General features: G+C 72.3%; 48 protein-coding genes and 2 pseudogenes. 28 read left to right on the forward strand and 22 right to left on the reverse strand.

Translation table 11 applies throughout. The features are described 5' to 3' along the window. Nucleotides 1-110: 110 nt before the first annotated feature. The 5 genes from AB0J10_RS28710 (at nucleotide 111) to AB0J10_RS28730 (ending at nucleotide 5380) form a co-directional block, all read left to right on the forward strand. Nucleotides 111-968, forward strand: coding sequence for a LytTR family DNA-binding domain-containing protein (locus AB0J10_RS28710; protein WP_363065471.1), 858 nt, complete (start codon nucleotides 111-113; stop codon nucleotides 966-968). 274 nt (nucleotides 969-1242) lie between these two features. Next, the gene (locus AB0J10_RS28715) at nucleotides 1243-1422 is read left to right on the forward strand and encodes a DUF6480 family protein (protein ID WP_363065473.1); all 180 of its coding nucleotides are present in this window, start codon (nucleotides 1243-1245) and stop codon (nucleotides 1420-1422) included. A gap of 613 nt (nucleotides 1423-2035) precedes the next feature. Next, nucleotides 2036-2416, forward strand: a complete 381-nt coding sequence (locus AB0J10_RS28720; protein ID WP_363065475.1) for a hypothetical protein — start codon at nucleotides 2036-2038, stop codon at nucleotides 2414-2416. A 22-nt stretch (nucleotides 2417-2438) separates the two neighbouring features. After that, a complete protein-coding gene (locus AB0J10_RS28725) occupies nucleotides 2439-4172 on the forward strand; it encodes a cation acetate symporter (protein ID WP_363065477.1) in 1734 nt (577 codons plus the stop codon). Then, nucleotides 4169-5380 (forward strand): histidine kinase, encoded by a 1212-nt coding sequence (locus tag AB0J10_RS28730; protein WP_363065479.1) that lies wholly within the window; start codon nucleotides 4169-4171, stop codon nucleotides 5378-5380. The genes AB0J10_RS28725 and AB0J10_RS28730 overlap by 4 nt, the downstream gene beginning before the upstream one ends. An 85-nt stretch (nucleotides 5381-5465) precedes the next feature. Here the strand turns inward: AB0J10_RS28730 and AB0J10_RS28735 are convergent, their stop codons facing one another. The 3 genes from AB0J10_RS28735 to AB0J10_RS28745 all read right to left on the reverse strand — a co-directional run bounded on the left by AB0J10_RS28735 (nucleotide 5466) and on the right by AB0J10_RS28745 (nucleotide 8570). Then, the gene (locus tag AB0J10_RS28735) at nucleotides 5466-5987 is read right to left on the reverse strand and encodes a hypothetical protein (RefSeq protein ID WP_363065481.1); all 522 of its coding nucleotides are present in this window, start codon (nucleotides 5985-5987) and stop codon (nucleotides 5466-5468) included. Between the two features lie 343 nt (nucleotides 5988-6330). Continuing rightward, on the reverse strand, nucleotides 6331-6873 hold the full coding sequence (locus AB0J10_RS28740) for a sigma-70 family RNA polymerase sigma factor (RefSeq protein WP_363065483.1): 543 nt from the start codon (nucleotides 6871-6873) through the stop codon (nucleotides 6331-6333). A gap of 260 nt (nucleotides 6874-7133) precedes the next feature. Beyond that, complete coding sequence (locus AB0J10_RS28745) at nucleotides 7134-8570, reverse strand: amino acid permease (protein ID WP_363065485.1); 1437 nt, start codon at nucleotides 8568-8570, stop codon at nucleotides 7134-7136. Nucleotides 8571-8723: 153 nt separating this feature from the next. On the opposite strand from AB0J10_RS28745, the gene lysX reads away from it, so the two are divergent. Then, a complete protein-coding gene (gene lysX / locus AB0J10_RS28750) occupies nucleotides 8724-12035 on the forward strand; it encodes a bifunctional lysylphosphatidylglycerol synthetase/lysine--tRNA ligase LysX (RefSeq protein ID WP_363065487.1) in 3312 nt (1103 codons plus the stop codon). A gap of 162 nt (nucleotides 12036-12197) precedes the next feature. Here lysX and AB0J10_RS28755 read toward each other — a convergent pair whose 3' ends face one another. Then, the gene (locus AB0J10_RS28755; RefSeq protein WP_363065489.1) at nucleotides 12198-12860 is read right to left on the reverse strand and encodes a class F sortase; all 663 of its coding nucleotides are present in this window, start codon (nucleotides 12858-12860) and stop codon (nucleotides 12198-12200) included. A 1070-nt stretch (nucleotides 12861-13930) separates the two neighbouring features. On the opposite strand from AB0J10_RS28755, the pseudogene AB0J10_RS28760 reads away from it, so the two are divergent. After that, nucleotides 13931-14203: pseudogene (locus AB0J10_RS28760) on the forward strand (hypothetical protein); the annotation flags it as partial. Nucleotides 14204-14320: 117 nt separating this feature from the next. On the opposite strand, the gene AB0J10_RS28765 reads toward AB0J10_RS28760, so the two are convergent. Both AB0J10_RS28765 and AB0J10_RS28770 read right to left on the reverse strand, forming a co-directional pair. Further along, nucleotides 14321-14875 (reverse strand): hypothetical protein, encoded by a 555-nt coding sequence (locus AB0J10_RS28765; protein WP_363065491.1) that lies wholly within the window; start codon nucleotides 14873-14875, stop codon nucleotides 14321-14323. A gap of 191 nt (nucleotides 14876-15066) precedes the next feature. Further along, entirely contained in the window at nucleotides 15067-15831 is a 765-nt protein-coding gene (locus tag AB0J10_RS28770; protein ID WP_363065493.1) for a hypothetical protein, read from the reverse strand. A gap of 744 nt (nucleotides 15832-16575) precedes the next feature. Here AB0J10_RS28770 and AB0J10_RS28775 point away from each other — a divergent pair. The 3 genes from AB0J10_RS28775 to AB0J10_RS28785 all read left to right on the forward strand — a co-directional run bounded on the left by AB0J10_RS28775 (nucleotide 16576) and on the right by AB0J10_RS28785 (nucleotide 20770). Then, a complete protein-coding gene (locus AB0J10_RS28775) occupies nucleotides 16576-17562 on the forward strand; it encodes an SCO0930 family lipoprotein (RefSeq protein ID WP_363065494.1) in 987 nt (328 codons plus the stop codon). 227 nt (nucleotides 17563-17789) lie between these two features. Further along, nucleotides 17790-18602 (forward strand): SAM-dependent methyltransferase, encoded by an 813-nt coding sequence (locus AB0J10_RS28780; protein WP_363065496.1) that lies wholly within the window; start codon nucleotides 17790-17792, stop codon nucleotides 18600-18602. Beyond that, a complete protein-coding gene (locus AB0J10_RS28785; RefSeq protein WP_363065498.1) occupies nucleotides 18599-20770 on the forward strand; it encodes an EAL domain-containing protein in 2172 nt (723 codons plus the stop codon). The genes AB0J10_RS28780 and AB0J10_RS28785 overlap by 4 nt, the downstream gene beginning before the upstream one ends. Before the next feature lie 76 nt (nucleotides 20771-20846). On the opposite strand, the gene AB0J10_RS28790 is transcribed toward AB0J10_RS28785, so the two are convergent. Then, nucleotides 20847-21227: a helix-turn-helix domain-containing protein gene (locus AB0J10_RS28790; protein ID WP_363065500.1), complete on the reverse strand. Its 381-nt coding sequence runs from the start codon at nucleotides 21225-21227 to the stop codon at nucleotides 20847-20849. A 148-nt stretch (nucleotides 21228-21375) separates the two neighbouring features. On the opposite strand from AB0J10_RS28790, the gene AB0J10_RS28795 reads away from it, so the two are divergent. Then, the gene (locus AB0J10_RS28795; protein ID WP_363065502.1) at nucleotides 21376-21783 is read left to right on the forward strand and encodes a RidA family protein; all 408 of its coding nucleotides are present in this window, start codon (nucleotides 21376-21378) and stop codon (nucleotides 21781-21783) included. Between the two features lie 67 nt (nucleotides 21784-21850). On the opposite strand, the gene AB0J10_RS28800 is transcribed toward AB0J10_RS28795, so the two are convergent. Next, the gene (locus AB0J10_RS28800; RefSeq protein WP_363065504.1) at nucleotides 21851-22765 is read right to left on the reverse strand and encodes a LysR substrate-binding domain-containing protein; all 915 of its coding nucleotides are present in this window, start codon (nucleotides 22763-22765) and stop codon (nucleotides 21851-21853) included. A gap of 85 nt (nucleotides 22766-22850) precedes the next feature. Between AB0J10_RS28800 and AB0J10_RS28805 the strand changes: the two genes are divergently transcribed. Genes AB0J10_RS28805 through AB0J10_RS28815 form a run of 3 tightly spaced genes read left to right on the forward strand, consistent with a single transcriptional unit; the run spans nucleotide 22851 to nucleotide 26246 of the window. Then, nucleotides 22851-23555 (forward strand): succinate dehydrogenase, encoded by a 705-nt coding sequence (locus AB0J10_RS28805; protein ID WP_363065506.1) that lies wholly within the window; start codon nucleotides 22851-22853, stop codon nucleotides 23553-23555. A 1-nt stretch (nucleotide 23556) separates the two neighbouring features. Next, complete coding sequence (locus tag AB0J10_RS28810) at nucleotides 23557-25503, forward strand: fumarate reductase/succinate dehydrogenase flavoprotein subunit (RefSeq protein ID WP_363065508.1); 1947 nt, start codon at nucleotides 23557-23559, stop codon at nucleotides 25501-25503. Next, nucleotides 25500-26246 carry a succinate dehydrogenase/fumarate reductase iron-sulfur subunit gene (locus AB0J10_RS28815; protein WP_363065510.1) on the forward strand — a complete coding sequence of 249 codons (747 nt, stop codon included), beginning with the start codon at nucleotides 25500-25502 and terminating at the stop codon, nucleotides 26244-26246. The genes AB0J10_RS28810 and AB0J10_RS28815 overlap by 4 nt, the downstream gene beginning before the upstream one ends. A gap of 133 nt (nucleotides 26247-26379) precedes the next feature. Here the strand turns inward: AB0J10_RS28815 and AB0J10_RS28820 are convergent, their stop codons facing one another. Continuing rightward, nucleotides 26380-27159, reverse strand: a complete 780-nt coding sequence (locus AB0J10_RS28820) for a crotonase/enoyl-CoA hydratase family protein (protein ID WP_363065512.1) — start codon at nucleotides 27157-27159, stop codon at nucleotides 26380-26382. A gap of 426 nt (nucleotides 27160-27585) precedes the next feature. Between AB0J10_RS28820 and AB0J10_RS28825 the strand changes: the two genes are divergently transcribed. Together AB0J10_RS28825 and AB0J10_RS28830 are read left to right on the forward strand one after the other, a co-directional pair. Then, nucleotides 27586-27993: a tyrosinase cofactor gene (locus AB0J10_RS28825; protein ID WP_363065514.1), complete on the forward strand. Its 408-nt coding sequence runs from the start codon at nucleotides 27586-27588 to the stop codon at nucleotides 27991-27993. Nucleotides 27994-28010: 17 nt separating this feature from the next. Then, nucleotides 28011-28838: a tyrosinase family protein gene (locus tag AB0J10_RS28830; protein ID WP_363065516.1), complete on the forward strand. Its 828-nt coding sequence runs from the start codon at nucleotides 28011-28013 to the stop codon at nucleotides 28836-28838. A gap of 218 nt (nucleotides 28839-29056) precedes the next feature. Here AB0J10_RS28830 and AB0J10_RS28835 read toward each other — a convergent pair whose 3' ends face one another. Continuing rightward, complete coding sequence (locus AB0J10_RS28835; protein ID WP_363065518.1) at nucleotides 29057-29794, reverse strand: SDR family oxidoreductase; 738 nt, start codon at nucleotides 29792-29794, stop codon at nucleotides 29057-29059. A gap of 548 nt (nucleotides 29795-30342) precedes the next feature. Here AB0J10_RS28835 and AB0J10_RS28840 point away from each other — a divergent pair. Next, complete coding sequence (locus tag AB0J10_RS28840) at nucleotides 30343-30789, forward strand: cupin domain-containing protein (RefSeq protein WP_363065520.1); 447 nt, start codon at nucleotides 30343-30345, stop codon at nucleotides 30787-30789. A 31-nt stretch (nucleotides 30790-30820) separates the two neighbouring features. Then, nucleotides 30821-31336 (forward strand): hypothetical protein, encoded by a 516-nt coding sequence (locus tag AB0J10_RS28845; protein ID WP_363065522.1) that lies wholly within the window; start codon nucleotides 30821-30823, stop codon nucleotides 31334-31336. Nucleotides 31337-31550: 214 nt separating this feature from the next. Here AB0J10_RS28845 and AB0J10_RS28850 read toward each other — a convergent pair whose 3' ends face one another. Next, nucleotides 31551-31775 (reverse strand): dodecin, encoded by a 225-nt coding sequence (locus AB0J10_RS28850; RefSeq protein WP_362884466.1) that lies wholly within the window; start codon nucleotides 31773-31775, stop codon nucleotides 31551-31553. Nucleotides 31776-31969: 194 nt separating this feature from the next. On the opposite strand from AB0J10_RS28850, the gene AB0J10_RS28855 reads away from it, so the two are divergent. From AB0J10_RS28855 to AB0J10_RS28865, 3 genes are all read left to right on the forward strand, one after another. Then, nucleotides 31970-33223, forward strand: coding sequence for an extracellular solute-binding protein (locus tag AB0J10_RS28855; protein WP_363065524.1), 1254 nt, complete (start codon nucleotides 31970-31972; stop codon nucleotides 33221-33223). Nucleotides 33224-33779: 556 nt separating this feature from the next. Continuing rightward, complete coding sequence (locus tag AB0J10_RS28860; RefSeq protein WP_363065526.1) at nucleotides 33780-34556, forward strand: GNAT family N-acyltransferase; 777 nt, start codon at nucleotides 33780-33782, stop codon at nucleotides 34554-34556. After that, nucleotides 34553-35515 (forward strand): lysophospholipid acyltransferase family protein, encoded by a 963-nt coding sequence (locus tag AB0J10_RS28865; RefSeq protein WP_363065528.1) that lies wholly within the window; start codon nucleotides 34553-34555, stop codon nucleotides 35513-35515. Before AB0J10_RS28860 ends, AB0J10_RS28865 begins: the two co-directional genes overlap by 4 nt. Here the strand turns inward: AB0J10_RS28865 and egtD are convergent. Genes egtD through egtA form a run of 4 tightly spaced genes read right to left on the reverse strand, consistent with a single transcriptional unit; the run spans nucleotide 35410 to nucleotide 39702 of the window. After that, a complete protein-coding gene (gene egtD, locus AB0J10_RS28870; protein ID WP_363065530.1) occupies nucleotides 35410-36372 on the reverse strand; it encodes an L-histidine N(alpha)-methyltransferase in 963 nt (320 codons plus the stop codon). The two genes, AB0J10_RS28865 and egtD, sit on opposite strands and share 106 nt — an antisense overlap. Beyond that, nucleotides 36369-37124 (reverse strand): ergothioneine biosynthesis protein EgtC, encoded by a 756-nt coding sequence (egtC, locus tag AB0J10_RS28875; RefSeq protein ID WP_363065532.1) that lies wholly within the window; start codon nucleotides 37122-37124, stop codon nucleotides 36369-36371. Before egtC ends, egtD begins: the two co-directional genes overlap by 4 nt. Further along, nucleotides 37124-38437: an ergothioneine biosynthesis protein EgtB gene (gene egtB, locus AB0J10_RS28880; RefSeq protein ID WP_363065534.1), complete on the reverse strand. Its 1314-nt coding sequence runs from the start codon at nucleotides 38435-38437 to the stop codon at nucleotides 37124-37126. The genes egtC and egtB overlap by 1 nt, the downstream gene beginning before the upstream one ends. Beyond that, entirely contained in the window at nucleotides 38434-39702 is a 1269-nt protein-coding gene (gene egtA / locus AB0J10_RS28885) for an ergothioneine biosynthesis glutamate--cysteine ligase EgtA (RefSeq protein ID WP_363065536.1), read from the reverse strand. The genes egtB and egtA overlap by 4 nt, the downstream gene beginning before the upstream one ends. Before the next feature lie 157 nt (nucleotides 39703-39859). Here egtA and AB0J10_RS28890 point away from each other — a divergent pair, with 157 nt between their 5' ends. Together AB0J10_RS28890 and AB0J10_RS28895 are read left to right on the forward strand one after the other, a co-directional pair. Continuing rightward, on the forward strand, nucleotides 39860-40705 hold the full coding sequence (locus AB0J10_RS28890) for a TIGR02452 family protein (protein WP_363065538.1): 846 nt from the start codon (nucleotides 39860-39862) through the stop codon (nucleotides 40703-40705). Between the two features lie 214 nt (nucleotides 40706-40919). Beyond that, a complete protein-coding gene (locus tag AB0J10_RS28895) occupies nucleotides 40920-41189 on the forward strand; it encodes a hypothetical protein (protein ID WP_363065540.1) in 270 nt (89 codons plus the stop codon). A 169-nt stretch (nucleotides 41190-41358) separates the two neighbouring features. Here AB0J10_RS28895 and trxA read toward each other — a convergent pair whose 3' ends face one another. Further along, nucleotides 41359-41739: a thioredoxin gene (trxA, locus tag AB0J10_RS28900; protein ID WP_363065542.1), complete on the reverse strand. Its 381-nt coding sequence runs from the start codon at nucleotides 41737-41739 to the stop codon at nucleotides 41359-41361. A 151-nt stretch (nucleotides 41740-41890) separates the two neighbouring features. Between trxA and AB0J10_RS28905 the strand changes: the two genes are divergently transcribed. Next, nucleotides 41891-43342: an NAD(P)/FAD-dependent oxidoreductase gene (locus AB0J10_RS28905; protein ID WP_363065544.1), complete on the forward strand. Its 1452-nt coding sequence runs from the start codon at nucleotides 41891-41893 to the stop codon at nucleotides 43340-43342. A 36-nt stretch (nucleotides 43343-43378) separates the two neighbouring features. Here AB0J10_RS28905 and AB0J10_RS28910 read toward each other — a convergent pair whose 3' ends face one another. After that, nucleotides 43379-43729, reverse strand: coding sequence for a tetratricopeptide repeat protein (locus AB0J10_RS28910; protein WP_363065546.1), 351 nt, complete (start codon nucleotides 43727-43729; stop codon nucleotides 43379-43381). Nucleotides 43730-43874: 145 nt separating this feature from the next. Between AB0J10_RS28910 and AB0J10_RS28915 the strand changes: the two genes are divergently transcribed. Further along, nucleotides 43875-44840, forward strand: a complete 966-nt coding sequence (locus tag AB0J10_RS28915; RefSeq protein ID WP_363065548.1) for a pirin family protein — start codon at nucleotides 43875-43877, stop codon at nucleotides 44838-44840. Nucleotides 44841-45131: 291 nt separating this feature from the next. Further along, nucleotides 45132-48713, forward strand: coding sequence for a sodium/proline symporter PutP (gene putP / locus AB0J10_RS28920; RefSeq protein ID WP_363065550.1), 3582 nt, complete (start codon nucleotides 45132-45134; stop codon nucleotides 48711-48713). Between the two features lie 112 nt (nucleotides 48714-48825). Here the strand turns inward: putP and AB0J10_RS28925 are convergent, their stop codons facing one another. Continuing rightward, complete coding sequence (locus AB0J10_RS28925) at nucleotides 48826-49314, reverse strand: Lrp/AsnC family transcriptional regulator (RefSeq protein WP_363065552.1); 489 nt, start codon at nucleotides 49312-49314, stop codon at nucleotides 48826-48828. 248 nt (nucleotides 49315-49562) lie between these two features. Here AB0J10_RS28925 and AB0J10_RS28930 point away from each other — a divergent pair, with 248 nt between their 5' ends. Then, nucleotides 49563-50438: a DMT family transporter gene (locus AB0J10_RS28930; protein WP_363065554.1), complete on the forward strand. Its 876-nt coding sequence runs from the start codon at nucleotides 49563-49565 to the stop codon at nucleotides 50436-50438. Then, complete coding sequence (locus tag AB0J10_RS28935) at nucleotides 50431-51657, forward strand: aromatic amino acid transaminase (RefSeq protein WP_363065556.1); 1227 nt, start codon at nucleotides 50431-50433, stop codon at nucleotides 51655-51657. The genes AB0J10_RS28930 and AB0J10_RS28935 overlap by 8 nt, the downstream gene beginning before the upstream one ends. A 25-nt stretch (nucleotides 51658-51682) precedes the next feature. Here the strand turns inward: AB0J10_RS28935 and AB0J10_RS28940 are convergent, their stop codons facing one another. The 4 genes and pseudogenes from AB0J10_RS28940 to AB0J10_RS28955 all read right to left on the reverse strand — a co-directional run bounded on the left by AB0J10_RS28940 (nucleotide 51683) and on the right by AB0J10_RS28955 (nucleotide 55779). After that, nucleotides 51683-52858 carry a PP2C family protein-serine/threonine phosphatase gene (locus AB0J10_RS28940; protein WP_363065558.1) on the reverse strand — a complete coding sequence of 392 codons (1176 nt, stop codon included), beginning with the start codon at nucleotides 52856-52858 and terminating at the stop codon, nucleotides 51683-51685. A gap of 461 nt (nucleotides 52859-53319) precedes the next feature. After that, nucleotides 53320-53463: pseudogene (locus AB0J10_RS28945) on the reverse strand (NAD(P)/FAD-dependent oxidoreductase); the annotation flags it as partial. Between the two features lie 123 nt (nucleotides 53464-53586). Continuing rightward, nucleotides 53587-54483, reverse strand: a complete 897-nt coding sequence (locus AB0J10_RS28950; protein ID WP_363065560.1) for an RNA polymerase sigma-70 factor — start codon at nucleotides 54481-54483, stop codon at nucleotides 53587-53589. 822 nt (nucleotides 54484-55305) lie between these two features. Then, nucleotides 55306-55779, reverse strand: coding sequence for a carboxymuconolactone decarboxylase family protein (locus tag AB0J10_RS28955; RefSeq protein WP_363065562.1), 474 nt, complete (start codon nucleotides 55777-55779; stop codon nucleotides 55306-55308). Nucleotides 55780-55826: the final 47 nt, after the last annotated feature.

The following is a 55826-nucleotide window of genomic DNA, read 5'->3' on the forward strand; positions in this document are numbered from 1 at the left end:
CGCATGGCTGCACACCTACAATCACCACCGCGGACACACCGCGCTGAAAGGCCAACCACCCGCCACCCGCGTCCCCAACCTCACAGGGCAATACAACTAGGATCCGCGGCATGCTGCGCGTACTTGCCGTCGACGACGAGAAGCCGGCTCTGGGGGAACTGCTGTACCTGCTGCGCTCCGACCCGCGGGTGCGCAGCGCGGACGGTGCCACCGACGCCACCGAGGCGCTTCGCCGCATCAGCCGGGCGCTGGACGCGGGGCCCGGCGGCGACGACGGCATCGACGTCGTCTTCCTCGACATCCACATGGCGGGGCTCACCGGGCTCGACGTCGCCCGGCTGCTCGCGGAGTTCGCCCGGCCGCCGCTGATCGTCTTCGTCACGGCCCATGAGGGCTTCGCCGTGCAGGCGTTCGACCTCAAGGCCGTCGACTACGTCCTCAAGCCGGTACGCAGGGAACGGCTCGCCGAAGCCGTTCGCCGGGTCAGCGATCTGACCGCTGCCGCGCGCGGGGTCCGGCGCAACCCGTCTGCCACCGGCGCGGAGCCGGGCGCGGCGGCAGGGGCGGCACCGGACCGGTCCGGCTCCTCGGCCGCCGGTCCGGTGGTCACCGGGTCCACCGCACCGGGCACGGCGCCCGAGCAGATCCCCGTCGAACTCGGTGGCGTGACCAGGTTCGTCCCCATCGACGAGATCACCTACGTCGAGGCCCAGGGCGACTACGCGCGTCTGCACACGGCCGACGGCAGCCATCTCGTGCGGATCCCGCTCTCCACGCTGGAGGAGCGGTGGGCGTCCCGCGGCTTCGTCCGGATACACCGCAGCCACCTCGTGGCACTCGGCCGGATCGACGAGCTCCGGCTGGACGGGGGTGCCACGACCGTCCGCGTGGGCGCGGCGGAACTCGCCGTGAGCCGCCGCCACGCCCGCCAGTTGCGGGATCTGCTGATGCGCCACGCCCGGGGCTGACCGCCGCCGCTGCGAGGACCGCCGGCGGCCGACGACGAGGGCGTACCGCATGCCGCGGCGGGGAATCGACGCGCCAACGATGCGAGTCTCCCCAGGGCGCGGGCGGACGCCGCATAGTGGAGATGAGCCGGTTCCGCTGCGGAATCCGGCCCCGCCCGGGCAGGGCGGGTCCGTACCGCGACGGCGGCCGGGCCCGGAGAGCCGCCGCCGGTCGCCTCACGCGCCGGGGAGGGTGGTGCGGCGCTCCCGGAGTCGTGAGCGACGGGAGAGAACGATGACCGATCGACGTGTACCCCCGCAGGAGACGCCGCCGTTCGAGGCGTCCATCGCCGAGGCCCACCGGGAGCGCCCGGACGGCGGGCTCTGGGAGCACCCCGTGGCGATCCTGTCGCTGATCGTCGCGTGCAGCGTGCTCTTCGCCGCGCTGTTCATCGGCTGGGCCTTCAGTTTCTGAGCGGGTACCGGCGGGCCGCACGGGCGGCGCGCCTTCCGCACGGCTCGCCGCCGGAACCTGCGCTCGTGGGACTCGTGCGGGCCCACCGGCGCCGGGTCCGGCACCGACACGGTGTGTTCCCGGCCGGCCGGGGCCGTGGGCCGCCCGAACGGGCATGGGGACGGAATCCGGGGTGTTCGATGGGCCCCTGCCGTCCCCTCGCCGCTCCGCCCTCCCCGTCGCTGCGGAGGGCCGTGTCGTGACAGCCGCGCACCTGCTCCGTTCCCTCGCCCTCCACCAGCACGCGTCCCGTGCCGTGAGGGAGTTCACCGCTCCCGGGCCTGAGACCACCGTCCGAGGGGGTGTCCGGGCGGTGCGGCGCCGGCCCCGCGCACGGCTCGCCGCTCAGGCGGCGCCGTTCGCCGCCCCCGCAGTTCGTACGGACGGCGGCCGGGCCCCGCCGGCCGGGCCCCACCCCGGCCCGGCGCTCCGCCGAGATCTCACCGAGACCACCGGCGCCTGTCCCTTGCTCGCCCCACCTGCGTAGACTCCAACGACCCCCGAGGGCAGGCCGCCCGTCGCAGCGAGCGGCCGTCCGTACGAGCCGCCGAGAGAACGCCGGGAACGGACGCCGATGTCTGCAGCACAGCCACCCCGCCGTGAAGTCGTCACGGGTGTGCCCCGCGGCACCCGCCGCCGCCCCGGACACGCCCCCGCCCGCTCGGAGATCAGCGAGCAGACCCCGATCGGCACGGTCTACGTGCGCTCCCTGATGCGCAGCCAGCTGCGTGCCGCCCTGTACGCGCTGGGCACGCTCGCCGTCCTCGTCGGCACGCTCCCACTGCTCTTCGCCTTTCCCGCCGCCGTCCTCGGCTCCTTCGCCTCGCCCGAGCCCTTCGTGTGGGTGGTGCTCGGCGTCGGCGTCTACCCGCTGCTGTGGCTGACCGCCCGCTGGTACGTACGCCGCGCCGAGCGCAACGAAGAGGACTTCACCGGGCTCGTCGAAGGCCGCTGAGACCGCCAGTGGGGGAGGACCGGTGAACCAGGCCTACGCGGTGACGGCGGTGGCCTTCGTGGTGCTGGCGACCGTCCTCATCGGCGCCCTCGGCCTGCGCATCTCCCGGACGACCTCGGATTTCTACGTCGCCTCACGCACCGTCAACCCCGGGCTCAACGCCGCCGCAATCAGCGGCGAGTACCTGTCCGCCGCCTCCTTCCTCGGCATCGCCGGACTGGTGCTCCTCCAGGGCCCCGACATGCTCTGGTACCCGGTCGGCTACACGGCCGGCTATCTCGTGCTGCTCGTCCTCGTCGCCGCCCCGCTGCGGCGCTCGGGCGCGTACACGCTCTCCGACTTCGCCGAGGCCCGGCTCGAGTCGCCCGCGGTGCGGCGCCTCGCCAGCCTGTTCGTCGTCGGTATCGCCTGGCTCTATCTGCTGCCGCAGCTCCAGGGCGCCGGACTGACCCTGGAGATCCTCACCGGCGCCCCGGACTGGTTCGGCGGACTGCTCGTCGCCGTCGTCGTCACGGGCGCCGTCGCCGCGGGCGGCATGCGCTCCATCACCTTCGTGCAGGCGTTCCAGTACTGGCTGAAGCTCACGGCGCTGCTGGTCCCCGCCCTGTTCCTCGTCGCCGCCTGGGCCGGGGACGACGCGCCCCGCGCACGCTTCGACGCGCCCGCCGTCCTGCGCGAGCACACGGAGGTCCGTCTCGACGCCACCGTACGGATCGAGCTGGACGCACCGCTGACCGTCGGGGTGACCGGTACGGTCGACGGCACCCGCCACGAGGGGGTTCGGACCACCCTCGACGAGGGCACCCACCGTGTGGAGTCGGGCACCACGCTCACGTTTCCCCCGGGGGCGGACATACCCGAACGGGCGTCCACCGGCGCCGACCCCGCCAGCTGGTCCCAGCCCCTCGCGGGCGGGCGCGACGGCTACCAGCTGTACGCCACCTACGGACTGATACTCGCCACCTTCCTCGGCACCATGGGCCTGCCGCACGTAGCCGTCCGCTTCTACACGAGCCCCAACGGCCGCGCGGCGCGCCGTACCACCCTCGTGGTCCTGGGTCTGATCGGCGCCTTCTACCTGCTGCCTCCCGTGTACGGGGCCCTCGGCCGGATCTACGCCCCGGAGCTCGCCCTGACCGGCGACGCCGACGCCGCCGTGCTCGTCCTGCCGGAACGGATGGTCGGCGGACTCGCGGGCGACCTGCTCGGCGCCCTCCTCGCGGGCGGCGCGTTCGCCGCCTTCCTGTCCACCGCGTCCGGGCTCACCATGTCCGTCGCAGGGGTCCTCAGCCAGGACGTCCTGCCCTCGCGCGGGGTACGCCACTTCCGTCTCGCGACCGTCCTCGCCATGGCGGTGCCGTTCGCCCTCAGCGTGGTCGCCACCAATGTGCCGGTCGCCGACGCCGTCGGACTGGCCTTCGCCGTGTCCGCGTCCTCCTTCTGCCCGCTCCTCGTCCTCGGCATCTGGTGGCGCGGACTCACCCCGCCGGGTGCCGCGGCCGGACTGGTCACCGGTGGCGGCGCCGCGCTGACCGCCGTGATGGCCACCCGGGCCGGACTCGCCCCCGAGGGGTGGCCGCACACCCTCATGGCCTGGCCGGCCGTCTGGTCGGTGCCGCTCGGCTTCCTCACCATGGTCCTGGTGTCGCTGGCGACGCCCCGCCACATACCCCCCGGCGCAGGCGCCATCCTCGCCCGCCTCCATCTGCCGGAGGACCTCGTCGGCCGGCCGCAGCACGAAGGAGCACAGCGATGACCGGGACGGCGCTGGCGGCACTCGGTGCGGCCGCGGCCGTACTGCTGGCCGCCGGATTCGCCCTCGGCCGGGTCACGGCCCGCCGCGGCGCCGGTACCGGGCCCGACCTCGGCACGCCCGTCGAACGGGCCACCTTCCACACCCTGCACACCGCCTCCCTCGCCGCGCCGCCGCTGCGTGCCGGGCTCACCGAGGACACCGCTCGCAGGGCCGCCCGCCGGCTGCGTTCACTGCTCGGCACCCAGGCGCTGTGCCTCACCGACCGGGAGACCGTCCTCGCCTGGGACGGAGTCGGCGCGGACCACCACCAGGAACGCGTGATGCACCGCGTCGGCGACGTGCTCGAATCCGGTCGCAGCCAGAGCGTCCGTACCGGCTGCGACGACGCGGAATGCCCGCTGCGCTGGGCCGTTGTCGCCCCGCTGACCGGGGAGGAGGGCGTGCTCGGCACGCTCGTCGCCTACGGTTCGGGTGAGTCGGCGGTCCTCGTGCGGGCCGCCACCGAGGTCGCCCGCTGGGTCTCCGTACAGCTGGAACTGGCCGAGCTCGACCGCTCCCGCACCCGTCTCATCGAGGCCGAGATCCGTGCCCTGCGCGCCCAGATCTCCCCGCACTTCATCTTCAACTCGCTCGCGGCCATCGCCTCCTTCGTCCGCACGGACCCGGAACGGGCGCGGGAACTGCTGCTGGAGTTCGCCGACTTCACCCGCTACTCCTTCCGCCGGCACGGGGACTTCACCCATCTCGCCGACGAGTTGCGCTGCATCGAGCAGTACCTCGCCCTCGCCGGGGCCCGCTTCGGCGACCGGTTGAAGGTGACCCTCCAGATCGCGCCCGAAGTCCTCCCGGTCGCCCTGCCGTTCCTCTGTCTCCAGCCGCTCGTCGAGAACGCCGTGAAGCACGGCCTCGAGGACGCCGGCCGGACGTGCCGGATCTCCCTCTCCGCCCAGGACGCGGGCTCGGAGGCGGTGGTGACGATCGAGGACGACGGCGTCGGCATGGACCCGGCCGAACTGCGCCGGATCCTCGCGCGGGAGGCCGACCGCCCATCCGGCATCGGTCTCTCCAACGTCGACGAGCGACTGCGGCAGGTGTACGGGGACGGCCACGGGCTGGTCATCGAGACGGGGGTCGGGGCGGGAATGAAGATCACCGTACGGATTCCCAAGTACCGCGCGGGCGTGCACAAGAACCCGGGCGCACCCTGAGCGGGGCTGCGTGTTCGGCCCCCGCGAGCGCCTCGGGGCGGGGCGAGTCCTCTCGGTGAGGACGGGCCGGTGGCTCGGGACCGGGTCAGTACAGATGGATGGCCAGATGGCCCAGCGGGAGACCGAGACGCCAGGCCGGCGTCCACACCTGGGCGTTCTCGCCGGCGGCCGGGTCCACCGGAAGGGCCGGGTGCCACGGGTCGGTGTCGTCGCCCAGATCGGCGGCGAGCAGTTCGGTCCGCTCCAGCCATCCCCAGGTGTCACGGGCCAGGGCGAGATCGGGGTCCGTGCCGGGGACGTCCCGGTCGAACGACTCCCGTTCGGCCATGCGGTCGCGCACCCACTCCTGCCACGGATGGCCGTAGGCCGTGACGGACAGCCATTCGTCCAGGCGTGACGCGGTGGGTACACCGGTCGGGCCGTCATCGGCGCCGCACAGGTGGACCGTCAGCGCCAGCGTCGCCCGGCCGGCTCTGTACTCCAGCGAACCCGGCTCCACCAGACCGCCGGTGCGCAGCACCTCGTCGGCGAGGTACTCGGCGCACAGCCACGCCATGGGGACCGCCAGACCGCCTCCGTTGGTGCCGTTCGTACTCTCGGGCCGCACTCTCTCCACCTTCTCCCGGGATGTGTTCGGGCACGGGTCTCGACGACGAGCCTCCACCCGAAGACACGTGTCACGGTTCCTCTTTACTCAACTCGAGCGGGTGGTTTCGAATCCGGTCGCCCGTCAACGTGACCCCAGGGAGAGCAGGTGCCCCTTGGGAGTCCGGGGACGGAAGTGACCGGCCCGTATCCGGTGGTGCCGCGTGCGCGCCCCCTGCGCGGCACCGGTGCCGCGCCGAGTCCGGAGCTGCCCGCGACGAACGGGCGAGCGGTCGCCGCCGGTTCCGGGAAAGGGAGGCCGGCGCCGGCACCACCTCCCGGGTGCACGGGGAGGGCGGGCCGGCTCACGCCGCCGAGGAGAGCGGCCGCCTGCTGTACCCCGGCAGGCTGCGGGCCATGGCGCGCAGCGCGTGGTACGAACGGGACTTGACCGTGCCCTGCGGGATGCCGAGCGCCCGGGCGGCCTCGGCCACGCTCCGGCCCCGGAAGTAGATCTGCACCAGCACGGCACGGTGCTCCGGGCTCAGCGACCTGACCGCGGCCCGCACGTCGAGCGCGGCGACCGCCCGGTCCGTCAGGTCGGAGGGGTCCGGTGTCGCGGCCAGTACGCCGTCCCCGATCTCCGCCGGCCGCGCGAGCCGTGAGCGGCGCGCGTCGATCGCGAGGCGCCGTCCGACGGTGAAGAGCCACGGCCGCATCGACTCGTAGGGTGCGTCGAACGCCTCGGGGTGCTGCCAGGCCCTGAGCAGGGTCTCCTGCAGCAGGTCCTCCGCACGCTGCCGGTCCCCGTACGTCAGGCCGACGAGAAAGCTGAGCAGGGCGGGACCGTGTTCGCGCTGCAGCTCCACCAGGGCCCGCTCGTCGGTCGTCGCCGTCGCCGTCGTCATCGTCGGCCTCCTTCCCACAGGGTCTTTCCGGTGGCTCGGTGCTGGGTGTGCTTCGTGGCGTATACGAGCGCATCGGCGAGCGCGGGGACAGGCGTCGAGCACGGGCGTGCGACGAGCGGTCGCACAGAGCGGCGAACGGTGCGGCGAACGGTCGGCCGGACGTGCGCGTGACGGCCGCGCAACCGGTGCGACGGCGCGGGACGGCGAGGGGCGGTGCTCGCGTAGGACGGCGGGTACCGGCCGGCCCACGACACCCGCGTTCACCCGTTCGGCTCCGCCGTCCCGGCGGCTTCCTCCTTCGCCAGGTTCGAGTGCCGGTACGAGTAGGCGAAGTAGACGATCAGCCCGACCACGAGCCAGACCGCGAACCGGACCCAGGTCTGCCGGTCCAGGAACGTGATCAGCCAGAGGGAGAACACCACGCCGACCGCCGGCACGAACGGCATGCCCGGGCAGCGGAACGTCCGCGGCAGGTCGGGCTGCCGCTGGCGCAGCACGATCACCGCGACGCACACCACCACGAAGGCCAGCAGGATGCCGATGTTCGTCAACTCGGCGGCCTCACCGATCGGCAGGAAGCCGGCGATCAGCGCGGAGCCGGCGCCGACGATCCATGTCACCCGTACGGGCACATGCCGTGTGGGGTGCGTCTTCGCGAACCAGCGCGGCAGCAGCCCGTCCCGGCTCATCGAGAACCACACACGCGTCACGCCCAGCATGAACGTGAACATCACGGTGAGGATCCCGACGATGGCGCCGATCGCGATGACGTTGGCCAGACTCCCCAGCCCCACCGCCTTGAAGGCCGTCGAGAAGCCGCTCTCCGGATCGATGTCCTTGTAGTTCTGCATTCCCGTCAGCACCAGGCAGGCCAGCACGTAGAGCACCATCGAGATCGCCAGCGAGTAGACGATCGCCCTGGGCATGTGCCGCTGCGCGTCCTTGGACTCCTCCGCGGCCGTGGACATGGCGTCGTAGCCGAACACCGCGAAGAAGACGGTCGCCGCCCCCGTGATCGCCCCGCTGAAGCCGAACGGGAAGAACGGGCTGTAGTTCGCCGTGTCGATGTGGAAGAGGCCGACCGCGATCACCAGCAGCACGACCAGGACCTTCAGCACCACCACGACCGTCTCGAACCGGGCCGCGTTCTTGATCCCCAGCGTCAGCAGGCAGGCGATGAGGAGGCACAGGACCATCGCGAAGAGATCGACCCTGTGGCCGGGCCCCGTGCCCGGCGCGCCCAGCATCCACGCGGGCAGATCGAGCCCCAGCTGGCCCAGGAGGAAGCCGAAGTAGCCGGAGATCCCGATGGCGACCACCGCCACGATCGCCGTGTACTCCAGCAGCAGGTCCCAGCCGATGAACCAGCCCGCCAGCTCGCCGAGCACCGCGTACCCGTACGTGTACGCCGAGCCCGCCTTCGGGATCAGGCCCGCGAACTCCGCGTACGAGAAGGCCGCGGCGGCACTCGCCACACCCGCGATCAGGAACGACACGACCACCGCCGGCCCGGCCCTGTCATGGGCCACCGCGCCCGCCAGGGCGAAGATGCCGGCGCCGATGATGCCGCCGACGCCGATCGCGGTGAGCTGCCAGAGGCCGAGCGTTCTGGTGAGCTGTTCGCTCGGAGCGCCCTCGTGGATCTGTTCGATGGGCTTGCGGCGCAATACGCCGTGCCCCACCCGGAGGCCTGTCATGAGACACCTCTTCGCGGACTGCTGTCGGCCGATGGCGGCTCATGATGGCCGAGGTGGGGCAGCGGTGGAAGACGACATGCGGTGGTGTGGAGGCAAGGGTCCCCCGCCCCGCCCGACAGGCGGCCCGGCGGCCGTCTCCCTAGAGTGCGGAACATGAGCATCAGCGTGGCGGAGCGCGCGACCGCCGCCCGGAGCGGCCTGACGGCCAGGGTACCGGGCGCCTTCGCGATGTTCTTCGCCCTGCTCGGGGTGTACTGCGCGGTGATCGCGCTCATCGCCCCGCTGCGCAGGCTGCTGAGCCCGGTCTCCGCCTTCCTCGACCTGGTGGCCGTACCCGTCAGCGCCAACCTGGCCTACGCCGTCTTCCTGCTCCTGCTGGCGGCGGCCATCGGCGCCCGCAAGAAGGCGGCCTGGTGGCTCGTCGTCGCCTATCTCGCCCTGCTCGTCCTCACCGACGTCCTCACCCTGGCCCTTCTGCGGGACTGGTCCTGGATCCCCAACCTGGTCCTCTGCCTGATCGCCCTCGGCGTGCTGTTCGCCGCGCGCGGTGAGTTCTACGCCCTGACCCGCCGCGGAGCCCTGTGGCACGCCCTTCTGGTGCTCGTCCTCGGGCTCGTGCTGGCCGTGCTCGTCGGCTGGGGGCTCGTGGAGCTCTTCCCCAACGACCTCCCGCAGGGGCAGCGGCTGCTGTGGGCCGCCAACCGGGTGCTCGGCGGGCTCGTCTCCAACGCGCAGTTCGACGGCACTCCGCCCCGCGCCCTGTTCTTCCTCCTCGGCCTCTTCGGCGCGCTCGCGCTGCTCAACTCCGCCCGGACCCTGTTCCGCTCCCAGCGGATGGAGGCCGCGCTGCACGGCGACGAGGAACCCCGTATCCGCGCCCTGCTCCGCGCCTACGGCTCCCAGGACTCGCTCGGCTACTTCGCCACCCGCCGGGACAAGGCCGTCGTCTTCGCACCCAGCGGCAAAGCCGCCGTCACCTACCGCGTCGAGGCCGGCGTGGCCCTGGCCAGCGGGGACCCCGTCGGCGACACGGAGGCATGGACCCCCGCCATCGAGACCTGGCTGGACGTCGCCCGGCGCTACGCCTGGGCGCCGGCCGTGATGGGCGCGTCCGAGGACGGTGCGCGCGCCTACGGCCGCTCGGGGCTCGGCGCCATCCAGCTCGGGGACGAGGCGATCCTGCACGTCGACCGCTTCGACCTGAACGGCCGGGACATGCGCGTCACCCGGCAGGCCGTCGGCCGGGTCCGCAGACTCGGGGCCACCACCCGCATCCGCCGGCACTCCGCCCTCGGCGCCGACGAGATGAAGCAGACCATCGACCGCGCCGACGCGTGGCGCGACACCGAGACCGAGCGCGGCTTCTCCATGGCCCTCGACCGGCTCGGCGACCCCGAGGACGGCGACTGCCTGCTCGTCGAGGCCCTCGACGCCGACGGGAACCTCATCGCCCTGCTCTCCTTCGTCCCCTGGGGACGCGACGGGATCTCCCTCGACGTGATGCGCCGGGACCGCGACCACGCACCCAACGGGATCATGGAGTTCATGGTCGCCGAGCTGTGCGCGGAGGCCCCGCAGCTCGGCGTGCGCCGGATCTCCCTCAACTTCGCCGTCTTCCGCTCCGTGTTCGAGGAGGGCGCGAGGATCGGCGCGGGCCCCGTCCTCCGGCTCTGGCGCAGGCTGCTGCTGTTCTTCTCCAAGTGGTGGCAGCTGGAGGCGCTGTACCGCTCCAACGTCAAGTACCAGCCGGCCTGGTACCCGCGCTTCCTCTGCTACGGGGACGCCGGGGCCCTCGCGCGCATCGGCCTCGCCTCCGCGATCGCCGAGGGCTTCGTCTCCGTGCCCCGACTGCGCAAGCGCTGGGGCAACGGGCGGCCGCGCGGCGTCGTCGCCGGGCCGGTCGCCGGCACCAGGGACCTGCCGCCGCTCGACGCGCTGGAACTCGCCGGACCCGACACCGTGCGGCCCATGGGGGAGCGCCGGCTGCCCGAGCAGGTGCGCATCCGCCACCGCAAGCTCGAACGGCTGCGCGAGCAGGGCGTCGACCCGTACCCCGTCGGTGTCGCCGTACGCACCGACCCGCTCGCCGCCGTACGCGCCGCCCGTCCGGACCTGCCGCCCGGGGCCCGTACCGGGGAACGGGCCACGGTCGCCGGGCGGGTCATGGCCGTACGCGACTTCGGCGGAGTCCTCTTCGCCGTGCTGCGCGACTGGTCCGGCGACCTCCAGATCGCCCTGACCCGCGACGGTTCCGGACCCGATGTGCTCGCGGCCTTCTCCGCCGCCGTCGACCTTGGCGACCATGTCACCGTCACCGGGGAGGTCGGCGCCAGTGACCGCGGCGAGCTCACCGTCTTCGCCGACGCCTGGCAGCTCACCGCCAAGTGCCTGCGTCCGCTGCCCGACAAGCGCCGGGGGCTGGCCGACCCGGAGGCACGGGTACGCCGCCGCTACCTCGACCTGGTCACCAGCCCCGACGCCCGCGGCGTCGTCCGGGCCCGCTCCACGGCGGTCCAGGCACTGCGGCAGGGGCTGCTCGACCGCGGCTACCTCGAGGTCGAGACCCCGATGCTCCAGCAGATCCACGGGGGCGCCAACGCCCGTCCGTTCACCACCCACATCAACGCCTACGACATGGACCTGTACCTGCGGATCGCGCCCGAGCTGTTCCTCAAGAGGCTGTGCGTGGGCGGCATGGAGAAGGTCTTCGAGATGGGCCGCACCTTCCGCAACGAGGGCGTCTCGTACAAGCACAACCCCGAGTTCACGATGCTGGAGGCGTACCAGGCGTTCGCCGACTACGACGTGATGCTCGACCTGACCCGCGAGCTGATCCAGGGCGCCGCCACCGCCGCGTTCGGCGCTCCGATCGCCCACAAGAAGGGCCCCGACGGCAAGCTCGTCGTCCACGACATCTCCGGCCCCTGGCCCGTCAAGACCTTGTACGGAGCGGTGTCCGAGGCGCTCGGCGAACAGGTGGACGCCGACACCGACGAGGAGCGGCTGCGACGGCTCTGCGACCTCGCGGGAGTACCGCACGGCCCCGAGGACACGCGCGGCGACGTCGTGCTGGAGATGTACGAGCGGCTGGTCGAGGAGAAGACCCAGCTGCCCACTTTCTACAAGGACTTCCCGACCGACGTGTCCCCGCTGACCCGCCAGCACCGTCGTGACCCGCGTCTCGCGGAACGCTGGGACCTGGTCGCCTTCGGCACCGAACTCGGCACGGCCTACTCGGAGCTGACCGACCCGGTCGAGCAGCGGCGTCGGCTCACGGCCCAGTCGCTGCTCGCGGCCGGCGGCGACCCCGAGGCCATGGAGCTCGACGAGGACTTCCTCGACGCCCTGGAGTACGCCATGCCCCCGACCGGAGGGCTCGGCATCGGTGTGGACCGGCTGGTGATGTTCCTGACGGGGCTGACCATCCGGGAGACGCTGCCGTTCCCCCTGGTGCGCAGGCACTGAACGAATGACGTGCCGACGTGCCGACGTGCCGGCGCGCCCGCGCCGTCTGCCGCGGTGCCGCCGGCGGGCCCGCTTCGCAGCCGCCGCCCGACAGCTGCAGCCCGGGACGTGCCCCCGCCGGACGGACCGCTGCCGGGGTCGCCGTCCGGCGGGGGAGCGGCCTCAGCGCGTGGCGACCATGCGGGCGAAGACGACGACGTTCCCGTCGTAGCCGGTGCCGCGCGAGTAGCCGCCACCGCAGGTGATCACCCGCAGTTCGGGGGTGCCGGTGTCGCCGTAGACCCGGGCGCCCGGGAAGTTGTTCTTGGAGAACACCTCGACGCCGTACACCTCGAACACGGCCACCCGGCCGTCGTAGCGGGTCACCTCGACGTGCTGGCCCTTCTGCATCGAGCCGAGCCCGTAGAACACGGCGGGCCCGCCGGCGTTGTCGACGTGACCGACGACCACGGCGGTGCCCTGCTGGCCGGGGGCGATGCCGTTCTGGTACCAGCCGGCGAGGTTGGGGTCCTGCGCCGGCGGTGCCTCGATCCAGCCGTTGGTGTCGAGCCCCACGTCGATGATCGGCGCGTCGACGCCGACGGATCGGATGGCGATCCGCGAGGCCGGGGCGTACGGCAGCGGCTCGACCGTGCCGGGCAGCGCAATGGAGTCCTGGTTGGCACGTACGTCGTCCAGCGAAGCCGCCACGGCGGGCTGGGGCGGCCCCATGCCGACGTCCACGCCGTTCCGCACCAGGGCGAGTCCTGTGAGCATGACAAGGGCCAGTACGCCCCAAGGGGAGCGTCTCCTCGGTTCCGACCCCGTGAACTCCTGCCGGCGCATGGTTCTCCCATCTCATCGTCTGCCCGCACGCTAAGCACATGAGGGAGAAGCCGCGACCTGGGAGGGGCGAACGGGTGGTGCGGCCAGTCGGGGTGACCCATACGAGTAGACAGTCGGGCAAATTCTCTGACGGTCCGTGACCTGCGACTCCGTCAGATCCGGGCTGCTCGCCCCGGCGTGTCGATCACCGGGGTGGCCGAGTCCCGAAATGCGACGGATGTGCAAGCCGGTGAGGGTTTCGTCATGGAGGGCGTTCTCGTCGAAATCTCCGGAGCACCGTTCCGGGGCGCACCTCCGATGGAGGTTCAACCATGCGTGCTTCACGCGCTGTCGCGGTGGCGATCACCGCGTGTGCGGCCATGGGCGCCACTTCTCCCGTGGTCGCCGCCACCGCCACCGGAGGTGGCAACGGTCCGGCCAACGTCCGTCTCTCCCCGTCCGAGGTCCACCAGGGCTCGACCCTGACCATCCTGGTCGACGGCTGCCACCGCGGCGGCACGGTGTCGTCCAACGCCTTCCCCGCCGCCAACCTCAGCGCCGACCGCGGAGGGTTCTACGGCCCGAGTGGCAAGCGGGCGGCGGACGAGGGCAACGCGAACGCGAACGCGAACGCGAGCGGCAACGGCAACGGGAACGACAACGGGAACGCGAACGGCTTCGGTCAGGACCAGAACGGCAACGGTAACGGCAACGGCAACGCGAACGGCTTCGGTCAGGACCAGCACGGGAACGGGAACGGGAACGGGAACGGCGGGGACCAGGGCGGTAACAACAACGGCCGTAACGACCAGTGGGGCAACAACAACGGTCGCAACAATCAGGGCGGTAACAACAACGGTCGCAACGACCAGGGCGGTAACAACAACGGTCGCAACGACCAGGGCGGTAACAACAACGGCCGCAACGACCAGGGCGGCAACAACAACGGCCGGAACAACAACGGCCGCAACGACCAGGGCGGCAACAACAACGGCCGTGGCAACGAAGGCCGCAACGACAACCGCCGGAACGACAACGGCCACAACGACAACCGTCGCAACGACCGCGACCGCTTCAACAACTTCCGGGGCGGGGAGGGCGTCGCCGTCGCCACGGCCCGCATCTTCGACCGTGCGACCCCGGGCCAGTACAACCTGGCCGTCCGCTGCCACGACAGCAACCGGATCGCGACACGCACCTTCATCGTGCTCTCGGGACGCGGCGCCCAGGGTGGTCTCGGTGGCTCGCAGGGCCCTTCCAGTGCCGAGATGGCCGTGGGTGGCGGTCTGGTCGCCACGGCAGCCGTCGGTGGAGCCGTCTACCTCTTCCGGCGTCGCCGCGGCATGAGCGGCGGAGAGGCCTGAACGGCCGAACCTGCCCGCCGGCCTTCACCGCCCGTCGCCCCGAGTCGTCCTGAACCAGGACGACTCGGGGCGACGGGCATTGCGGCACGGAACGGGACGGGCGCCGGCAGCGGGAGGTCAGTGCAGCCGGCTGCCCGAGCGGCGGCGCACCACATAGACGACGCCGCCGGACGCTGCCAGGACGAGTACGACGCCTGCGGCGATCTCCGCCGCGTTCATACCACCGATGCTGCCGCCCAGACCGCCCTTGACGCCCTGCGGCTGAGGTGCGGCCGTGCTCGTGGAGCGGATGGTGGGCGTGGCCGCCGCGCCACTGCCGCCGGAGATGGTGAGGTCCGTGGTGCCGGTCTGGTTGTTGCACGTGAACTGGACCGAGTACACGGCACCGCGCCGTGCGTCCAGGTCGACCCTCGCCGTTCCGGTCTGGCGGGGCGGGATGGTCACGGTGTCGAACACGCCCGACGAGGCCGTGGCCGTGGTGCTGCAGCCGGACACGCCCAGCGTGACGGTGCCGCCGGGGGCGACGGTCGAGGGGGTGACGGCGAACGAGAACGGCTGCTTGCGGACGCTGCCGCCGGCGCCGTCGGCGGTGTCGGCCGCCGCGGTGGGAAGGGTCAGGGCGAGGGCGGCCGCTCCCATGAGAGCGGCGGACGCGACGGGTATCGCGCGCATGGCAATCCTCCGGGTCCCCGAGGAGCAGTTGCGGAAGGGTTTTCCACAAGGTCAGGGAATGCACCTCGATGTCCGAAACGCTAGAAGTGCGCATTCACCCCCGCGATCTCAGACGGGCGAATGGGGCACGCTTGTCCCCCGGGTGGCGCACCGGCGGTTCCCCCGGCTTGCGCCACCCGGAGATGTCGTGCTCAGCCGAGGACGTGTGGGAAGAGTTCCGTGAACGGTCCGGGAGCGGCTGAGGGGCCACGTCCGAACGGCGCGTCGAAATCCCAGATCAGGAAGAGCAGGAATGCGATCAGCGCGCTGAAGAGACCCGCCAGCAGCAGTTCCCTGAACGTGCGGCGGATCTGCAGGGTGAAGATCAGGCCGACGGTGACCACGGCACCCGCGACCAGGCCGAACCACACCACCCCGGGCATCGTCGCCTCGGCGCCCTGCCCCCGGGCCCCACGGGCGTCGTCGACCGCCGCCACCTGGTCGACGAGGGGTTGGTACGCCTGACCTTCGTGGTCGTTCCTGGGTACGTAGTCCGTCACGTCCCTGCGCACCTGTTCGAGCAGCCGTGCGCCCTTCTCCGTCAGTTCGCCCTTCTCGACCATGTGGCGCCACTCCGTGTCCACGACGTGCGAGACATAGGCGTCGACGCTGTCCCGGATCCGGGTGCGTGCCTCGGCCGGGTAGACCTCGGCGCGCGCACTCACCTCGTGCAGTGCCTGGGCCTCCTGGCGTACCGAGTCCTCAGCCGCGCCGCGCGCCTCCCAGACGCCCGCGATGGCCAGGCCGAGGACGATCGCGTACACCACGCCGATCATCATCGTCATGTACTCGATGACGTCCGGGGTCTCCGACGGATCGTCGTCGTCACCGACCCGCCGCTGGTTGATGACGGTGATGGCGAGGACGACCGCACACGCCGCGGCCATGGCGAGGGACAGTACGACCCACTCCGACAAGTGAACCTCCGGGAGCTAGCGGGATCGGGGGCGAAGGAACGCCGCGGCGAGCACGGCGGGGGCGGTCACCAGGAGCGTGAGGGAGACCAGCGAGGGTCCGCCTCGCGGCTCCTCGCGCTGGGGCTTTCGGTAGTGGGGGAGGGCGACCGGGGTCGGCCGCGGCGGTGCGGGGCGGGCCTTCGGGCGCGGGGAAGGCGGTGGTGGTGGCGGTGGGGGAGCGGGCTCGATCCGGAGCGGCGCGGGTGCCGGTGGCGGCGGTGGAGGTGGTGGCGGCGGTGGAGGTGGTGGAGGTGGTGGTGGAGGCGGTGGTGGGGGAGGAGGGGGTGGCGGAGGCGGTGGCGGCGGTTCGGGCGCGGGGACCGGGCCCGCCGTGCAGTGGGCGCCGCCGGCGATCGCGACGGAGGAGTCCGGCCCGTTCGGCCCGCCGGGGCCGATCGAGGCGTACGAGCAGGAGTCGGCCGCGGCGGGCAGGGGAGCCGTCAGCAGCCAGGCGAGTGCGGCGGCCGACAGCAGCCGCGCGACGAGCGATCCGTACACGCCGGTGAGCATGATCCATGCGAGGTCCGGACACGCCCCAACGGACGACGATTCGCCTGATGGTGGGGATGTCCGGCAATCGTGTTTACCGCCCCGCGAAGATTTTTTCCGCCGGTCGTTGAACACACCCCGCCTCGCCGCGCGTACCTAGGGCCATGAACGGCGCACCAAGGGCGCCACAACGGACACCGGGCTACGGGAGTTGACATGAAGACCTGGCGGAACGCCTCGCTCGCGGTGACCGCGGCGGCCGTACTCGCGCTGACGACGGCGTGCGGTCAGGAGACGGAGGCGCAGCCGAACGGCCAGGCCGTCGGAGCGGTCAACCCCGCCGGGCAACCGGCCGCCAACAGTGGCTACGGAGCCGGGTACGGTGGTGGTGCGGACGCCGGCGCCGCGGCCGCCAAGCCGAGGACGGCGGGCCAACTCGCCGTGTGGGAGAGCAAGAAGCTCGGCGAGGTGCTCACCGACAGCGACGGCCTGACCCTCTACCGCTTCGACAAGGACTCCGTCGACCCGGTGACGTCCAACTGCAACGGAGACTGCGCGAAGGCGTGGCCGGTGGTGGCCGCGGGCGATGTCACGCCGGCCCCGGGCACCGACGCCTCGCTGATCGGCTCGGTCACCCGTGCCGACGGCACCAAGCAGCTCACCGTCGGCGGCTGGCCGATGTACCGCTATGCGAAGGACAAGAAGCCCGGCGACGCCAACGGACAGGGAGTCGGCGGCACCTGGTTCGCCTCGGCGCCCGACGGGAAGAAGGCGGCGCTCGGCGGAGGTGGCGGCGAGGAAGCCGGCGGCGGCCAGGTGGCCGGCGGCGGTTCCACCGACCTCGCCGGTCTCTCCGTCCGCAAGGACCCGAAGCTCGGCGAGATCGTCGTCGACAAGAACGGAATGACCGTCTACCGCTTCACCAAGGACTCGGCCTGGCCGATGAAGACCGCCTGCACGGGCGCCTGCCTGGAGAAATGGCCGGTCGTCGCGCCCGTCGACAAGAACGACACCGAAGGCATTCTGAAGAAGGGCTTCGTCACCTTCGACCGTCCCGACGGAATCAAGCAGCAGACCATCGACTGCTGGCCGATCTACACCTTCGCGGGCGACAAGAAGCCCGGCGACACCAACGGTCAGGGAGTGGGCGGTACCTGGTTCGCAGTGTCGCCCCAGGGCAAGCCGGTCGGAGCGCCCAAGTAGGTCCCCACGCAGTGCCTCCGGCCACCGGCCCGCCGTCACGCCCCCCGCGTGCGGCGGGTCGGCTGTTTGCGGTGGTTCCTGCCAGCAGGTGCCGGTGGCGTGTGACCAAGAACGGACCGTTAATTTCCGTTTCTGCTCGCTCTCTTGGCGGGCGATCAGTAGCCTCGGCTCGAACACCGGCCGTGCGAATGGCCGTTAATCCCCGTGGCGACTTGTTGGAGACATCAATGGAGCGTCCCGCCTGGGCCCCGCCGGGCATCGACATCTCGGTGCCGAGCGTGTCCCGCATTTACGACTACTACCTGGGCGGCTCGCACAACTTCGAGGTCGACCGTGAAGCCGCCCGGAGGGCCATGCAGTTCCTGCCGGGCCTCCCCAAGATCATGCAGGCGAACCGCGCCTTTATGCGCCGTGCCGTACGCTACGCCGTGAGCGAGGGCGTCAACCAGTTCCTGGACATCGGATCCGGCATACCGACCTTCGGCAACACCCACGAGGTCGCGCAGAAGGCCGACCCCGAGGCGCGGGTGGTGTACGTCGACCACGACCCGGTCGCCGTCGCCCACAGCCGGGCGGTGCTGGAGGGGAACGAGCGGGCCGGGATCGTCCAGGCCGACCTGCGCAAGCCGGCCGACATCCTCGGGGACTCCGAGACCATCCGGCTGCTGGACCTCGAACGGCCCGTGGCCCTGCTGCTCGTGGCCGTCCTCCACTTCCTGGAGGACTCCGACGACCCGCAGCGGTCCGTCGCCGCTCTGCGGGACGCGCTCGCCCCCGGCAGCCTCGTCGTCGTCACCCACGCCTCGTACGAGGGCATTCCGCTGCCCAAGGAGCAGGCGGGCGGCGCCGTCGGGGTCTACGAGGACATCCGCAACCCGCTCGTGATGCGTTCGCGGGAGGAGATCGCACGGTTCTTCGACGGGTTCGAGACGGTCGAGCCCGGACTGGTGTCGATGCCGGACTGGCGACCTGAGACACCGGACGCACAGGAGGACCCGTACGCGTTCTCCGGTTACGCAGGGGTGGGGCGCAAGGCGTGATGACGCCGTCGCAGGCAGCGGGCTCGGCGGCGGGCCCGGACGACCTGGAGGACAGGCTCAGACGGTTCGCGACCATCTGGAGCCGGGCGATCTTCCCGGTCACCGCCACGTCGCTGACCCGTCCCGAGTTCGAAGGGCATCTACTGCCGCTGGCCCGGCAGTTGAGCGATACGCTGCACACGCGGCCGTTCGATCCGGCTGCCGCCCAGCGGGTCGGTGCCGCCCTCGTCGACGCCCACTGCACGGACCCGGACGCCCTCAGCCGAACGCTCGGCGTCATCGACGCCTACCTGGTCCTGTACTGCGGGAACGACCAGGAGCCCGCCGACGACAGCCGGGCCCGCTGCGCCAGACTGCAGCACGCTCTCGCCGCCGGGTACGCCCTCGCGCTGCGGGAGCGCACCCTCACCGAGCAGGAGGCCATCGCGCGGTCGGCGCTGGCGGCACGCAGCGTGGCCATGGAGGCCCTGCACGCCACCGAGACGCGCTTCCGCGCCGTGTTCGAGGACGCGGCGATCGGAATCGGCATCGCCGACCTGGACGGCAACGTCCTGGAGGTCAACGACACGCTCACCCGGATGTTCGGCGGACTGGAGCACCACGTACGCGGACGCAAGGTCAACGAATGGGCACACCCGGAGGACCGCCCGCAGACCTGGAACATGTACGAAGAGCTCGTACGCGGCGAGCGCGACCACTACCGCGTCGAGAAGCCCTTCTACCGCAACGACGGCACGGTGCTCTGGACGAACCTCACCGTCTCGCTGCTGCGGGACGCCGACGGTGTGCCCCAGTACCAGCTGGCGCTGATGGAGGACACCACCGAACGGCGGCTGCTCAACCTCCGGCTGAGGTACGAGGCGACCCACGACGCGCTCACCGGGCTGCCCAACCGGACCCTGTTCTTCGAGCGGCTGGAGAAGGCGCTGGCCGCGGGTGAGGGGGCCCGATTCGGGCTCTGCTACCTCGACCTCGACGGCTTCAAGGCGATCAACGACAGCCTCGGCCACTCGGCGGGCGACCGACTCCTCGTCGAGGTCGCCGACCGGCTGCAGAGCTGCGCCACCGCCCCCGGGGAGATGGTGGCCAGGCTCGGCGGCGACGAGTTCGTCGCTCTGACGACCGGCCGGGAGACCCAGTGCGAGGTGAGCGAACTCGCCGGCCGGATCCTCGCCGCGCTGGCCGCGCCCATCACCCTCGAGGGCCGGGAGATCAGCGTTCGGGGCAGCATCGGGATCGTCGAGGGACCGGCCGGGGAGCGTACCTCGGCGGAGGTGCTGCGCAGCGCGGACATCACCATGTACCGGGCCAAGTCCGCGGGTGGGAACCGCTTCGAGCTCGCCGACCCGGAGGCGGACGCCCGCGCGATCACCCGGCACGGGCTGACCACCGCGCTCCCCGCGGCCCTGGAGCGGGGCGAGTTCTTCATCGAGTACCAGCCGCTGGTGCACCTCGGCGACGGCCGGGTGCACGGTGCGGAGGCGCTGGTGCGCTGGTCGCACCCGCAGCACGGGGTCCTCGGGCCGGACCACTTCATCCCGCTCGCCGAACACACCGGGCTGATCGTGCCGCTGGGCCGGTGGGTCCTGCAGGAGGCCGTGCGGCAGGCGCGATACTGGCACGAGCAGGCCGAACCGGGTTGTTCCGCACCACCGTTGCGGATCAACGTCAATCTGTCCCCGACCCAGCTGCACCACCCTGGCCTGGTCGCCGACACCGTGGACGTACTGGAGCGCTCGGGCCTGCCGCCCGGCGCGCTGTGCCTGGAGGTCACCGAGTCCGCGCTGATCGGAGCCGACGAGGACCTGCTCAAGCCGCTGCGGCAACTCGCCGAGATGGGCGTGGACATCGCGCTCGACGACTTCGGCACGGGCTACTCGAACCTCGCCAACCTGCGGCGGCTCCCGGTGAGCGTGCTGAAGCTGGACCGCTCCTTCACCCAGGGGATGCAGCAGCACCCGGCGGATCCGGTCGACCGGAAGATCGTCGAGGGCATCGTCTCGCTGGCCCACAGCCTGGAGCTGGCGGTGACGGTCGAGGGTGTGGAGACCGGCGTCCAGGCCGAGCAACTGCGAGAGCTGGGCTGTGACACGGCGCAGGGCTGGTACTACGCCCGGCCCGGCCCGCCGGACCGTCTGCACACGCTGTCGCTCGCGGACGCGGTGTAGCCGTTGCCGCGCCGGACCGCCGCGGGACCCCGACCGGGGCGGCGTGCGAGAGGGGAGCCCCCGGGAGCGGGGAGGATCAGGCGTCGAAACGGCCGCGGGAGGCTTCGATGTGCCCGAGGTACCGGTGGGTCCAGTCGCACATCGTGTCAACGGTGTGCCGCAGGGCCAGCCCCGGCTCGGTGAGGCTGTACTCGACCCGCGGCGGCACGGTGGGGTGCACTTTGCGGTCGGCCAGGCCGTTGCGCTCCAGCATGCGCAGGTTCTGGGTGAGCATCTTGTGGCTGATGCCCTCCACCTCGTCGCGCAGTTCACCGAAGCGCAGAGTGCGCTCACCCAGGGCCTCGATGATCAGGAGCGCCCACTTGTTGGCGACGTCCGCGAATATCTCCCGTGCCAGGGAGTCCGCGCGCCGGAGGTCCGCCTCGTCGGGCGAGCCCGTGAACTGCTTGGTCACCATCGGGTTCCCCAGTCACTGAAAAGTGCGTTCTTCCATGTCAGGGGCCAGTCTCCTACGGTTACCGAGTAACCACAAGAGACCGAGGGTGCCCTGTCCGGTGGACCCGGGCCAGGGCGCCCTCGTGAGTCAGGACAAGGAGGCGGGCAGCATGGCCGTCAGACTGGTGAACCCCGGCGGACTGCCGGAGATCGACGCCTACCGTCAGGTGTCGGTCGCGTCCGGGCCGAAACTGGTGCTCGTCGCCGGACAGGTCGCCTGGGACGCCGACGGGGTCACGGTCGGGGAAGGAGATCTCGCCGCCCAGGTCGAGCAGTGCTACCTCAACGTCGGCACCGCGCTGGCCGGGGTCGGGGCCTCGTTCGACGACGTGGCGAAGCTGACGGTGTACGTCGTCGACTGGACCCCCGACAAGATGCCGCTGCTCATGGAGGGCGTCGCCCGGGCGGCCGCGAAGCTCGGGGTCACCCCCGTGCCGCCCGCCACCCTGCTGGGCGTCGCGGCCCTGGACGTGCCCGAGCACCTGGTCGAGATCGAAGCCACCGCGATGATCGACTGAGCAGCGGCAGCGGCAGCGGCAGCGGCAGTGGGGTGAGGGCGGGGAGCGGGAACCGTGAGCCGGCACGTCATGCGTCGGTGGCGGCCGGCTGCTGCCGAGCAGCCGCCCGCGTCCGCAGGAGCAGGCGCTGGAGTTCACGGGCGGCACGCGGCGGCGCAACGTCGCTGCGGTGGGCCAGCGCGATCGTACGGCGCAGGCCGGGGCGGGCGAGGGCGGTGACCCGGAGGTCGCGGCCCGCCTGCGCCGCGACCATGCGGGGGACGACCGCCAGGCCGAGCCCGGCCCTTACGAAGCCGAGCACCGCGTCCATCTCCCCGCCCTCCACCGTGAACGCCGGCTCGAAGCCCTCCGCGCGGCACGCGGCCACCGTGAGCTCACGCAGGTCGTAGCCGTGCCGGAACATCACCAGCGGCTCGCCCTGGAGGTCCGCGATCCGCACCGGCCGGCGCGGTGCCCGGGACGCCGCCGAGGAGACCACCACCAGGTCCTCCTGGAGCAGCTCCACCGTCGTCAGCGCCGGAGACGGAGTCGGCAGTGGCAGCACCACCAGAGCCAGGTCGAGCGCGCCGCGAGCCAGCTCCCGTACCAGGTCGTGCGAGCCGCTCTCCTCGACCAGCAACTCGATCCCCGGGTGGAGATCGTGGAAGACCCGGAGCACGTCCGGGAGCAGACCCGTGCACACACTCGGCGTCGCCCCCAGCCGCACCCGCCCTCGGCGCAGCTGTGCCAGCTCCTGCACCTCGTGCCGGGCGGTGTCCGCGTCGGCGAGGATCCGCCGGGCCAGCGGCAGCAGCGCCTCGCCCGCGTCGGTGAGGGCGATGTTGCCTCGGGCCCGGCTGAACAGCTCGGCCCCCAGCTCCTTCTCCAGCGACCGGATCTGCTGCGACAACGAGGGCTGGGAGACGTGCACCCGCTCCGCGGCCCGGGTGAAGTGCCGGGCCTCCGCGACGGCCACGAAGTACTGGAGCTGCTGGAACTGCATGTGCTACACGATAGCCCCTGGCTATCGAGATCAGCCGGACCATGTCTTGGACCTCTCGACAGCTCGACGCCTAACGTCTGTTTCCATGGCTCTGGCAACGCGGACGGACCGACGGCCGTCCATGACGCGCACGCTCTGGGGATCGACCGTCGGCAAGAAGACGGTGATGGCCGTGACCGGCCTGGTCATGCTCGGCTACCTGGTCGTCCACATGCTGGGCAACCTCAAGATCTTCTTCGGTTCCGGCGAGTTCAACGGCTACGCCCACTGGCTGCGCACCCTGGGCGAGCCCTTCCTCCACCACGAGTGGGCGCTCTGGATCGTCCGCGTCGTCCTCCTCGCCGCCGTCGTACTGCACGGCGTGTCGGCGTACCAGCTCAGCCGGCGGGACATCCGGGCCCGCCCGAGCAAGTACGTCCACAAGCGCCGGCGCGCGAGCTACGCCACCCGCACCATGCGCTGGGGCGGCATCATCCTCGGGCTGTTCATCGTCTGGCACCTGCTGGACCTGACCACGCTCACCGTCAACGAGAACGCCCAGCCGGGCAGGCCCTACGAGAACGTCGTCGCGACCTTCTCCACCCCCTACGGCAACGCCGTCTACCTCACCGCGATGCTCGCCCTCGGCCTGCACGTCCGCCACGGGTTCTGGAGCGCCGCCCAGACCATCGGCGCGGGCAGCGTACGCCGCGACCGCGCCCTCAAGGCGGCGGCCAACGGCCTTGCGCTGGTGCTGACGCTGGGCTTCGTCTCGGTACCCGTCGCCGTCATGACCGGAGTCGTGAGCTGACATGAGTTACCCCAACTACCGGACCGGCGCGCCCATCGCCGACACCAGGGCGCCCGACGGTCCCATCGCCGACCGCTGGGACCGCCGCCGCTTCGAGGCCAAACTGGTCAACCCGGCCAACCGGCGCAAGCACACCGTGATCGTCGTCGGCACGGGCCTCGCCGGCGGCTCGGCCGGCGCGACCCTCGCCGAACAGGGCTACCACGTGGTCCAGTTCTGCTACCAGGACTCCCCGCGCCGAGCCCACTCCATCGCCGCCCAGGGCGGCATCAACGCGGCCAAGAACTACCGCAACGACGGCGACTCCGTCCACCGCCTCTTCTACGACACCGTCAAGGGCGGCGACTTCCGGGCACGGGAGTCCAACGTCCACCGGCTCGCCCAGATCTCCGTCGAGATCATCGACCAGTGCGTCGCCCAGGGAGTGCCCTTCGCCCGGGAGTACGGCGGTCTGCTGGACACCCGCTCCTTCGGCGGCGTCCAGGTCTCCCGTACGTTCTACGCCCGCGGCCAGACCGGCCAGCAACTGCTGCTCGGCGCCTACCAGGCGCTGTCCCGGCAGATCGCGGCGGGCAACGTCGAGATGCACCCGCGCACCGAGATGCTGGACCTGATCGTCGTCGACGGGCGGGCCCGCGGCATCGTGGCCCGTGACCTGGTCACGGGCCGGGTCGACGCGTTCTTCGCCGACGCCGTCGTCCTGGCCAGCGGCGGCTACGGCAACGTCTTCTACCTGTCGACGAACGCGATGAACTCCAACGCCACCGCCGTCTGGCGGGCCCACCGGCGCGGCGCCTACTTCGCCAACCCCTGCTTCACCCAGATCCACCCCACCTGCATCCCGCGCACCGGCGACCACCAGTCCAAGCTGACGCTGATGAGCGAATCGCTGCGCAACGACGGCCGGATCTGGGTGCCGAAGGCCAAGGGCGACACCCGCCCCGCCGGCGAGATCCCCGAGGACGAGCGCGACTACTACCTCGAGCGCATCTACCCGTCCTTCGGCAACCTCGTCCCACGCGACATCGCCTCCCGCGCGGCGAAGAACGTCTGCGACGAGGGCCGCGGTGTCGGCCCCGGCGGCCAGGGCGTGTACCTCGACTTCGCGGACGCGATCCGCCGCATGGGCCGGGCCGAGGTCGAGGAGAAGTACGGCAACCTCTTCGACATGTACGAGCGGATCACCGCGGAGAACCCGTACGAGGTGCCGATGCGGATCTATCCGGCCGTGCACTACACCATGGGCGGTCTGTGGGTCGACTACGACCTCCAGACCACCGTGCCCGGACTGTTCGCGATCGGCGAGGCCAACTTCTCCGACCACGGAGCCAACCGGCTCGGCGCCTCCGCGCTGATGCAGGGCCTCGCCGACGGCTACTTCGTCCTGCCGTCGACCGTCAACGACTATCTGGCCCGCCACCCGCACGCGGAGGCCGTGGACGCGGAGCACCCCGCGGTCGCGGCGGCGCTCGCCGAGACCGAGGACCGGCTGAACCTGCTGCTCTCCGTCGGCGGGGACCGTACGCCGGACTCGTTCCACCGCGAGATCGGCGAGCTGATGTGGGAGTTCTGCGGTATGGCCCGCACCGGCGCCGGGCTGCGCAAGGCACTCGACCGGATCCCGCGGATACGCGAGGAGTTCTGGCGCCGGATCAAGGTGCCCGGTACGGGGGAGGAGCTCAACCAGTCGCTGGAGAAGGCGAACCGTGTCGTCGACTACCTGGAACTGGCCGAGCTGATGTGCCTCGACGCACTGCACCGGTCGGAGTCCTGCGGCGGCCACTTCCGGGAGGAGTCCCAGACCGCGGACGGCGAGGCGGAGCGCAGGGACGAGGAGTTCTCCTACGCCGCCGCCTGGGAGTTCACCCGCACCGGCGCCGCGCCCGTCCTGCACAAGGAAGACCTCGTCTTCGAGTACGTCCACCCCACCCAGCGGAGCTACGCATGAAGCTCAGACTGCGCGTCTGGCGCCAGAAGAACGCCGACGCACCCGGCGCCATGGTCACCTACGAGGTCGACGGCGTCTCCCAGGACATGTCGTTCCTGGAGATGCTCGACACCCTCAACGAGGAACTCCTCCTGAGCGGGGAGGAGCCGATCGCCTTCGACCACGACTGCCGTGAGGGCATCTGCGGGGCCTGCTCGCTGGTCATCAACGGCGACGCGCACGGCCCGGAACGCACCACCACCTGCCAGCTCCACATGCGCTCGTTCGAGGACGGCGACACGATCGACGTCGAGCCGTGGCGCGCCTCCGCCTTCCCGGTGGTGAGGGACCTGGTCGTGGACCGTTCGGCCTTCGACCGGATCATCCAGGCCGGCGGCTACGTCTCCGTCCCGACCGGCTCCGCGCCGGAGGCGCACGCCGTGCCGGTCCCCAAGGCCGACGCCGACTCCGCCTTCGAGCACGCCGAATGCATCGGCTGCGGGGCGTGTGTGGCAGCCTGCCCCAACGGCTCGGCGATGCTCTTCACCTCGGCGAAGATCAACCATCTCAATGTGCTCCCGCAGGGCGCGCCGGAACGCGAGACCCGGGTCCTCGACATGGTCGCGGCCATGGACGACGAGGGTTTCGGCGGCTGCACCCTCACGGGCGAGTGCGCGACGGCCTGCCCGAAGGGCATCCCGCTCCCGTCGATCACCGCGATGAACCGCGAGTGGCTGCGCGCCGCGCGCAAGGTGAAGCGGTAGGGGCGGGAGCGCCGCCCGCACCGGGTGGTGCGTGCACCCGGCCGGGCACCACGCGGCCCGCGGGGCGGCCGGGGTGCGGGCGGCAGACCACCGCCCCGGCCCAGCCCGGCGGAGTGTCCGCGCGGGGCGCGCGTCAGTCCGTGAAGGACCCGTGACGGCCCGCGCCCTCGGCGAAGCGGTTCGCGCCCGACCGGGTCTCGCCGGCGGTCAGGGGCACGAGACCGTGCCGGTACTCGCGGGCGAGCGCCTCGGGTTCGGGCAGGCCGTGCTGTTCGAGTACGGACAGCCGGTCGTGGCGCAGGCACAGCCGGGGGAAGGCGGCGATCTCGTGGGCGAGCCGCTCGGCGGCGCGGCGGGACTCCCCGCGCGGGACGAGCCGGTTGGCGAGACCGATGTCGTGGGCCTCGGTCGCCGGCACGGGACGACCGGTGAGTACCAGGTCCATGGCCCGGCTCTCCCCGATGAGCCGCGGGAGCCGCACCGTGCCGCCGTCGATCAGCGGAACGCCCCAGCGGCGGCAGAACACCCCGAAGACCGCGTCCTGTTCGGCCACGCGCAGATCGCACCAGAGGGCGAGCTCCAGGCCGCCTGCCACGGCGTGGCCGGAGACCGCGGCGATCACGGGCTTGCTCAGCCGCATCCGGGTCGGGCCCATCGGGCCGTCGCCGTCAGCGGTGACCGTGTTGCCGCGCTCGCCGCCGACGGCCTTGAGGTCGGCGCCCGCGCAGAACGTGCCGCCCTCGCCCCACAGCACGGCGACCGCGGCGTCCTCGTCCGCCTCGAACCGCCGGAAAGCGTCGGCCAGCAGTGCCGCGGTCGGGCCGTCCACGGCGTTGCGCACCTCGGGGCGGTTCAGGACGACGGTGAGGACGGGGCCGTCGCGCTCGATCCGTACGGCCTGGTTGTCACCCATTGTTGGTCCTCTCGCCGATGTGCCCGCCCGGGCCCGGTCGAGGATCCTCCCGGGGCCCCGGCGGCGGCACAACCCCCGGGGACGATCGAGGCGCTTGCACGGGGGCGTTCAGGCTGATGCTCTTGGCATATTTTCCGGACAGATTTTCCCTGTGATGCCGGGCACGTCGGATGGCTGAGCCGTGAAGATCTTTCACACGACTGTCACATTCGGCCGCGCTTCTTGCGTCCAGAGGGTGCGCAAAGGCCGCAAACAGCAAGATCAACGCCGTTCAAACCTGCACTGTGTGTGGCGGGTTGTCCGTATGACGGCCAACCCGTCCCCCTCGACTACTGCCCTGCGCCGGGCGGCCTGTAGGCATGGTCGCGGCGCTTCCGGCCCGACCACCGGAACCGCCTTTCCACCACATCGACTTGGGGGTAAAGCATGTCCGGAATCACCCGCCGCCAGGCGCTGGGCGTCGCCGCGGGCGCCGCCGCCGGCCTCGCCGCGGCCGGTGCCGCGCACGCCGCGGTGCAGCGGACCGAACCGCGGGCGCACGGCGACCAGGGCGCCACCGCCGTACCGGGCTCGTTCGACGAGGTCTACAAGGGCCGCCGTATACAAGGCGGTCCCACGCACGACGGCGGTCACGGGGGCGGGCACCACGGCGGACACGGCGCCGGCTACACCGTCCGCATAGACGGCGAGGAGCTGCACGTCATGCGGAACGCGGACGGCACCTGGATCAGTGTCATCAACCACTACGAGCCACGGGCCACCCCGAAGGCTCTGGCCCGCGCGGCCGTCACCGAACTCCAGGGCGCCGCCCTCGTCCCGCTCGCCCTCGGCTGAACCGGAGCACCACCGCCATGACCGTACGCAAGAACCAGGCCCAGCTCACCGCCGACGAGAAGCGGCGTTTCGTCAACGCCCTGCTCGCCCTCAAGCGGAACGGGCAGTACGACTCCTTCGTCACCACACACAACGCCTTCATCATGAGCGACACCGACAACGGAGACCGCGTGGGTCACCGCTCGCCGTCGTTCCTCCCGTGGCACCGCAGATTCCTCATCCAGTTCGAGCAGGCACTGCAGTCCGTCGACCCGTCCGTGGCACTGCCCTACTGGGACTGGACGGCCGACCGCAGCACCGCCTCCTCGCTGTGGGCCGCCGACTTCCTCGGCGGCACCGGGCGCGCCCGTGACGGGCAGGTCATGGACGGACCCTTCGCGGCCGCGTCGGGCGGCTGGACCGTCAACGTCCGCGTCGACGGCCGCAACTTCCTCCGCCGCGCCCTGGGTTCGGGCGGCCGTCAGCTGCCGACCAGGGCCGAGGTCGACTCCGTCCTGGCGATGTCCACCTACGACGCCCCGCCGTGGAACAGTTCCTCGGACGGTTTCCGCAACCACCTCGAGGGCTGGCGCGGCGTCAATCTGCACAACCGCGTCCATGTGTGGGTCGGCGGCCAGATGGCGACCGGCGTCTCCCCGAACGACCCGGTCTTCTGGCTCCACCACGCCTTCATCGACAGGCTCTGGTCCGAGTGGCAGCGGCGCCACCCCGACTCCCCCTACCTGCCCGCCGCCGGCACTCCGAACGTCGTGGACCTCCGGGACACCATGCGCCCGTGGAACGACGTGACTCCGGCGGACATGCTCGACCACCGGCCGTACTACACGTACGACACGGCCGCCTGACACCGGTCGCCGGGCTCGGGCCCGGCTGACGCTGCCGTGGCGCCGGCCGGTGACCGCCCGTCACCGGCCGGCGCGCGAAACCCGGAACGTCCGGCAGCTCACCCGGGCTCTCGCTGTCCAGCCGGGCCCGGACGGACGGCGATCGCCCCCCGGGGACCCGTCCCGCGCAGGTCGGGAACGGGCTCCCTCGACGCCGGGAGGGCGGCCGGGAGCGGGCGCTATCGGCGCCCGAGCCAGTCCCCGTAGTACGTCGGGCCCAGGTCTGAGTCCTCCGGCGCGACCAGCACGTCCCCCGCCACCAGCGCGTACAGACCCGCCTCGTCGTCGGTGACCACGGTGCGCCCGTCGGGTCGGGCGGCCAGAGTGACACGTCCCAGCTCGTCCAGGGGGAACACCTCGGGGCCGCCGACGTTGCGGATGCCCTGCAACGGGGTGCCGGACGCGGCGCCCACGACCGCCGCGGACACATCGGAGGCGGCGATCGGCTGCAGGGGGGTTCGCGGCAGCCGGACGACGTCGCCGTCGGTCGTCCAGGACATGATCGGTTCGACGAACTCGAAGAACTGCGTCGCCCGCACGATCGAGTACGGGGTGCGCCCGCTCGCGACGACGTTCTCCTGTGCGGTCTTGGCCCGGAAGTAGTCGAGCTGGGGCACCCGGTCCACGCCGACGATCGAGAGAATCACCAGATGGCGGACGCCGGCCTCCTCGGCCGCGGCCCCGACCGCGTTCGCGGAGGTCTCGAAGAAGTCGATGGAGGAGGCGTCGAACACGGGGGAGTTCGTCAGGTTGATCACCACGTCGGAGCCGGAGAAGGCCTCCCGCAGGCCCTCGCCGCTGACCACGTCGACCCCGGTGGAGCGCGTGGCGGGTACGACGTCGTGCCCGGCCGCCGTCAGCCGCTCGACCGATCGGGAGCCGATCCGGCCGCTTGCCCCCAGGACTGTGAACTTCATGGCGCACCTTTCGTCGGCCGCTCCCGTCCCCGAGGCGTCACCGCGGCGACGGCTCGAAACGTCCGGCCTGTCGTCGACCGGGCCGACCCCTTGCGGGCCGAGCGGACGCCCGGCGCCGGGCCCTCGCCGCTCACAGGGGCCCGTCGGCGCCCCGACGCGCACTGCGCGGCCGGAGTTCGAGCGGCTCCCGACGGGAGCCGTCACCCGTGACCACCGTACGCCCCACCGCATGACGGCCGCAGTGCGGACGGAGGGGCCGGAGCGGGCCGATGACCGGAGGCAGCCGTCGGGCGGCGCCGGGAAGGAGTGACGGCGGTGCCGGCGACCGGGCGACGGGGGGTGGCGGGTCCGTGGACGGAGTAGTCTGACGTCGTACGCCTGTCCGCTTTCCGCGCGCCGCGCCGCGCCGGACCGCGGCAGGCGGTAGCCCGACTCACGCGACGAGACGACATCCGGGCCGGATCGGCCGAGGCGTTGTGCGTGGCGCGGCCACCCCTTGGCACGACGATCGGCTCTCCGTGCCGGCTCGCCCACACGGAGGTGGCGTGATGGCGAACGACGAGCCGGTGGCCGGAGCCCCGGCGCACCAGGGGCACCGGTCCGACGCGTGGAAGACCGCGGTCACCGTGCTCCAGGAGGCGAAACCGCCTTCCGTCCCCGAGGGTGCGCACGTCATGACCCTGCGGGTGGAGTTTCCTCCCGGGGACCCCGGCACACCGCCCCACCGGCACCTCGGACCTGCCTTCGGCTATGTGGTGGAGGGCGAGATGGTCTTCGAGCTGGAAGGGGAGCCCGAGAGGGTGGTCCGGGCGGGGGAGGCGTTCTGGGAGCCCGGCGGTGACGTGATCCACTACCAGGACGGCAACCACCGCGACGACGTGCCGGTCAGGTTCGTCGTCACGATGATGTGCGTCCCCGACAAGCCCATGCTCGTCCTCGTCGAGGAGGACGAACTGGAGCAGCGCAAGGACAGGCGGGCGCCCAGACCGTCCTGACGGCCGTTCGGTGTGCCGGTGGGCCGTACCCTTGGGGCCCGTGACGCAGCAGACGCAGACGAACCCGGGTGGCAGGCCGCTCGCGGTCTTCGACCTGGACGGGACCCTCGCCGAAACCGGCCACCGGCAGCACTTCCTGGAGCGCAGGCCGCGCGACTGGGCGGGCTTCTTCGCCGCGGCACCGGACGACGCACCGCTCCCGCAGGGGCTGCGACTGGTCGCGGAGGTCGCGGGGGAGTGCGAGGTGGGGTACCTCACCGGCCGTCCCGAGCGCTGCCGCGCGGACACCGTGGAGTGGTTGGAGCGCCACGGCCTGCCCCTCGGCAGCATCTGGATGAGGCGCGACCACGACCGCCGCCCGGCGCGTACGACCAAGCTGGAGGTCCTGCGGCGCCTCGGGCGCACCCGGGAGATCCGGATGCTCGTCGACGACGACGAACTCGTCTGCGACGCGGCGGAACACGCGGGATTCCGCGTCGTACGGGCCCGCTGGGCCACGACCTCCACGGCGGTGCGGGCGGCCCAGCAGACGCAGGGTCGTACCTGACGGAGGGTCGCACCCGGGACGTACCCGGGGCGTACACGACGGAGGCGACCGCCACACGGTCCGCGCGCACGGCCGGTCGTCCGGACCGGCGGCGCGGCGGCACACCGGCGCGCATCGCGCCCAGCCCGGCCACGTGGCGTGTGTCACGCAACCGGTCCGGTCGGTGGGGGCCCGTGGATCCATGAGGGTCCGTGCGGCCGGTCGGGTGACGGTGTCAGCCCGCGCCCTCCGCGTCCTCGATCCGGAACCCGACCTTCAGGCCGACCTGAAAGTGCTCGATCTCGCCGTTCGCGATGTTGCCGCGCACCTGTGTCACCTCGAACCAGTCGAGGCCGCGCAGTGTCTGCCCGGCTCGGGCGATGCCGTTCCGGATGGCCTGGTCGACGCCCTCGTGCGAAGTGCCGACGATCTCGGTGACCCGGTAGGTGTGGTGGGACATGAGGGCCGTTCTCCTCTCAGCCGTGTCGCTGGCTCCACTCCACCGTGCCCCAGCCCGTCCGGCTCCGCGAGACATCGGGACTTGACCCCCGAACTTGGTCCAGACCAAAATTCCACAGGCAACCGTCGCGAATCCCGTTCGTTCCCCCCATGTCGTGTGCACTTCCCCGTGCCCTCACGCAAAAGGTGACCTACGTGATGAACCGTTTCCTGGCCGGTGCCGTCGCCGCCGTGTCCGCAACCGCCCTCACGGCGTGCGGGCTTCTCCCGGGCGGCGGGTCCGGCGACCGTACGGTCACCGTCTGGCTGATGAAGGACAGCGTCTCCGACGACTTCCTCGAGCGTTTCGTCACCGAGTTCGAGCAGACCCACCCCGGAGTCCGGCTGGACGTCACCTTCCAGGAGTGGACCGGCATCGGGAAGAAGGTCCTCGCGGCGCTGGAGAGCGACGACGCCCCCGACGTCATCGAGGTCGGCAACACCCAGGTCGCCCAGTACGCCGAGAGTGAGGGGCTCCTCGATCTCACCCTGGAGTCCGTCCGCGACCTCGGCGGCGAGGACTGGCTGCCGGGGCTCGCCGAGCCGGGCCGGGTGCACGGTACGCAGTACGGCATCCCCTGGTACGCGGCCAACCGCGTCGTCGTCTACAACAAGGACCTCTTCAAGGAGGCCGGGATCGGCCGCCCTCCCAGGACCCGCGCCGAGTGGCTCGAGGACACCGAGAGGCTCAACACCGGGGGAACGCAGGGCATATACCTCTCCGGACAGGACTGGTACACCCTCGCCGGCTTCGTCTGGGACGAGGGCGGCGACCTCGCCGCCGACCGGGGCGGCGTCTGGCAGGGCACCCTGCACGAGCCCGCAGCCGTCCGCGGGATGACCTTCTACAAAAAGCTCCAGGCTCTCGGGGACGGGCCCGCTGACGCCGATGAGATGACCCCGCCGCAGACCGGGGTCTTCGCCGAGGGCGATGTCGCCCAGATCATCGCGACCCCGTCCGCCGCCACCCTGGTCGTGAAGGAGAACCCGGCGCTCGAAGGCAGGCTCGGCTTCTTCCCCGTCCCCGGGAAGTCCGCCGGGAAGCCCGGTGCCGTGTTCACCGGCGGCTCCGACCTGATCATCCCCGAGAAGGCCGGGGAGCGCGCCGCCGCGATCGAGGTGGTCAAGGCGCTGGCGGGGGAACGCTGGCAGACCGATCTCGCGAGGACCATGAGCTACGTGCCCAACAAGACCGGCCTCGCCTCCGTCGTCGAGGGCCAGGAGGGCACCGCCGCGATGGCCGCCGGTGCCGCACAGGGACGGGCCACGCCGAACTCGCCGCAGTGGGCCGAGGTCGAGGAGGACAACCCGATCAAGCCGTACATGACCGCGGTGCTGGGCGGCGCCGAACCCGCCACCGCGGGCCTGGCCGCCTCCGAGCGCATCACCGCCGCCCTCGCCGGCAGCTGAGCCGGGCCCCTCGTCCCCCGATCCCGCGTCGGCCGGGTCCGCCGTGCGACAAGGACCCGGCGCATCCGCCGCACCACGAGAGGGGAGGATCGCCGCGAACGTCATCGCCAGGTCCGCACCGGCCACCGTCGCCGCGGGCGTGCTCACCCTCGAAGGCGCGGCGGTCGCCGGCGCACAGGCGAAGACGGCAGCGCCCACGCGCGCCGTGGCCTCGCTGCCTGAGCCGAAGGCCCGCGCCGGGGACGTCGCTGCGGCCTCGCTGCCCGAGCCGAAGGCCGGTGCCCCGGACGGAGCGGTCGCGTCCGCGCCGGAGTCCGTCGCCGAGGCGCTCCCCCGGCCGAACGAGCCGAGGTGTGCCACGAAGCGGCCATCCCCCGCCGCTGTGCTTCCCCACCGCCCGCCGTCCCGCCCCCGTACGGGGAGGGCGGGCGTTAAGACGGCGCACATCCCCGCTCCGCACCGCCGTCATGTCGAATCCAGCCGGTCACGGAATTAGTTAGGGGCCGGACCGCCGCAGCCGAGGTCCGGTCCCACCGTTCCGGCAGAGGAGACCGCCATGCCCGCATCGCCAGCCGTCGTCCCCGCCCCCCTCGTGGCCACCGAACCCCGCTACGTGGTGTCGCTCGCCAGGGACCAGGAGGACGTACGGGCCGCGCAGCGGTTGCGCCACCAGGTGTTCGCCGGGGAGATGGGCGCCCGCCTCGAAGGCCCCGAACCCGGGCTGGACGTCGACGCCTTCGACGCGTACTGCGACCACATCCTGGTGCGCCACGAGGACACCGGCGAGGTCGTCGGCACCTACCGCGTGCTGACGCCCGAGCGCGCCCGGGTCGCCGGACGGCTCTACTCCGAGACCGAGTTCGACCTGTCCCGGCTCGCCCCCATCCGCGACGACCTGGTCGAGGTGGGCCGCTCCTGCGTCCACCCCGCCCACCGCAACGGTGCCGTCATCGCCCTCGTCTGGGCCGGGCTCGCCCGGTACATGACCCGCACCGGCCACACCTGGCTGTCCGGATGCTGCTCGGTGCCGCTCGCCGACGGCGGCGGGCTCGCGGCCGCGACCTGGGACGCCGTCAAGGCCAAGCACCTCGCGCCGGAGGACTACTGGGTCACTCCGCACAGGCTCTGGAGCGCCGACGGCATCGCCCGCCCCGAGGGCCGCACCGAGCTCCCGCCGCTGCTGCGGGGCTACCTCCGTCTCGGCGCCTGGATCTGCGGTGCGCCCGCCCACGACCCCGACTTCGGCGTCGCCGACCTCTACGTGCTGCTGTCACTGCGCCGTACCAACCCCCGCTACCTGCGCCACTTCCTCTCCCTGGCTCCGGTGAAATGAGCGTCTGGCTGCCCACCGCTCCCTGCACGCCCGCCGACTGCGCGTTCCCGCGGTGGCCGGCCGTGCGCCGGACCACCGCGGTCCTCCGCCTGGTCGCCGGTACGACGGCGGTCCTCGCGGGCGTCGTGCTCGCCCCGGCGGCGATCCCCCTGAGACCGGCCGGCCGCGCCCGTCTCGTCGGGCTGTGGTGCCGCGCGGTGATGCGGGCCTTCGGCGTACGGATCCGGGTGACGGGGGCCGTGCCGGGGCGGCGGGTGCCCGAGTGTTCCGGGCCGGGCACCCTCGTCGTCCCCAACCACATCTCCTGGCTGGACATCCCGCTCGTCGCCTCGGTCCTGCCGGGGCGGATGCTGGCCAAGCGCGAGGTGCGTCGGTGGCCCGTGCTCGGCCCGCTCGCCCGGTTCGGGGGCACCCTGTTCGTCGACCGCGACCGGCTGCGGGAACTCCCCGGCGTCGTCGCGGCCGTGGCCGGTGCGCTCCGGCGCGGTTCGCGGGTGATCGTCTTCCCCGAGGGCTCGACCTGGTGCGGCCGGGAGCGGGGCCGCTTCCGGCACGCCGCGTTCCAGGCGGCCCTGGATGCCGGCGCGGCCGTACAGCCCGTGCGGATCGCCTACCGGCCGGTGGGAGCGGCCGCGTTCGTCGGTGACGACGCGCTGGGCGCCTCGCTCTGGCGGGTCGCGGCCACCGCCGGGCTGACGGCGGAGATCACGGTCCTGCCGCCGATCCCCGCCTCCGCCCACCCCGACCGGCGGGCACTGGCCGGTGCCGCCCATCACGCCCTCGGTGGGGCGGCGGCGCCCCAGGGCGCCACCGCCCCGCACCAGGCGGTTCCAGGGCCCCGAAGGGGCCCCGTTCAGACCGCGGTCGACAGGGACAGCGCGAACCTGCCCTCGGGGTCCGTCCACCACTCGGTGAGCTTCATCCCGGCGGCCGCGAGCTCCGAACGAACCCCCTCCTGACGGAACTTCGCCGACACCTCCGTACGGATCTCCTCGCCCGTCTCGAACGGAACGACGAGGTCCAGCTCCCGGATCCGCACCTTCGTCGCCTCGCGTGCGCGCAGGCGCATCTCGATCCACTCCTCCCGCGCGTTCCAGACGGCCACGTGGTCGAAGCCGTCCAGCGGGAAGTCCGCGCCCAACTCCCGGTTGACCACGGCGAGCACGTTCTTGTTGAACTCCGCCGTGACGCCCGCCGCGTCGTCGTACGCGGCCACCAGCACCCCCTCGTCCTTCACGAGGTCCGTGCCGAGCAGCAGCGCGTCCCCGGGCGACAGGAGCGCGCGCACGGACCGCAGGAAGTCCGCGCGTTCGCCGGGCAGCAGATTGCCGATCGTGCCGCCGAGGAAGGCGACCAGTCGGGGGCCAGGGGTGTCCGGCAGAGCCAGTACCCGGGTGAAGTCCGCGACCAGCGCGTGCACATGGAGCCCGGGACGGTCCGCCGGCAGCGACTCGCCGGCCCCGGTCAGTGCGCTCTCGCTCACGTCCACGGGTACGTAGCTGTGCAGTTCCGGCAGGGCGTCCAGCAGGAAACGGGTCTTCTCCGACGAGCCGGAGCCGAGTTCCACCAGGGTGCGGGCGCCGGTCGCGGCGGCGATGTCCCGTGCCCGGCCGGCGAGGATCTCCCGCTCGGCACGCGTCGGGTAGTACTCGGGAAGCCGGGTGATCTCCTCGAACAGCTCGCTGCCGCGGGCGTCGTAGAACCACTTCGGCGGCAGCTCCTTGGGGCTGTGGGTCAGGCCGTGCTGCACATCGGCGCGCAGCGCGGCACTCGTGGCGTCCTCGGGCAGGGTGCGGGTCAGCTGGAACGGGCTCACGCGGACGGCTCCTTGAGCGGGGTCAGTAGTACGTCGGTGCGGGTCGCCGTGAGCAGCGCTCGGTCGGGTACCTCGCACCATCGGGGATCGTCGTCGTACGGCTCCGACGCCACGACCGTGCCCCGGCCGGGTTCGGCCAGGTACCAGAGCGTGTCGCCCCAGGCGGTCGCGGCGATCGTCACACCGTCGGTCAGCAGCAGGTTGAGCCGGGAGTCCGGCGCGGCCCGGGCCACGTCGAGCACGGTGTCGGCCACGGCCTGCCCCGGTTCGTCACCGTCCCGCAGCCGGTGCAGCACCAGCGCCCACACCAGGGCGGAGTCGCAGCGCGCCTCCAGCGACAGCAGTTCCGTCGCTGGCAGTGCGGCGGCGAGCGCGGCCACGCTGCCGGGCCAGCCCCGCACGGCGCCGTTGTGGCTGAACAGCCAGGGTCCGGCGGCGAACGGGGCGGCCGCCGCCTCGCCGTCCGCACCGGCCTCGGTGGCGTCGCGGACGGCGGCCAGCAGCGCCTCGCTGCGGACCACCCGGACGAGATCGGCGAAGGACGGATCGGCCCAGACCGGCCCGGCGCGCCGGTAGCGCGCCGGTACCGGGTCGCCCTCGGCGTACCAGCCCACCCCGAATCCGTCCGCGTTCACCGTCCCGTACCGCTGCCGGCGGGGCGCCCACGACTGCCGCAGCAGCGCGTGCGGAGGCCGAACCAGCAGCTCGCCCAGTCCCGTGGGCCGCCCCAGAAAGGCGATATGACGGCACATCAGACGTCCCGCGCGGTACGGAACCCGGAGAAGATCTGCCGGCGCACCGGAAGGTCCCAGTTGCGGAAGGTGCCCCGGCAGGCCACGGCGTCCACCGCGAACGAGCCGCCCCGCAGCACCTTGTACCCGGGGCCGAAGAACACCTCCGAGTACTCGCGGTAGGGGAACGCCGCGAAACCCGGGTACGGCAGGAAGTCGCTCGACGTCCACTCCCACACGTCGCCGATCAGCTGCCGCACCCCGAGCGGTGAGGCACCCTCCGGGTACGCCCCGGCGGGCGCGGGCCGCAGGTGCCGCTGCCCCAGGTTCGCCCGCTCGGGCGTCGGGTCCTCGTCGCCCCACGGATAGCGCCGTGAACGGCCGGACGCGGGGTCGTGCCGGGCGGCCTTCTCCCACTCGGCCTCCGTCGGCAGCCGCCGTCCCGCCCAGCGCGCGTAGGCGTCCGCCTCGTACCAGCTGACGTGCAGCACCGGTTCGTCCTCGGGCACCGGCTCGGTCACCCCGAACCGGCGGCGCAGCCACTCACCGCCCTCGCGCCGCCAGAACAGCGGTGCGCCGATGTGGTGCCTGCGGATCTGCTCCCAGCCCTCGGGCGCCCACCAGCGCTCGTCGGTGTAGCCGCCGTCCGCGACGAACGCCTGGAACGCGCCGTTGGTGACGGGGGTGGTGTCGATGTGGAACGCGTCCAGGTGGCGGTGGTGCGCGGGCCGTTCGTTGTCCAGCGCCCACGGCTCGGCGGAGGTGCCCATCGTGAACGGGCCCGCGGGCACCAGCACTTCGGCCGGCAGCCCGGCCGTGCCGCCGCCGGGTGGCTCCGGTGCGTCGAGCGCCGCCGGTCCGCGCCGCAACTGGTGGGTGATCAGCATCGTCTCGTCGTGCTGCTGCTCGTGCTGCGCGATCATCCCGAAGGCGAAGGCGGCGTCCACGAGCGGGCTGCCGTGCAGGGGGTGCGCCTCCAGGACGTCCAGCACCCGGCCGCGGATGTCGGAGGCGTACGTCCGGGACTCGGCGGGGGACAGCAGCGGCAGGGTCGGGCGCTCGGCACGCGGGTGCTCGAAGGCGTCGTACACCGAGTCGATCTCGGGCCGGATCGCGTCCCGTCCGGCGACGGCCCGCAGGAGCCACTGCTCCTCCTGGTTGCCGATGTGCGCCAGGTCCCAGACGAGTGGGGACATCAGGGGCGAGTGCTGGGCGGTGAGCTCGTCGTCCTCGACGCACTCCGTCAGCAGCCTGGTGCGGGCCCGGGCCGTGGTGAGCGCGTCCAGGGCGCGCTTCCTGAGCGCGTCGTCCGTGGCCACCGGGGTCTCGGTCATGAGCTGGTCTCCTTGCTGAGGAGCGAGAAGTCGTCGGCCGGGCAGCGGCCGGGCAGGACATGGCGCTCGTGGAAGGCGGCGACCGCGTCCCGTACGGCCTCCGAGGCGCCCAGCCGGGGCAGGGCCTCCAGGGCGACGGCGAAGCAGCTGACGGCCGCACCGTGCAGTTCGGGGTCGGTGAGTCCGTTGCGCGCGGCGCTCTGCCAGAGGGGGTTGCGGGGCGCGGGCCGGGCGCCGGCGGTCTCGGCGAGCGGCTTGACGGTGCGGTAGGCGGTCTCCGCGGCCTCCGGGTCGTCGAAGAGCGCCATGGTGACGGCGAGCGGAACCATCCACCCCGTCTCTCCCGACTGCGCGTCGATCATGCGCAGTTCGAGATGTCCGCGCGGTCGCACCGGCGGGAAGAGCGTGGTCATGTGGTACTCGAGGTCGGCGCGGGTGGGCGGCCGGGGCTTCCCGGACCGGATCCAGTGCCGGAACGTCAGTCCGTCCGGCACCGGCCAGGGCCCGTCCGCGGCCCGTATGCACATGACCGGAGTGTCCAGCACGTGTGCGGCCCAGGCTTCGCGCGGCGGTACGCCGGTGGGCGGTGCCAGGGCCCGCGCCGGGTCCAGGCCGGCCCAGAGCGACTGCCGGGTCGAGCGCCATCCGGTGGGTCCGCCCGCCCCGGCCGGGGAATTGGCGAAGGCCGCGACGAGCACCGCTCCCAGCAGGTGCGCCAGCTGCCAGCGGCGGCCGAGGCCGAGCGGGCCGGGCTCCTCGTACCCGGCGTCCAGGCACACCTGGACGGACGCGGAGGAGCACATCATGGACCGGCCGGCGGGGCCGGTGCGGTCGAGGCACGCCTCCATGGCGTCGTACCGCGGCTCGCGCAGCAGCCGGCGGGGTGGGTTCCAGGGGTCGTGACCGTAGCCGGTCAGAGTCAGCCCGGAGCGGGCGAGTGCGGTCCGGACGGTGGCCAGGTCGGCCGCCGTGGAGTCGATGCACTCCATCAGCGAAGCGGCGGGCGGCGAGCTGAGCTCCAGCTGCCCGCCCGGTTCGAAGGTGAGCGCCGAACCGAGCGCCAGGCTCCGGAGTCCGGCGAAGGCCCGGTCGAGACGGGCCTCGTCGACGGGCAGTTGCGGCAGGTGCAGGTCGTGCACGAGCCATTCCAGCTCCACGCCGACGGTGCGGGGTGGGCCCGTCTTGAAGCAGATACATCGGAGCAGTTCTTCGGCGTCGTCCTCGGTGAGCGGCGGGGTGCTGCCCCCGTGGCCGGGTGCTGCCATGATCGACTCCTCCTGTCGAAGGCGTTCCGTCCACCTAATGCCACCGCTGCGGTTCGCACAAGAGTGCCCCTCGAGCGGGGCGGCTCTGCTTCCGGCGAGGTGAGCGGGGCCATAACGGGCTTGCGGGGCGCCTCCTTGATCACTGAGGATTCCGGGCATGAGCGCACGTTTGCGGGGGGTCGCACGGCAGACCCAGGAGATCGTCGAAGCGGGCCGCTACCGGGCACCGGGCGGCCACATGGTGACGATCGGCGGGGATCTGTCCGCCGCGGTCGAGGGGACACGGATGTTCGGGCCCGAGCCCGTGCCGGTGGTCCCCGACACGGACCGTTTCAGCCTATGCGAGGTCACGGGGGAGAGCAGCCTGGCGGCCGCACGGCGGCTGACCGGCCGGGAGGCCGGTCCGGTCGCGGTCCTGAACTTCGCCTCGGCCCGCAATCCCGGGGGCGGGTACCTCAACGGCGCCCAGGCGCAGGAGGAGGCGCTCTGCCGCGACTCCGCGCTCTACACCACGCTGCTGGCCGTGCCCGGGTTCTACGCCCACCACCGTGAGGTCCGGGACCCGTTCTACTCCGACCGGGTGATCCACTCGCCCGGAGTGCCGGTGTTCCGGGACGAGCGCGGCGGTCTCCTCGACACGCCCTTCACGGTCGGCTTCCTCACCTCGCCGGCGCCCAACGCGGGCGTGATCACCGGTCGCACGCCGGAGCTGGCCGACCGGATACCGGCGGCACTGGCCTCCCGTGCCGAGCGGGTCCTGGAGACCGCCGTGGCGACGGGCTACCGGCGGCTGGTCCTCGGCGCATGGGGCTGCGGGGTCTTCCGCAACGACCCGGCGCTGGTCGCGGGGGCGTTCAGGGCACTGCTCACCGGGGACGGCCGCTTCTCCGGGCACTTCGAGGAGATCGTCTTCGCGGTGCTCGACCGGACGCGGGAGCAGAGGACGCTCACGGCGTTCCAGGAGGCCTTCCCGGCGGGCCCGGCGGCCGATCCGGTCTCCTGAGCCCGGGCCCGTCGTGCGGCCGTCTCGCGGACCGCGCCGGTCCGCGAGACCGGCCGCGCACCGAACGCCACGTCGTGACGGCGGCGACGGTGGTGGTGCGGCGCGACTCGACAGGGGCCCGGGACCGGCTGCCGCCCGGGGGTGCCACCAGGGGGGCCCGGCCGGGGGCGGGCGCCGGCATGCGTGACGGGCCGGGCCTGACTAGCGTCATGGCATGGGCACAGTTCCGCGGCGCTTCGAGATCCTGCTGGTGCCGGAGCACGTCGAGGACCGCGGTGGTGCCGCGGTCGAGGACAGCGCGGTCCGCACCGCCGTGGTCGAGATGACCGGGGAGCTGGGCGCGTCGGGCTATCCGCGCTACGCGGGCCACGGCATCGTCGCGGACGTCGACCCGCGCACCCGCACGGTCGAGGCGCTGCTGGTGGACGGCTCGGAGCTCGACTACGGGCTGACGGCGCTGGTCAGGGACTGGCAGCCCGGCTGAGAGGGCCGCTGCCCCGGCAGGCACGGGCCCCGGGGTGGCGGGCACCGCGGGCCGCGGTCGGGGTACGGGCGACACCAGGGGCCCGGGGGGTCCCGGGGACGGAATGCCCCGGGAGCGCGGGCAGCGCGCCCGGCCCGCGACGTCCGCGGCCGGGCCCGCCCCGCCTGCGTCACTGCTGCGGCGCCTCGTTCTTCTGCGCGTCCTCGATGGACTTGCGCACCTCGTCCATGTCCAGGCCGCGCGCCTGGCCGATCACGTCCTCCAGGACGGGCTCGGGCAGCGCGCCCGGCTGCGCGAAGACCGCGACGTTGTCCCGGACGATCATCAGCGTGGGGATGGAACGGATGTCGAACGCCGCCGCCAGCTCCGGCTGCGCCTCCGTGTCGACCTTCGCGAAGACGAGGTCCTCGTGGCGCTCGGAGGCGCTCTCGTACACCGGAGCGAACTGGCGACACGGACCGCACCAGGAAGCCCAGAAGTCGATCAGAACGAACTCGTTCTCGGAAACGACCTGATCGAAGTTTTCCTTGGTGAGCTCGACAGTGCTCATTACTTGCTACCTCTTCCTGGGGTGTCCGGTCGGCCCCGTCCCTCCGGCGCCCTCGCGGCGCGGATGGACGTCCGCCACAACAGGCACGGAGTACGGCCGTATTCCGCCTGCCCATGTGGCCACGCTCCACACGTGGCACCAGACTGTCCGTATGACGGAAGCCGTGGAGTACGACGTTGTGGTGCTGGGGGCCGGGCCGACGGGTGAGAACGTGGCGGACCGCACACGCGCCGCCGGTCTGAGCACGGCGGTGGTGGAGAGCGAACTGGTCGGCGGCGAGTGCTCGTACTGGGCCTGCATGCCGAGCAAGGCGCTGCTGCGGCCCGTGATCACACGTTCCGACGCGCGCAAGGTGCCCGGTGTGCGCCGGTCGGTGCAGGGCCCGCTCGACACGAAGGCCGTCCTCGCCCATCGCGACGGGATGACCTCGCACTGGAAGGACGACGGCCAGGTCGCCTGGCTGGACGGGATCGGCGCCCGGCTGTACCGCGGCCAGGGGCGGCTGCACGGACCCCGCAGGGTCCTCGTCGAGGGGCCGGAGGGCGAGCACCGGGTGCTGACCGCGCGGCACGCCGTGGCCGTGTGCACGGGAAGCCGGGCGGTCCTGCCGGATCTGCCGGGTCTCACCGGGGCCAGGGTATGGACCAGCCGCGAGGCGACCAGCGCGCACGAGGCGCCGAACCGGCTCGTCGTGGTGGGCGGGGGAGTCGTCGGCACGGAGATGGCCACCGCCTGGCAGGGGCTCGGCTCGCAGGTGACCCTGCTGGTGCGCGGCGGGGGGCTGTTGCCGCGTATGGAACCCTTCGTCGGCGAGCACGTCGCCGAGTCGCTGACCGAGGCCGGGGTGGCCGTGCGGACCGGCGCGCGGGTGGCGGCGGTCAACCGGCCCGACTCCGGCGGTCCGGTCACCGTCGTCCTCGACGACGGGGAGATGATCGAGGCGGACGAGGTGCTGTTCGCCACCGGCCGCGCACCGCGCACCGAGGACATCGGTCTGGAGACGGTGGGCCTGGAGCCCGGCTCCTGGCTCGCGGTGGACGACAGCTGCCGGGTGGACGGCCACGAGTGGCTCTACGGGGTCGGTGACGTCAACCACCGTGCCCTCCTCACCCATCAGGGCAAGTACCAGGCCCGGATCGCGGGAGCGGCGATCGTCGCGCGCGCCCGGCGCACCCCGCTGCTGGAGACGGACCGCTGGGGTGCGCACACGGCGACGGCCGACCACGACGCCGTTCCCCAGGTCGTCTTCACCGACCCCGAGGCGGCCGCGGTCGGCCTGTCGCTGGCGGAGGCCCGGGCCGCCGGGCACCGTGTCCGTGCCGTCGACAAGGACCTCGCCGCCGTCGCCGGCGCGAGCCTGTTCGTCGACAACTACCGCGGCCGCGCCCGTATGGTCGTCGACCTCGACCGGGAGATCCTCCTCGGCGTGACGTTCGTCGGCCCGGGCGTCAGCGAGTTGCTCCACTCGGCCACGATCGCGGTGGCCGGGGAGGTGCCGATCGACCGGCTGTGGCACGCGGTGCCCTCGTACCCGACGATCAGCGAGGTGTGGCTGCGTCTGCTGGAGGAGTACCGGGACGGCGGGGACGGCCAGGGCGGCTGACCGCCGCCCCCGTACCGCCCCGGACGCGGCCGCGGCTCACCGCGCCTCCGGCAGGTCCCCGGACATCGCCGCCGCCATCCGCAGGTGCGGCGCGGCCTCGGCGTGCCTGCCCTGCCGCTCCAGCGTGCGGCCCAGCATCAGGCGGGCGTAGTGCTCGACCGGGTCCCGTTCCAGTACCGCGAGGAGCTCGGTCTCGGCCCTGCCGAGCCGGGCCGAGTGGTAGTAGGCGCGGGCCAGCAGCAGCCGCGGGGCGACCTGTTCCGGCGCCTCGGCGACGAGGCCGTCGAGGATCCGCGCGGCCGTCATGTACTCCTTGGCCTCGAAGAAGAACCGCGCGCGGTCCCACCGCTCCGCCGGGGTCCCGAACTCGTAGTAGGTGTCGCTCACTTCATCTCCCTCTCAGTCGCCCGCGGACCTCTCGACGGACCGCAGCCCCGTCACCCCGCCAAGCCGTCAACCCGAGACGATTGTTGAATATTCCACATCTTTGCGCTGCGGCGCACCGGCACCGCACAGGACTAGGTTGGGCGGCATGAGCAATCTCGATCGTCAGGCTGCGCTCTCCGTATGCGGCGGCAGGGGATTCGTCGTCGCCGATCCGGTGCGTGAACTCCTCACTCCCCGCCGTGTGCCGCTCGGCGAGTCCACCGAGGTCCGCCGGCTGCTGCCCAACCTCGGCCGCCGGATGGTCGGAGCCTGGTGCTTCGTCGACCACTACGGCCCCGACGACATCGCCGACGAGCCCGGGATGCAGGTCCCGCCCCACCCGCACATGGGTCTGCAGACCGTGAGCTGGCTGCACGAGGGAGAGGTGCTGCACCGGGACAGCGTCGGCAGCCTCCGGACGATCCGGCCGAAGGAGCTCGGGCTGATGACCTCGGGGCGGGCGATCAGCCACTCCGAGGAGAGCCCGAAGAGCCATGCCCGCCTCCTCCACGGCGCCCAGTTGTGGGTGGCCCTGCCCGACGCCCACCGCCACGTGGAACCCCACTTCCAGCACCACGCCGAGCTCCCGCACGTCACCGCCCCCGGCCTCACCGCCACGGTCATCCTCGGCGAGCTCGACGGTGCCGTGTCACCGGGCTCGACGTACACACCGATCGTGGGCGCCGACCTCGCCCTCGCCCGTGGCACCGATACCGGCATCCCACTCGAACCGGACTTCGAGTACGCCGTGCTCTCCATGTCCGGCGAGGCCCGGGTCGACGGCGTGCCCCTGCTCCCCGGCTCGATGCTCTACCTCGGCTGCGGCCGCCGTGAACTGCCCCTCCGTGCGGAGTCGGACGCCGGTCTGATGCTCCTCGGCGGCGAGCCGTTCGAGGAGGAACTCATCATGTGGTGGAACTTCATCGGCCGCACGCAGGAGGAGATCGAGGCCGCGCGCGACGACTGGGCGGAGGGCTCCCGCTTCGGCGAGGTCCACGGCTACGCGGGCGATCGGCTCGCCGCTCCCGACCTCCCGCCCGTGCCGCTCAAGCCACGGGGCCGGGTGCGCTGACCTGCGGTACGGTTCCCGGCCCGAGCACCGCTCCGGTGACGAGGGGGAGGGGCCGGGCCGGGCCCGCCCCGTGCCGCCTCCCGGTCGCCGGACCCGCCCCGTGCCGCCTCCCGGTCGCCGGGCGCCACCGCGCCGCGGACCTGCGGGGACCGACGCCGTGGCACCCGTGAGGAGGACGCCGAGCGGCGCTCACCTGCTCGGAATCTGTAGATTTGTTTGCCAGGGCGAGAGGCGCCGCAGACCGGCCGATGTGCCGCGCCCGTGCTCGTCGGCCTCGCAGGCGAGGAAGACATGTCCGATGTGAGCCCGCCGATCACCGCCACGTTCATCGTCTACGTGGTCGCCGTGATCGCAGTAGGTGTCTGGGCGTACACCCGCACCCGCACCTTCGCCGACTTCGCCCTGGGCGGCCGCAGGCTCAGTGCGCCGGTCGCCGCCCTGTCCGCAGGGGCCAGCGACATGTCCGGCTGGCTGTTCCTGGCGCTTCCCGGAGCCGTCTACGCGGCCGGGATCGGGGCCGGCTGGATCGCCGTCGGGCTGGCGATCGGCACCTACCTCAACTGGCTGTTCGTAGCACCGAGGCTGCGCACCTACACCGAGCGCGCCGGCAACGCGGTGAGCCTGTCGGCCTACCTGGAGGAGAGGTTCGAGGACCGCACCCGGATGCTGCGGATGGTCTCCGCGGCGGTCACCGTCGTGTTCTTCACCGTCTACGTCGCGAGTGGCCTGGTGGCCGGCGGGCTGCTTTTCGAGAAGGTCTTCGGCGTCGACTTCGCGCTCGCCGTGTCGCTGACCGCCCTGGTGATCGTGGTCTACTCGTGCCTCGGCGGCTTCCTCGCCGTGAGCACTACACACGTGATGCAGGGGACCCTGATGTTCCTCGCCCTGCTCGTGCTCCCCGTGATCGGTATCGGGGCGCTCGGGGGCTTCGGGGCGCTGGAGAACGCCCTCGGCGAGAAGACGCCGACCCTGCTGGAAGTGGGGGCCGAGGCCGGCTATGCCGACGGCCGGTGGACGGCCGGGGAGCCGCTCGGCGCCGTCGCCGTCATCTCACTGCTCGCCTGGGGCCTCGGCTACTTCGGCCAGCCCCACATCCTGGCCCGCTTCATGGGCATCCGCAGCGCCCTCGCCGTCCCCGCGGCCCGGCGCATCGGCACGGGCTGGGTGCTCGTCGTGCTCGGCGGCGCCGTGCTCGTCGGCCTCGTGGGCATCGGGCAGCTCGATACGCCACTGGACAACCCGGAGACCGTCTACATCGCCCTCACCCAGACGCTGCTCAACCCCTGGATCGCCGGGGTGATGCTGGTCGCCGTACTGGCCGCGATCATGTCGACCGCGGACAGCCAGCTCCTCGTGTCGTCCGTCGCTCTCACGGAGGACTTCTACCGGGCCCTCCTCAACCGGCAGGCCCCGGACAAGGTGCTGGTGTGGGTCGGTCGTGGCGCCGTGGTGGTGGTGACCCTGGTCGCCTGCGTGATCGCCCTCAAGGGCGGCGGAGTGCTGAACATCGTCGCCTATGCCTGGGCCGGCTTCGGAGCGGCCTTCGGTCCGGTCGTCCTCCTCTCGCTGTACTGGCCGCGTATGACGTGGGCGGGGGCCATGGCGGGAATCGTGTCGGGCGCGGCCACGGTGCTCCTCTGGAACAAGATCGGTCCGCTGCTCGGGCCGCTTGATCCGGGCATCTACGAGATGGTCCCGGGCGTACTGGTCGCCACCGCCTCCGCGCTGCTCTTCGGCAGGTTCGTCGGCCGCCCGCCGAAGCGTGCCTTCTGGCGGATGCCGGGGGGCGGGGTGAGCCAGCTGAGGCTCGAGCCGTTCCTCGCGCACGCACCGGTCGGCGTGGCGGTCCTCGACACGGATCTGCGGTACGTCTGGGTGAACGACGTACTGGGGCGGCTGATCCCCGTCGAGCGACGGCTCGGGCGGCAGGTCACGGAGGTGTTGCCCGAGCTGGAGGCGGAGGCGTTCGAGGAGAGGATGCGGACGGTCCTGCGGACCGGGTCTCCGGTGATGGACTACGAGTTCCGCGGGCCCAGCTACGCCGATCCCCACCAGGAGCGTGCGTACTCCGCCTCGTTCTTCGGGATGAAGGACCGCCAGGGCCGGCACGTGGGCGTCTGGTACATGATCATCAACGTCACCGAGCGCTGGCGGGCCCAGGAGCGGCTGGCCCTGCTGAGCGACGCCGGAGCCCGCATCGGCAGCACGCTGGACGTGACCCGAACGGCACAGGAACTGGCCGACGATGCCGTACCGTCCCTCGCCGACTTCGTCGCCGTCGACCTGCTGGACTCGGTCATGAGGGGTGAGGAACCCGCCCCCGGGCCCGTCGACTCCGGCCCCGTCATCCGCCGCGCGGCGCAGAAATCGGTGCGCGAGGGCGCTCCGGAGGCCCGACTGGCCGTGGGGGAGACGGTCCAGCGCACCCCCTCGTCCCCCGTCGCCCGGTGCCTGCTGGAAAGCCGGACCCTGGTGGAACCGATCCTGGACGCCTCCACCAGCCCGTGGGTGGCCATGGACCCGTCACTGGGTGCCGTCATCCGCGAGTACGGGTTCCGCTCGATCATGGTGGTGCCGGTGCGGGCCCGCGGCACCACCCTGGGCGCGGCGACGTTCGTCCGCTCCCGGCGCCTGGGACCCTTCGAGGACGACGACGCACGTCTCGCCGAGGAACTCGTCTCCCGTGCCGCGGTGTGCGTCGACAACGCTCGCCGCTACACCCGCGAGCGCACCGCGGCCCGCTCGATGCAGCGCTATCTGCTTCCGCAGGAGCTGACCGGGGGATCCGCCCTGGAGGTGGCCTCCTGGTACTTCCCGGCACGTGCACCCAGCGGCGTGGGGGGTGACTGGTTCGACGTGATCCCGCTCTCCGGGGCCCGGGTCGCACTGGTCGTCGGGGACGTGGTCGGCCACGGGATCAATTCCGCGGCCACCATGGGGCGGCTGCGGACGGCGGTGCGCACGCTCGCCAACCTGGACCTTCCCCCCGACGAGTTGCTGGCCCACCTGGACGACCTGGTCATCGGCCTCATGGAGGCACCCGGCGGTGACGAGTCGGCGACGAGCGAGAGCGAGAGCGTGGGCGCCGCGCTGATGGGGGCCACCTGCCTGTACGCCGTGTACGACCCGGTCAGCAGACAGTGCGCGCTCGCCCGGGCCGGCCATCTCCCGCCCGTGGTCGTCGGCCCCGACGGCACCCCCGACTTCCTGGACCTGCCCGCCGGTCCGCCGCTCGGCCTGGGATCCCTGCCCTTCGAATCCGTCGAACTGGAGCTGGCCGAGGGCACCCTGATCGGGCTCTACACCGACGGCCTGATCGAGACCCCCGACCAGGACGTCGACGTCGGTCTGTCCCGGCTGGGCAGCGCTCTCGCGGTACCCGGGCCGACGCTGGAGGAGACCGGAGGCAACGCGGTCGACGCCCTGCTGACCGGTCCGCCGTCCGACGACGCCGCGCTGCTCCTCGCCCGGACCCGTGCCCTGGGTTCCGACCAGGTCGCCACCTGGGACCTGCCCTCCGACCCGGCCGCCGTCGCACATGCCCGCGGCCTCGCCGGCCGGCAGCTGTCCGAGTGGGGAATGGACGATCTCGTGTTCACCATCGAGCTGATCGTCAGCGAACTGGTCACCAACGCCATCCGCCACGGGACCGGACCGATCGGTCTGCGTCTGATCCGGGACCGCGCCCTGATCTGCGAGGTCTCCGACGCCAGTAGCACCTCGCCGCGCCTGCGCCACGCCAGGACCACGGACGAGGGAGGGCGGGGCCTGCTGATCGTCGCTCAGCTCGCCCGCCGATGGGGTACGCGCTACACGAAGACCGGCAAGATCATCTGGGCGGAACAGGCGATTCCCGACGAACGGACGAGGTGAGCCCGCGCCCCGCGGGGGGCCGCTCCGGGGCGCGGGAACCGCACCCGGGGTCGCCACCGAACCTCCTCGGCCCCTTGCTTCCCACGGCCCGCGGATCGCTGCGCGCGGTACGTCAGCGAGCACCGGCCGCCGGGCGGGACGGCGCGCCGGGACGGGGGTACACCCTGGACTGCTTCACGCTCCCGAACGCGAAGCTGGACTCGATCGACGCGATCCCGGGGATGGCGTGGATCTGCGTGCGCACCAGGATCTCGTACGCCTCGAGGCTTTCGATGACGACTCTGAGCAGGTAGTCGCTGCTGCCCGCCATCAGGTAGCAGTCCTGGATGTGCTCGATGAGCCCGATGTGCCGCTCGAACACGTTGACCGCCTCGGCGGTGTGACGTTCCAGACGGACCCGCACGAAGACGGTGATCGGGAGGCCGAAGGCGACCTGGTCCACCATGGCGGTGTAGCCGCTGATCAGTCCCGATTCCTCGAGGCGGCGGACCCGGCGCAGACAGGGCGAGGGTGACAGTCGTACCCGGTCCGCGAGGTCCTGGTTGGACAGGCGCCCGTCGGCCTGCAACTCGTGAAGGATCTTGAGATCGACGGCATCCATGGGCTCTCCTTGGCAGATTCTGCCTCAAAGCTATGCTGGAAGGGCACAACTGGCAATCGTATGCCCCGCTCACTGATCTAACGTTGCCGTCGTCTTCACGGGTGCACGGTGCAGCCCGGCAGGTCCATGGGTGGGAGGAATGTTCGGTGGTCGCGACGGACACGGCGCCGGCGCCCGCGGAGGTCGGGAGCCCGGCACCCACGCCGGCCGCCCCGGGGAACGCAGGACTCTCTCCGCAGACGGCGGGCATGCTGGCACTGCTGCTGACGGTGACGATCTGGGCCGCGTTCGCACTGAGCGCCCGCGCCCTCGGTGCCTCCACCCTGCTGCCCGCCGACGCGGCCGTGCTGCGGTTCGGCGTGCCCCTCGTCGTCCTCGCCCCCGCTCTGTGGCGGCGTCGACGGCGGCTGGTCGCTGTGCGCCCGGGCCCCGCCGCCAAGATCATCTGCGGGGCGGGGGTGCCGTTCTTCCTCGCGGCGATGTACGGGGGCTCGCTGACGTCGGCGGCCTTCGTCGGAGCCATCGTCCCCGGGATGGTCCCGTTGTTCGTCTCCGCCCTCCTCGTCGCGAGCGGTCGCGGGGCTCCGCGGGGAACGCAGACGGCCGGTCTGGTCCTGATCGTCGCCGGAGTCATCGCGCTGGTCTTCCGCCACACCGTGGTCGTGGACACGGATGTCCTGCTGGGTGCGGGCACCCTGCTCGTCGCCAGCGGCCTGTGGGCGCTGTACACGGTGGGGCTGCGCGAAGTGGACCTCGACCCGGTCGGTTCGATAGGGCTGCTGTGCCTTCCGTCGTTCGCCGTCATCTCGGCCCTGGTCCTGACCGGCATCCTGCCCACCAACCTCGCCCGGGCGGCAGGCGGCGACCTCGTGCTGTTCCTCGTCGTTCAGGGGCTGGGCGTCGGCCTCTGTGCCGGCCTGCTGTACGCGTTCGCGATCCGGCGGCTGGGACCGCAGCGCAGCTCGGTCGTCGGCAGCCTCAGCCCGGTCGTCGTCGTCCTGCTCGCCGTCCCTCTCCTGGACGAGTCGCCGACCCTGCCCGTCGTGGTCGGCGTGCCCCTCATCACCGTCGGCGTCGTTCTCGCCAATCGTCAGTCCCGAAGCAAGGTTTCCGCAGATGCTTGAACTTCTTTCCGCCCCGGCCGCCGATCCGCTGTGGGATCTCGCCGCCGAGTTCGAGGCCGACACGCGCCCGGAGCGCCTGAACCTCGTGCTCGGTGTGTATCGGGACCACACGGGAACGACGCCCGTCATGTCGGCGGTCAGGGAGGCCGAGATGCGCCTGGCGGAACGTTCCGCCTCCAAGGAGTACCGCGGACTCTCGGGCAACACCGCCTTCAACCGCGCCATGCTGTCCGTGGTGCTCGGCGCCGAAGCCCCGATCACACGGGCCACGGCCGTCCAGACGGTGGCGGGTACCGGGGCACTGCGCCTGCTGGCCGACCTGGTACGCCAGACCCGGCCGGGTGCGACGGTGTGGATCGGCGAGCCCGCCTACGTCAACCACCGGCCCATCCTCCAGGCGGCCGGACTGAAGGTGCGGACCTACGGCCGGATCGAACCCGGAGGACTCCCCGACACGGCGCGCATGCTCGACGACCTGCGCGGCGCGGGACGCGACGACGTGGTCCTCCTCCAGGGCTGCTGCCACAACCCCACAGGGGTCGACCCCTCCCTGGACACCTGGGAGGCGCTGGCCGGGCTCGCCGAGACCAACGGCTGGGTCCCCTTCATCGACCTGGCCTACCACGGACTCGGCGACGGCCTCGAGGCCGACCTGCGACCCACCCGGATGCTGGCGGAGCGCCTCCCGGAGATGCTGATCGCCGTCAGCTGTTCCAAGAACTTCGGCCTCTACAGCGACCGCACCGGCTGCGCGATCGTCCTCGGCTCGTCGGGCCCGGCGCTGCGGCGCGTGGAAACGGCACTGCAGAACGCCGCGCGCACCCTGTACTCCATGCCTCCGGAGCACGGAGCCGCCGTCGTCACCACCATCCTCGAGGACGAGGGGCTGCGGGCCGCGTGGCGGGCCGAACTCGACACCATGCGCGACCGGATCACCGCCAACCGGTCGGACCTGGTCGCCCACCTCGGCGCGCTGGGCTGCGGCACCCTGGCGAATTCGCTCGCGCGGCAGAAGGGCATGTTCTCGATGCTGCCGCTCGTGCCGGACGACATGCGCCGGCTGCGCAGGCGGTTCGCCGTCTACGGCACGGCCTCGGGGCGCATCAACATCGCCGGGGTATCGGCGCACCGGATCCCCTACCTGGCGCAGGGCATCGCCTCGGTGTACGCAACCGCGGACACGTCAGGCGTGGCACCTGCCGCCCCTTCGGCGCGATGACAGAGCGGGCCGCCCACCCGTTCCGTCACGGCTGCGGACCCGGGCCGGGGCGTCGAGACGCTGCTCGACCACCGGCTCTGGTCGCGTCGGCATTGGGGACGGCGAGAGCCAGCAGCGCCACGTCGTCGTCCATCGCGCCCGTGCGCCGTCGCAGGTCCCCCCACACCGCATCGACCACGGCACGCGGTGAGGCGTCCGGGCCCTCCGCGAGCAGAGCCGTGAGCCGGTCGTCCAGCGGGTAGAAGGTGCCGGAGGAGTCCCGCGCCTCCGTGACACCGTCGGTGTACGCGAGGATCACGTCGCCGGGCCGGAGCGGCACCGTCGCGGGGGTGGCCGCGGGCAGCCCCGGCAGCCCGGTGCCGAGCGGCGGTCCCGGCTCGCAGCGCATCTCCAGGACCGTGCGGCCGCGCAGCAGCAGGGCCGGGGGATGGCCCTGACTGAGGATGCGCACGTGTGAGCCGTCTGCCGGGAACTCCATCAGCAACGCGGTGGCGAACAGTTCGCTGCCGGCCCCGGCCACGGCATCGAGCGTCAGCCGCCGCTCCAGCCGCGCCGCCACCCCCTGGAGGTCCGGCTGGTCGAGGACGGCTTCGCGGAAGGCTCCCAGCAGGGCAGCGACGGTGCCGACGGCGGCGAGCCCGTGTCCCTGGACGTCGGCGACCAGGGCCCGTACCCCGTAGGGCCCCGGCCTTACGTCGTAGAGGTCCCCGCCGACCAGGGCACCCCGCTGTGCGGCCCGGTAGAGGGCGGCGCAGCGCAGCTCGCCCACCCGGTCGGCAACCGGGGTGAGGACGGCGAGCTGGGCGGCCTCGGCGACCGAACCTGCCACCTTCAGGCGGCCGCGGAAGTGCTGCCGCACCCCGGCGATCACCACGCTCAGCGCAGCGATCACGGCGACGGCCCCGAACTCCTCGGCGACCAGGCTGCCGGCTCCGACGCGCGGCAGCAGCATGATGCCGAGCACGGCGACGCCGGTGATCGCGGTACCCAGTGCTCCGTACGCCAGGGCCGCGAGCGGTGCCACGGCCGCGTAGTAGGCGCCCAGCTCCACATCGTTGGGCGTGACTCCCTGGGCCAGGACCAGTGCGGCCAGCAGGGCGACGGGCAGCGAACGCAGCCACAGCGGTGGTGTTGCGGTCCACAGGGTGTCGGCACCCGCGTCGTCGGCACCGCCGGTTCGCCTCCGTGCTGTGGTGCCCATGAGAGCACCGTAACGGACCGGGCGCCGGGTGCAGGGCAGCCGGGATCTCGTGCCCCGCGGCGAGCCGCGGGGCTGCGGTACGGGCGACCCGGGGACCCGGAGAGCCAGGGGCGGGCGCTGCCGCACCGGGTGCCGCCTGGCAGTTCGCCCACGCCGCGGAGACGGGGCACGGAACGACGCCGATGCGCACGGTCACTGTTGCCGGCGTGCCCGGCTCCACCGGGGGCGCGTGCCGTCCTCACGCTCAGCAGCCCGGCGCCGGGGGCGGGCCCCCCGCTGCAGGGTGTCGACGCCGGTGCCGGGTGCGGCCGGAACCGCCTCGTTGCCGTGTCCCTCGAACCTGCCGACCGGCCTCGAACCGGTGAGGCCCGTTCCGCGGATCACGACGACCTTCAGGGGACGAACCGCGCGCCCGCACCGGTCGGTGTTCGCTGTACCGTCCTCGCCCGGACTTCGGAGCGTCAGGGCACGAGGCTTTCGAGGGGCACATCGGGATCGGCAAGACGGGCGTCGTCGATCCCGGCGCCGGAACCGATCAGGGAGCGGATCGGATCGGTGACGTCCCAGACAGACCGCGCGACGGCGCATCCCGAGACAGCCCGACCGTTCAGTCATTGGGAGGCCCACGGCCATTGGGAGGCCCACGGCGGTGCGAGCTGTCGGACCGGGACCCACCGCCTCGGGGCCGGCACCGCGGGACATGCGGCACCGCGGGGATCGGTGAGGGGTCAGCGATCCAGCGACGCGGCGTAGGGCGCCAGCTTGTCCGGGTTCAGCACCCACATGATCCGCTCGATGCCCTCCGCCGACACGTCGACGGACAGGAGCGCGAAGGCCCGGCCGGCGGACGAGACGAGAACGGCCGGGCGGCCGTTGGCCTCGACCCACCGGACGTCCGCCCCGGGCCAGAACCGCGGCCCGAAGGCGACGACGAACTTGGAGACGTGCGGACGTCCGACCACCGGGATCCGCGATGCCTGACGCACCCCTCCACCGTCGGAGTAGCTGACCACGTCCGCGGCGAGGACGTCCTCGAGGGTCCTCAGGTCCCCCGTCTGCGCGGCGGTCAGGAACACCTCCAGTAGGTGCCGGTGATCGGCGGGGCTGACGGGCGCCCTGCGCTCGGCGGCCAGGTGCTTGCGTGCGCGGCTCACCAGCTGGCGGGCGTTGGCCTCGCTCGTCTCCAGGACCTCCGCCACCTGCCTGTACGGGTAGTCGAACGCCTCCCTGAGGACGTAGGCGGCCCGCTCCACCGGGTTCAGCCTTTCCAGCAGGAAGAGCACCGCCATCTCCACCGCCTCGGCCCGCTCCGCCCCGATGTGCGGGTCCTGGCTCGTGTCGATGGGTTCGGGAAGCCACGGTCCGACGTACGACTCCCGCCGCACCCGGGCGGACCGGGCCGCGTTGATGGCCAGGCGCGTGGTGATGGTGGCGAGGAAGGCGGCCGGCTCGACCACGGCCGAGCGGTCGGTGTTCTGCCAGCGCAGCCACGCGTCCTGGACGACGTCCTCGGCCTCCGCGGCACTTCCGAGCACGCGGTAGGCGATGCCGAGGAGTTGCGGGCGTGCGGCGACGAAGTCCTTCGCTGCCTGGTCAAGGGGGCCGGCGTCATCCCCAGCGAGCATGGTCGTCCCTTTCGGACCCGTGGCCACCATGCTACAAGCCGGCACGGCGGCCTGCTTTGCGGCGGTGGTGCTCGGCACCCATCGCACGTGGGGAAGCCGTCACCCGCCGCTGCGGGCGTCCCACCGGCGCCGGCACACCGCGGGTCGCCCCGCTCCTCCGCGCCGCGGTGCTCGCGCGCACGCCGGTGGCCGTCTCCTCCCCATGGGCACGGGTGCGCGCCGCACCCGGTCATCGCCCGGAGGACGCGCCCCGCGAACCGGTGGCAGAGGAGGTGACCAAGGCCGCGGGGGAGTCCGTCCGAGGCGGCCGTCGCACCGAGCCGCAGCCGACGTCGTCGGGTCGCGGAGGGAGCGGCCCGGCACCTGTGGCGGCCCGGAACTGACGCAACGCCACATCCGGCTGTGTCGGACGGGTTCGGGCCCACCGATCCTGCGGGTACGCGCGGGCCGTCTCCGCCGGCGCGTCCTTCGGGCGTCCCACGTGGAGGACACGGGCGCCCTCCTCCGCCGGGCGGGGGGCCGGTCGTACTGCCCGAACCCGAACCCGCACTCGCGCCCTACCCGTGCCCGAACCCGAACCCGTGCCCGAACCCGAACCCGCACTCGCGCCCTACCCGTGCCCGCACCCGCACCCGCACCCGCACCCGTGGCGACGGCGAACCTGCCCGAGAGGCGGGTGCGGTGGAGCCGGACACGGCTCCGGTTCGATGTCCCTTCGCGGGGCCCCGGCGGAACAGGCCGGTGCCGTGGTCCGTCTCCCCGCCGGAAGGCCGGGGCGGCACGGAGACGGACGGTCGTTCCCGCGGTGCCGGGGGTCCTCGGTCAGCCGAACTGACCGGGCTGGTAGCTGCCCGCGGGCTGCCGGTTGATCACATTGATGCGGTTGTAGGCGTTGATGACGGCGATGAGCGACATCAGGGCGACGAGCTGGTCCTCGTCGTAGTGCTCGGCCGCGTCGGCCCAGGCCTCGTCGGTGACACCGCCGGCCGAGTCGGCGATCCGGGTGCCCTGCTCCGCCAGCTCCAGGGCCGCTCGCTCCGCGTCCGTGAAGACCGTGGCCTCCCGCCAGGCGGCGATCAGGTTGAGGCGCAGCGGGGACTCACCGGCGACGGCGGCGTCCTTGGTGTGCATGTCGGTGCAGAAGCCGCAGCCGTTGATCTGGCTGGCGCGGATCTTCACCAGCTCCTGGGTGGCGACCGGAAGTCCCGAGTCCGAGACGGCCCTGCCCGTCGAGTTGAGGTGCCGAAGCACCTTGCCCGCGAGGGCGTTGCCGAAGTAGTCGAGACGCGCTTCCATGGTCTTTCTCCTGGGCCGAGTGGCAGTTTCATACTCCTGACCGGACA

The sequence above is a fragment of the Streptomyces sp. NPDC049887 genome (assembly GCF_040656535.1).
Lineage (GTDB): Bacteria > Actinomycetota > Actinomycetes > Streptomycetales > Streptomycetaceae > Streptomyces.

What these genes read in the sequence shown, in the direction of transcription:
- AB0J10_RS28710 (WP_363065471.1), top strand. Translation starts at nt 111, where the DNA reads ATGCTGCGCGTACTTGCCGTCGACGACGAGAAGCCGGCTCTGGGGGAA.
- AB0J10_RS28715 (WP_363065473.1), top strand. Translation starts at nt 1,243, where the DNA reads ATGACCGATCGACGTGTACCCCCGCAGGAGACGCCGCCGTTCGAGGCG.
- AB0J10_RS28720 (WP_363065475.1), top strand. Translation starts at nt 2,036, where the DNA reads ATGTCTGCAGCACAGCCACCCCGCCGTGAAGTCGTCACGGGTGTGCCC.
- AB0J10_RS28730 (WP_363065479.1), top strand. Translation starts at nt 4,169, where the DNA reads ATGACCGGGACGGCGCTGGCGGCACTCGGTGCGGCCGCGGCCGTACTG.
- AB0J10_RS28740 (WP_363065483.1), bottom strand. Translation starts at nt 6,873, where the DNA reads ATGACGACGGCGACGGCGACGACCGACGAGCGGGCCCTGGTGGAGCTG.
- AB0J10_RS28745 (WP_363065485.1), bottom strand. Translation starts at nt 8,570, where the DNA reads ATGACAGGCCTCCGGGTGGGGCACGGCGTATTGCGCCGCAAGCCCATC.
- lysX (WP_363065487.1), top strand. Translation starts at nt 8,724, where the DNA reads ATGAGCATCAGCGTGGCGGAGCGCGCGACCGCCGCCCGGAGCGGCCTG.
- AB0J10_RS28755 (WP_363065489.1), bottom strand. Translation starts at nt 12,860, where the DNA reads ATGCGCCGGCAGGAGTTCACGGGGTCGGAACCGAGGAGACGCTCCCCT.
- AB0J10_RS28765 (WP_363065491.1), bottom strand. Translation starts at nt 14,875, where the DNA reads ATGCGCGCGATACCCGTCGCGTCCGCCGCTCTCATGGGAGCGGCCGCC.
- AB0J10_RS28775 (WP_363065494.1), top strand. Translation starts at nt 16,576, where the DNA reads ATGAAGACCTGGCGGAACGCCTCGCTCGCGGTGACCGCGGCGGCCGTA.
- AB0J10_RS28780 (WP_363065496.1), top strand. Translation starts at nt 17,790, where the DNA reads ATGGAGCGTCCCGCCTGGGCCCCGCCGGGCATCGACATCTCGGTGCCG.
- AB0J10_RS28790 (WP_363065500.1), bottom strand. Translation starts at nt 21,227, where the DNA reads ATGGTGACCAAGCAGTTCACGGGCTCGCCCGACGAGGCGGACCTCCGG.
- AB0J10_RS28795 (WP_363065502.1), top strand. Translation starts at nt 21,376, where the DNA reads ATGGCCGTCAGACTGGTGAACCCCGGCGGACTGCCGGAGATCGACGCC.
- AB0J10_RS28800 (WP_363065504.1), bottom strand. Translation starts at nt 22,765, where the DNA reads ATGCAGTTCCAGCAGCTCCAGTACTTCGTGGCCGTCGCGGAGGCCCGG.
- AB0J10_RS28805 (WP_363065506.1), top strand. Translation starts at nt 22,851, where the DNA reads ATGGCTCTGGCAACGCGGACGGACCGACGGCCGTCCATGACGCGCACG.
- AB0J10_RS28810 (WP_363065508.1), top strand. Translation starts at nt 23,557, where the DNA reads ATGAGTTACCCCAACTACCGGACCGGCGCGCCCATCGCCGACACCAGG.
- AB0J10_RS28815 (WP_363065510.1), top strand. Translation starts at nt 25,500, where the DNA reads ATGAAGCTCAGACTGCGCGTCTGGCGCCAGAAGAACGCCGACGCACCC.
- AB0J10_RS28820 (WP_363065512.1), bottom strand. Translation starts at nt 27,159, where the DNA reads ATGGGTGACAACCAGGCCGTACGGATCGAGCGCGACGGCCCCGTCCTC.
- AB0J10_RS28825 (WP_363065514.1), top strand. Translation starts at nt 27,586, where the DNA reads ATGTCCGGAATCACCCGCCGCCAGGCGCTGGGCGTCGCCGCGGGCGCC.
- AB0J10_RS28830 (WP_363065516.1), top strand. Translation starts at nt 28,011, where the DNA reads ATGACCGTACGCAAGAACCAGGCCCAGCTCACCGCCGACGAGAAGCGG.
- AB0J10_RS28835 (WP_363065518.1), bottom strand. Translation starts at nt 29,794, where the DNA reads ATGAAGTTCACAGTCCTGGGGGCAAGCGGCCGGATCGGCTCCCGATCG.
- AB0J10_RS28840 (WP_363065520.1), top strand. Translation starts at nt 30,343, where the DNA reads ATGGCGAACGACGAGCCGGTGGCCGGAGCCCCGGCGCACCAGGGGCAC.
- AB0J10_RS28850 (WP_362884466.1), bottom strand. Translation starts at nt 31,775, where the DNA reads ATGTCCCACCACACCTACCGGGTCACCGAGATCGTCGGCACTTCGCAC.
- AB0J10_RS28860 (WP_363065526.1), top strand. Translation starts at nt 33,780, where the DNA reads ATGCCCGCATCGCCAGCCGTCGTCCCCGCCCCCCTCGTGGCCACCGAA.
- AB0J10_RS28865 (WP_363065528.1), top strand. Translation starts at nt 34,553, where the DNA reads ATGAGCGTCTGGCTGCCCACCGCTCCCTGCACGCCCGCCGACTGCGCG.
- egtC (WP_363065532.1), bottom strand. Translation starts at nt 37,124, where the DNA reads ATGTGCCGTCATATCGCCTTTCTGGGGCGGCCCACGGGACTGGGCGAG.
- egtB (WP_363065534.1), bottom strand. Translation starts at nt 38,437, where the DNA reads ATGACCGAGACCCCGGTGGCCACGGACGACGCGCTCAGGAAGCGCGCC.
- egtA (WP_363065536.1), bottom strand. Translation starts at nt 39,702, where the DNA reads ATGGCAGCACCCGGCCACGGGGGCAGCACCCCGCCGCTCACCGAGGAC.
- AB0J10_RS28890 (WP_363065538.1), top strand. Translation starts at nt 39,860, where the DNA reads ATGAGCGCACGTTTGCGGGGGGTCGCACGGCAGACCCAGGAGATCGTC.
- AB0J10_RS28895 (WP_363065540.1), top strand. Translation starts at nt 40,920, where the DNA reads ATGGGCACAGTTCCGCGGCGCTTCGAGATCCTGCTGGTGCCGGAGCAC.
- trxA (WP_363065542.1), bottom strand. Translation starts at nt 41,739, where the DNA reads ATGAGCACTGTCGAGCTCACCAAGGAAAACTTCGATCAGGTCGTTTCC.
- AB0J10_RS28905 (WP_363065544.1), top strand. Translation starts at nt 41,891, where the DNA reads ATGACGGAAGCCGTGGAGTACGACGTTGTGGTGCTGGGGGCCGGGCCG.
- AB0J10_RS28915 (WP_363065548.1), top strand. Translation starts at nt 43,875, where the DNA reads ATGAGCAATCTCGATCGTCAGGCTGCGCTCTCCGTATGCGGCGGCAGG.
- putP (WP_363065550.1), top strand. Translation starts at nt 45,132, where the DNA reads ATGTCCGATGTGAGCCCGCCGATCACCGCCACGTTCATCGTCTACGTG.
- AB0J10_RS28925 (WP_363065552.1), bottom strand. Translation starts at nt 49,314, where the DNA reads ATGGATGCCGTCGATCTCAAGATCCTTCACGAGTTGCAGGCCGACGGG.
- AB0J10_RS28930 (WP_363065554.1), top strand. Translation starts at nt 49,563, where the DNA reads ATGCTGGCACTGCTGCTGACGGTGACGATCTGGGCCGCGTTCGCACTG.
- AB0J10_RS28935 (WP_363065556.1), top strand. Translation starts at nt 50,431, where the DNA reads ATGCTTGAACTTCTTTCCGCCCCGGCCGCCGATCCGCTGTGGGATCTC.
- AB0J10_RS28940 (WP_363065558.1), bottom strand. Translation starts at nt 52,858, where the DNA reads ATGGGCACCACAGCACGGAGGCGAACCGGCGGTGCCGACGACGCGGGT.
- AB0J10_RS28950 (WP_363065560.1), bottom strand. Translation starts at nt 54,483, where the DNA reads ATGCTCGCTGGGGATGACGCCGGCCCCCTTGACCAGGCAGCGAAGGAC.
- AB0J10_RS28955 (WP_363065562.1), bottom strand. Translation starts at nt 55,779, where the DNA reads ATGGAAGCGCGTCTCGACTACTTCGGCAACGCCCTCGCGGGCAAGGTG.